Consider the following 55793-nt stretch of genomic DNA (forward strand, 5'->3'; position numbering starts at 1 on the left):
GCACCGGCCCTCCGCGGTCGGTGCGGGCGGGCCGTCCCCTACTCCTTGACCCCCACATGCACCGTCTGCACCGACAGCAGGAACACGTCGGGCCTGTGGTGCAGGCTCTGCTCGTCGTTCTCGTCCAGGAGGCGGTCGACGGTGGTCAGGTCGTCGGCGTCGAGGGTGTCCGCGTGCATCTCGCGGCGGCGGGACAGCTCGGTGATGACGTGGACGCGTGCGGCGTCGGACACGGGGGCCGGCAGGTCCAGGAGGAACGAGCGGGTGCCCGCGTGGCGCAGGCCCGCTTCGGTGAGGAGCGTCGGCCAGTCCTCCGTGACCGCCTTCGCGCCCGGCAGCTCCGCGCGCATCTGCGTGAACCACTTCTCGTCCGCGAGGTCGAAGCGGGTCTGGAGGCCCGGGCGGCCGAAGCCGATGTCTCGGGGCAGGCTGCGGGGGGTCAGGCCGCCCTCCAGGAGCGCGATCGCGCCGCCCGGCGCAAGGCGGTCCGCGAGGGAGGCGAGCGCCGCCTCCTGGTCGCCCACGTGATGCAGGGCGCGGCCGATCCAGAGGAGGTCCGCGAGTGGCAGCTCGCCGATTCCCTCGGGGAGTTCCGCCTGGAATGTGCTGACCCTGTCCTTCAGACCCTCGCGGTCGGCCCGCGCCCGCGCTCGCTCCAGGAGCGGCACCGCCGGGTCCACCGCGATCACCTCGGCCTTGGGAAAGGTCTCGGCGAGGAGGAAGGAGACGGAGCCGGAACCGCTGCCCACGTCCGCGATCAGAGCCGGTTCCGGCTGCCAGGTGCGCAGCCACGCGGCGATCTCGCGATTCTGCGCGGCGGCGAGCTCCGCGTTCCGCTCCAGCATCGGGCCCATGGTGGCCCAGTCGATGTCCTCGTGGCTGTGGCTGCGGCTATGGCCGTGGCTGTGCTTGTGCTTGTGGCCGTGGTCGTGGTCGTGGGCCATCGTCTCTGCCGCCGCCTTCGTGTGTCCGGGAGTGAGGTCGGAGCCGCCTCCCAGCCTGCGCCGCCGACTCCTTCCTGGCCAGTTACCTTGCGGTTTCGGCAAACGCGGTGGGTCGTGGCGCGGGCGGCATCCGGAACGACCGGAGCGTGAACCTCGGGTCGGGGCGCGGCACTTCCTGGTCGGGCAGGGCCGCCAGGCTCTCCGCGAGCCGCGTGGCCAGTGGGCCGTCGGGCGGGACCCGCGTGAACCACCCTCGGTTGATGTCGTCGATCGTGGAGCGGGGCGAGCGGCCCTGACCGTGGCCGCGGAACCAGGCGTCGCCGACCGGTGTCAGGCCTCGCGCGGCGGCGTACGCCTCGACCGCCTGGGAGCGGTCGACCGCGGGGCCCACCGGGCGCGGGGCGAGCGCCGCGTCGATGTCGCTGCCCACGTCGTGCGCGGCGGCCTTGTCGACGGTCGTGACGAACACACCGCCGGGCCGCAGCACTCGCGCGCACTCGGCGACGACCGCCGCCGCCTCCTCGGGGCCCGACAGCAGATGCAGCAGCCACACCACGGTCACGGCGTCGAACGACGCGTCCAGGAAAGGCAGTTGACGGCTGTCGCCGAGAACGACGGAGCCCGGCAGCCGTTCCGACGCCATGCGCGTCATGTTGTGCGCCGCGTCCACTCCGGTCACCCGCAGACCCGCCCCGGCGAGGCGCCGGGTGACCAGGCCCGTGCCGCAGGCGACGTCGAGAAGAGTGTGGGCGTCCGGCGGCAGCAGGTCGCGGACCGCGGTGGCAGCCGCGTCGGCGCGCGGCTCGCCGCCCCGCGACGCGTCATAGCGGTCGGCTTCCCTGCTGTAGTCCAGCATCGGTCCTCAGACCGCCCCGTGGCCGACCGCCGACTCCTCGACCCTGCGGGCCAGATCGAAGTCGAGCGTGGTGAGTGCGCCGCCCGCGCTGTGGGTGTTCACCGACAGGGAGACGGTGTTGTACCCGAGCGTCAGCTCGGAGTGGTGGCCGAGCTCCTCCTGGATCTGCGCGATGTGGACAACCATCGCGGTCGCCGCGAAGTGCGAGCCCAGCTCGAAGGAGCGGGTGATCCGGCCGCCTTCGAGCGACCAGCCGGGCAGCTCGGCGAGCCGCTCCTCGACATCCTTCTGCGACAGCGGTTCGAGTGACATGGCCGCGCTCCTTCACGTGCGTAGGGAGTACGTCTGTACGTACAGCTCTCAGCCTGTGTACGTATAGCCCTCAGCCTGCCACAGCACCTCCCGCACGGCCCTGATCAAGCCACGGACGCGGACCATGTGCCCCGCGGATCGCGAACCCTTTCGATTACTGTCTGGGTATGACAACTGCCGCGACCACCAGGGAAAGCAACGGCGTCGGCCCGCTCCTGCGCGGCTGGCGCGAGCGGCGCAGGGTGAGCCAGCTCGAACTGGCCCTGCGCGCCGACTCCTCGTCGCGGCACATCAGCTTCATCGAGACCGGCAGGTCACGCCCGAGCGAGGAGATCGTGCTTCGCCTCGCCGAGCACCTCGACGTACCCGTGCGGGAGCGCAACTCCCTTCTCCTGGCGGCCGGTTACGCGCCCCGCTTCCGGGAGACCTCGCTCGACGACCCCTCGATGGGGGCCCTGCGGGAGGGCCTTGAGCAGCTCCTGCGCGGCTACGAGCCCTACCCCGCCCTGGTCGTCGACGCGACGTACGACGTGATCGCGGCGAACGGTGGCATCACGATGATCCTCGAAGGCGTCCCCGAGTACCTCCTGCAACCGCCCCTGAACGCCATGCGGCTCACGCTCCACCCCGAAGGCCTTGCCCCCAAGATCCGCAATCTGCGCGAGTGGCGGGGGCACCTGCTGCACCAGATGGAGCGGCAGATCGCTCTGCAGCGCTCCGACGCGCTGCGTGCGGTGTACGAGGAGGTGGCGGCGTATCCGGTGGAGGATCCCGGTGTCGACGTCTTCGAGGCCGACGGGTCGCAGAGCGGAGTGCCCTACTTCGCGCTGCCCCTGCGTATCGAGCACGACGGTCATCTGCTCTCGTTCATCTCGTCGATCTCGACGTTCAACACGCCCATGGACGTGACGGTCGCCGAACTGGCCATCGAGACGCTGCTCCCGGCCGACCCGGCGACGGTCAAATATCTCCAGTCGCCGACGTCCTAGTCCTGGCAGCTGATGAAAGGGAAAGCATGAGGACCAAGCAGAGAAGCAGCGGCCATCCCGACGACGCCGACCTGACGCGCGCCGACTCGCTGGCCCGCGAGATCTTCAGCGGCGTGGCCAACAAGTGGGCGCTGCTGATCATCAACGCCCTGGCCGACCGGACGCTGCGCTTCACCGAGCTGCGCACCGCGGTGGACGGCATCAGCCACAAGATGCTCACCCAGACCCTGCGCGGCCTGGAGCGCGACGGCGTCGTGCATCGGACGGTGTACGCCACCGTGCCGCCGCGCGTCGAGTACCGCCTGACCGAGGCGGGCGAGGGGCTGCTCGCCACGGTCGACGGCATGTGCGCCTGGACGCACCAATACCTCGCCGAGATCGAGGCGGCGCGCACCCGCTTCGACGCGCGCGGCACCGAGGCGCCCCCGCAGGCCTAGGAACGCGGGCCTAGGACCGCAGCGCCCGCAGCGCCACGTACTGCAGGGCGGCGAAAGCGCCGACGGTCACGGCCTGGAGCGGGATCCACACCGCGCCCGCTGTGCCGGGCGAGAGCCAGGCGACCAGGGCGACGACACTGAGCACCGCCCAGACCGCGTTCGCCTCGATCACTCCGCGGACGGGCAGGGTGGGCGGGCTCTTGCGTGACGCGAGGTACCCGACGCCCGCCCCGTACAGCGTGAGGAAGACGCCGAGGCCGAGCAGGAGCCCCGCGTCGACGCCGAGGAAGCGCCCGAGGGGGCCCGAAGCGGCGGCGTACGCGATGCCGTTCCCTGCCGTCACGACCGCGTCGAGGGCGAGGAAGCGGCGCAGCATCGTCTTCGGGTCGTTCGTGCGGGCCAGTGCGGTGAGCGGGTGCGCGGAGTACGTCGACATGAGAAGCCGTCCTTGGGGAGTGGAAGGGCGAGACAGGCCGGACCCGGGCCGGAGTGCGCCGGACCGGATCCGGTACGACCACCCTGTCGGGCCCGCGAGCGAGGGTCGATTACCTCAGAGGTAAGGACGGTGCCCCGGAGCGCGCGATGAGCCCTCACGAGAGGCGTCCCCACAACCCGTACGGCCGTCGCCGCCGTGTGCCCCCGCCACCCCGCACCTAGGTTCGTTGAAAGGCAGACCTAGGGAGCTCAAGGGTGACAGACACGACCGAGCCCGGCGCCGCGCTGCTGCGCGCGGGGAAGTACTTCCGCCGCGGCACCGCCGCCCCCGACCTCCACAGCATCGGACTCGTCGGCGGCCGGGACGCGGACGCCTTCTACCGGGACCGGTGGAGCCACGACAAGGTCGTGAACTCGACGCACGGCGTGAACTGCACGGGCTCCTGCCGCTGGAAGGTGTACGTCAAGGACGGCATCATCACCTGGGAGACCCAGCAGACCGACTACCCCTCCGTCGGCCCCGACCGCCCCGAGTACGAGCCGCGCGGCTGCCCGCGCGGCGCCGCGTTCTCCTGGTACACGTACTCGCCGACCCGCGTGCGCTACCCCTACCTGCGCGGCGTGCTCCTGGAGATGTACCGCGAGGCGAAGTCCCGGCTGCGGGACCCGGTGCTCGCCTGGGCGGACATCCAGGGCGACCCGGAGCGGCGCAGGACCTACCAACAGGCGCGCGGCAAGGGCGGGTTGGTGCGGGCGACCTGGGACGAGGCCGTCGAGATCATCGCGGCGGCGCACGTCCACACGATCAAGACGCACGGCCCCGACCGGGTGGCGGGCTTCTCCCCCATCCCCGCGATGTCGATGGTGTCGCACGCGGCGGGCGCCCGCTTCATGTCGCTGATCGGCGCGCCCATGCTCTCCTTCTACGACTGGTACGCGGACCTGCCGGTGGCTTCGCCGCAGGTGTTCGGCGACCAGACCGACGTCCCGGAGTCGGGTGACTGGTGGGACGCCGCGTATCTGATGATGTGGGGCTCGAACGTCCCGGTGACGCGCACGCCGGACGCCCACTGGATGGCCGAGGCGCGCTACCGGGGCCAGAAGGTCGTGGTCGTCGCCCCCGACTACGCCGACAACGCCAAGTTCGCCGACGAGTGGCTGCACCCGCACCCCGGTACGGACGGGGCCCTCGCCATCGCGATGGGCCACGTCATCCTCAAGGAGTTCTTCGTCGACCGGCAGACGAACTTCTTCACCGACTACGTACGCAAGTTCACCGATCTGCCCTTCCTGGTGACGCTGACCGAGCGCGACGGCGCGTTCGTCCCGTCGAAGTTCCTGCGCGCCACCGACCTCGGGCAGAGCGGCGAGGGCGGCGACTGGAAGACGGCCGTCCTGGACGAGAACACCGGGCAGCCTGCCGTCCCGAACGGCTCGCTGGGCTTCCGCTGGACCGATTCGGGCAAGGGCAAGTGGAATCTGGAGCTCGGCGACATCAAGCCGCAGCTCTCGCTGCACGACTCCGATGTCGCGACGGGCGTCGAGGTGCTGCTCCCCCGCTTCGACACCGAGGGCGGCACGCACGGCCAGGGCCGCGGTGAGATCGTCCGGCGCGGGGTGCCCGCCACGCGGCTCGGCGGGCAGGACGGGCCGCTGGTCACGACGGTCTTCGACCTGCTGCTCGCGCAGTACGGCGTCGGGCGCGAGGGGCTTCCCGGCGAGTGGCCTTCTTCGTACGAGGATGCCGACGCACCCGGCACCCCGGCCTGGCAAGAGGCGCACACCTCGGTCCCGGCCGCGAAGGCCGTGAAGATCGCGCGGGAGTTCGCGCGGACCGCCGAGAAGTCGCAGGGCCGCTGCATGATCCTCATGGGGGCGGGGACCAACCACTGGTTCCACTCCGAGACGATCTACCGCGCCTTCCTGGCCCTGCTCCAGCTGACCGGCTGTCAGGGCCGCAACGGCGGCGGCTGGGCGCACTACGTCGGGCAGGAGAAGTGCCGCCCGGCGACCGGCTGGGCGACGCTCGCCAGCGCCAACGACTGGAGCAGGCCGCCGCGGCAGATGATCGGCGCCGCGTACTGGTTCCTCAACACCGATCAGTGGCGCTACGACAAGTTCGCGGCAGACGTGCTCGCGTCGCCGCTCGGCGAGGGACGGTTCGCGGGGATGACGGGCGCCGACTGTCTCGCGCTCTCGGCGCGCACCGGCTGGATGCCGTCCTATCCGACCTTCGACCGTAACTCCCTCGAGCTGGGCGAGACTTCGGGCTCTGCGGGCGACCCGGTCGCCAATGTCGTCGACGAGCTCAAGGCGGGCACCCTCAACTTCGCCTGCGAGGACCCGGACGCCCCGGAGAACTGGCCGCGCGTCCTGACCCTGTGGCGCGCCAACCTGCTCGGCTCGTCGGCCAAGGGCGCGGAGTACTTCAGCAAGCATCTCCTCGGCACGCACTCCTCGCTGCGGGCGGAGGAGGCGGCGCCCGACGAGCGGCCCTCCACGGTGAAGTGGCGCGACGAGGCCCCCGAGGGCAAGCTCGATCTGCTCGTCTCGCTCGACTTCCGGCAGACGTCGTCGACGCTGCTCTCGGACGTGGTGCTTCCCGCGGCGACCTGGTACGAGAAGCACGACCTGTCCTCCACGGACATGCATCCCTACGTCCACTCCTTCACCCCGGCCGTCGACCCGCCCTGGCAGGCGCGTACCGACTTCGACGCGTTCAAGGCGATCGCGGACCGGCTCAGCGAGCTGTCCGTGGACCATCTCGGCGTACGCAAGGACCTCGTCGCCACCGCGCTCCAGCACGACACCCCCGGCGAGACCGCGCAGCCCGGCGGTGTCGTCCTCGACTGGCGCAAGGGCGAGTGCGAGGCGATCCCGGGCAAGACGATGCCGGGCCTGACCGTGGTCGAGCGGGACTACACCGCGATCGGCGCGAAGTTCGCGGCGCTCGGACCGCTCGCGGAGAAGCTGGGTCTTCCCGCGAAGGGCATCGCGTTCCGTCCCGACCAGGAGGTCGACGAGCTGCGCGAGCGCAACGGCGTCGTACGCGGCGGCCCCGCCGACGGACGCCCCGCCCTGGACACGGCGATCAAGGCGGCGAACACCATCCTCGCCCTGTCCGGCACGACGAACGGCCGCCTCGCCACCCAGGGCTTCCACACCCTGGAGGAGCGCACGGGCCAGGAGATGGCGCACCTGGCCGCCGAGCACGAGGGCAAGCGCGTCACGTACGCCGACACACAGGCGGCCCCCGTCCCCGTGATCACCTCGCCCGAGTGGTCGGGCAGCGAGGCCGGTGGGCGGCGCTACACGGCGTTCACGCTCAACACCGAGCACCTGAAGCCCTGGCACACCCTCACCGGGCGCCAGCACTTCTTCCTCGACCACGACTGGATCCACGAACTGGGCGAGGCCATGCCCGTCTACCGGCCGCCCCTGGACATGAACCGCCTCTTCGGAGAGCCACAGCTCGGCGCGAACGGCGAGAAGGAGGTGACGGTCCGCTACCTCACCCCGCACAACAAGTGGTCCATCCACTCCGAGTACCAGGACAACCTCTTCATGCTGTCGCTCTCCCGGGGCGGGCAGTGCATCTGGATGGCACCGCAGGACGCGGACGCGATCGGCGTGAAGGACAACGACTGGATCGAGGCGGTCAACCGCAACGGCGTGGTGGTCGCGCGCGCCGTCGTCTCGCACCGGATGCCCGCGGGCACGGTCTACATGCACCACGCGCAGGAGCGCACGGTGAACGTCCCCAAGACGGAGACCACCGGCAAGCGCGGCGGCATCCACAACTCCCTGACCCGCCTCATCCTCAAGCCGTCCCATCTCATCGGCGGTTACGCCCAGTTGTCGTGGGCGTTCAACTACCTCGGCCCGACGGGCAACCAGCGCGACGAGGTCACGGTCATCCGCCGCCGCAACCAGGAGGTCACCTACTGATGCGCGTCATGGCACAGATCGCTATGGTCATGAATCTCGACAAGTGCATCGGCTGCCACACCTGCTCGGTGACCTGCAAGCAGGCGTGGACCAACCGCGACGGCATGGAGTACGTCTGGTTCAACAACGTCGAGACCCGTCCGGGCCAGGGCTATCCCCGTCGCTACGAGGACCAGGAGAAGTGGCGCGGCGGCTGGGAGCTGAACAAGCGGGGCGCACTCAAGCTCAAGAGCGGCGGCCGGTTCAAGGCCCTCCTGGAGATCTTCTCCAACCCGAAGCTGCCGGAGATCAAGGACTACTACGAGCCCTGGACGTACGAGTACAAGAACCTCACCGACGCCCCCCTGGGCGACGACTATCCCGTGGCCGAACCGCGCTCCCTGATCAGCGGCAAGCCCATGAAAATCGAGTGGTCGTCGAACTGGGACGACAACCTGGGCGGCGCGACGGAGTACGGCGACCTCGACCCGATGGTGGCCAAGACCCGCGAGAAGGCCGCCGAGAAGGTGAAGTTCGCCTTCGAGCAGACCTTCATGTTCTATCTGCCGCGGATCTGCGAGCACTGCCTGAACCCGTCGTGCGTGGCGGCCTGCCCCTCCGGGGCGATGTACAAGCGCGAGGAGGACGGCATCGTCCTGGTCGACCAGGACAGCTGCCGGGGCTGGCGCAAGTGCGTGACGGGCTGCCCGTACAAGAAGGTGTACTTCAACCACCGCACCGGCAAGGCCGAGAAGTGCACGATGTGTTACCCGCGCCTGGAGGTGGGCCTGCCCACGGTCTGCTCGGAGACGTGCGTGGGCCGTCTTCGCTACCTCGGTGTGATCCTCTACGACGCCGACAAGGTGACGGAGGCGGCGTCGGTACAGGACGACACGGCGCTGTACGAGTCCCAGTTGGGGGTCTTTCTCGACCCGGAGGACCCCGATGTGCGGCGCGAGGCCGAGCGGGCCGGGATCGGCCACGACTGGGTCGAGGCGGCGCGCCGCTCCCCCGTGCACGCGCTGATCAGCAAGTACAAGGTGGCGCTTCCGCTGCATCCGGAGTACCGGACGATGCCGATGGTCTGGTACATCCCGCCGTTGTCGCCCGTCGTGGACGCGCTCAGCGAGACCGGGCACGACGGCGAGGACCTGGACAACCTGTTCGGCGCGATCGACACGCTGCGCATCCCGCTCGAATACCTGGCGGAGATCTTCACGGCCGGTGACGTGGGCCCGGTGCGGGCCTCCCTGGAGAAGCTGGCGGCGATGCGGGCGCACATGCGGGCGATCAACCTCGGTGACCAGCCGGACAGTTCGGTCGCCGACGCCGTGGGCATGTCGGCCCAGGAGATCGAGGAGATGTACCGGCTCCTCGCCATCGCCAAGTACGAGGACCGCTACGTCATCCCGACCGCCGCGGTCGGTGACGCGAAGCGCCTGGAGGAGTCGGCGGTGCCGGACTCGTGCAGCCTCGACCACGAGGGCGGCCCCGGCATGGGCGGGGACGGTCCGTTCGGCCAGGACTCGGGCCGCAAGCAACTGCCCCTTGTGACCATCGAGAACTTCCACGCGCTGCGGGACCGGCAGACCGCCGACGAGCAGCCGTCCGCCGCCGAGAAGGACACACTGTGAGCGACCATGCCGTGCTCTACCAGGCAGCCGCGCACTGCCTGTCCTACCCGGACGAAGAGTTCCGCTCCCTGCTGCCCCAACTACGGGCCGCAGCACCCGAGTTGGAGACCTTCCTGACCCATGCCGCGGCGACCGACCCGTCCGATCTTGCCGCGCACTACGTCAAGGTCTTCGACTTCAAGAACCGCCACAGCCTCTACCTGAGCTGGTGGCGCGACGGTGACACGCGGCGCCGCGGGATGGCCCTGGTCCGCTTCAAGGAGGTCTACCGGGAGCACGGGATGGAGTTCACCGGCGAGGAGCTGCCTGACTTCCTGCCCGCGGTCCTGGAGTTCTCCGCGCACGCGGGTCCTGTGCTCCTGGAGGAGCACCGCCCGGGCCTTGAGCTGCTGCGGCTCGCCCTCACCGACTTCGGCACGCCGTACGCGCCCGTGCTCCAGGCGGTGTGCGCGACGCTGCCGGGGCCGTCGCCGAAGGACCGGGCCGAGGCACAGGCCCTTGCCCGGTCGGGGCCCCCGCGGGAGGACGTCGGCCTTGAACCCTTCGCAATGATCGGGGAGCACTGATGAGAACGCTGCTGTGGGGCGTCATCCCGTACGTGGCCGTCGTCCTCCTGGTGGCGGGCCTCTTCTGGCGCTATCGCTACGACAAGTTCGGCTGGACGACGCGTTCCTCACAGGTCTACGAGTCGAAGCTCCTGAACATCGCGTCACCGATGTTCCACTACGGCATCCTCTTCGTCCTCGTCGGACATCTGGTCGGTCTCTTCGTCCCGGAGTCGTGGACGGAGAAGGTGGGCGTGAGCGAGCACACGTACCACCTGTTCTCGCTGTACGGCGGTACGGCGGCGGGCATCATGCTGGTGCTCGGCATCCTGCTGCTGCTCTACCGGCGGCGCACCAACGCGCCGGTGTTCCGGGCGACGACCGCCAACGACAAGCTGATGTATCTGGTGCTGTTCGCGGCGATCGTGCTCGGCATGGTGGCCAAGCTGACGCACGCGTCGGGCGACGGCTACAACTACCGTGAGTCCATCGCTCCTTGGGCGCGCAGCCTCTTCACCCTCCAGCCGGACACCGGAATGATGGCGGGAGTTCCGGTGCTGTATCAGATCCATGCGGTGGTCGGGATGGCGCTGTTCGCGCTGATTCCGTTCACGCGGCTCGTGCACATGTTCAGCGCGCCGGTGCAGTATCTGTTCCGGCCGTACGTGGTGTACCGGAGCAAGGACCCGAGCAGGGTCGGGCCGCGTCCGGAGCGGCGGGGCTGGGAGAAGACGGGGTCCTGATTCCCACCCCCACCTCCGGGACGGGGAAGGCTAGCTGCCAGTGCCTTTCTCCTTGCCCTCCCCCGGCTTCTCGTCGTCCACGATCTCCGCGTCCACCACGCCCTCCTCGGCGGAGGCGCCCGGGGTCCCCTGTTCCTGCTGGGCGCCCTCGCCAGAAGCCGCGTACATGGCCTGGCCCATCTTCTGGCTCACGGATGCCAGCTTCTCCGCGCCCACGCGCAACGCCGCCGTGTCGTCGGCCTTGTCCTTCAGGAGTGCCTTCAACTCCGTGGCCGCCGCCTCCACTTCGGTCCTGGTCTCCGCGGGGATCCGCTCCTCGTTCTCCTGCAGGAACCGCTCCGTCTGGTAGACGAGTTGCTCCGCCTGGTTGCGGGTCTCGGCGGCCTCGCGCCGCTTGCGGTCCTCCTCCGCGTGCTCCTCCGCCTCCCGCACCATGCGGTTGATGTCGTCCTTGGGCAGCGCGGAACCGCCCGTCACCGTCATGCGCTGCTCGCGCCCCGTCGCCTCGTCCTTCGCGGAGACGTGCATGATGCCGTTGGCGTCGATGTCGAAGGTGACCTCGATCTTGGGGACGCCGCGGGGAGCCGGTGGCAGCCCCGTGAGGTCGAAGACGCCCAGCTTCTTGTTGTACGCGGCTATCTCCCGCTCACCCTGGAAGACCTGGATGCCGACCGAGGGCTGGTTGTCCTCGGCGGTCGAGAAGGTTTCCGAACGCCGGGTGGGAATGGTCGTGTTGCGTTCGATGAGCTTGGTCATGATGCCGCCCTTGGTCTCGATCCCGAGGGACAGCGGCGTCACGTCAAGGAGCAGTACGTCCTTCACGTCACCCCTGATCACACCCGCCTGGAGCGCCGCGCCGAGCGCCACCACCTCGTCGGGGTTGACCCCCTTGTGCGGCTCGCTCCCGGTGAGTTCCTTGACCAGTTCGGTCACCGCGGGCATCCGCGTCGAGCCGCCCACCAGGATCACGTGGTCCACGGCCGAGAGCTTCACGCCCGCGTCCTTCACCGCCTGGTGGAAGGGGCCGCGACAGCGCTCAAGCAAGTCAGCCGTCAGCTCCTGGAACTGAGCGCGGGTCAGCTTCTCCGCCAGGTGCAGCGGGCCTTCCGCCGACGCGGTGACGTACGGCAGATTGATGTCCGTCTCGCTCGACGACGACAGCTCGATCTTCGCCTTCTCGGCGGCCTCGCGCAGGCGTTGCAGCGCCATTTTGTCCTTGCCGAGGTCCACCCCGTGCCCGTTCTTGAACTGCCGCACCAGGTGCTCGACGATGCGCTGGTCCCAGTCGTCGCCGCCGAGCTGGGTGTCGCCGTTGGTGGCCTTGACCTCGATGACGCCTTCGCCCATCTCCAGGAGCGAGACGTCGAAGGTGCCGCCGCCCAGGTCGAAGACGAGGACCGTCTGGTCGTCGCCCTTGTCCAGGCCGTACGCGAGGGCCGCGGCCGTCGGTTCGTTGATGATGCGGAGCACTTTCAGGCCCGCGATCTCGCCGGCCTCCTTGGTGGCCTGGCGCTGTGTGTCGTCGAAGTACGCGGGGACGGTGACGACCGCGTCCGTGACGTCCTCGCCCAGATAGGACTCGGCGTCACGCTTGAGCTTCTGCAGGACACGGGCGGAGAGCTCCTGGGCGGTGTAGCGGGTACCGTCCACGGACCCGTCCTCCGGGAAACGCCAACTCCCGTCGCCCATATAGCGCTTGACGGAGCGTGCGGTCCGCTCCACATTGGTGACCGCCTGCCGCTTGGCGACCTCTCCGACCAGGACGTCGCCGTTCTTCGCGAAGGCGATGACCGAGGGGGTGGTGCGTGCTCCCTCCGCGTTGGCGACGACGGTGGGATCACCACCCTCCAGGACGGCCACCACCGAGTTCGTCGTACCGAGGTCGATCCCGACTGCACGTGCCATGTCCAGTCCCTTCCACCGCGAGCCCGTTAACCGACGTACTTCGACCTCCATCACAAAACTTGAGCGGCTTGTTGTCAATGCCGCCTATGACTGTGCCGCCGTCCCCGAGGGAACGGCGGCACAATCAGAAAATGGCCGGAAAGCCTTCCGTGCCCGACGAGCCGTGCGTCAGGCCAGCTTCGCCGTCAGCGTGATCGTCGTGCCCGTCAGCGCCTGGCTCACGGGGCAGTTCTTCTTGGCGTCCTCGGCGGCGGCGGTGAACGCGGCCTCGTCGATGCCCGGCACCGTGCCCTCGACGGTGAGGTGGATGCCGGTGATGCCGGTGCCCGGCTGGAACGTCACGTCAGCGGACGTGACCAGGCGGGTCGGCGGGTTGCCGGCCTGGGCGAGGCCGTTGGAGAAGGCCATGGAGAAGCAGCTGGAGTGCGCGGCGGCGATCAGCTCCTCCGGGCTGGTCTTGCCGTTGGCCTGCTCGGCGCGGGACGGCCAAGACACGGCCTGCTCCCCGATCCCGGAGGAGTCGAAGGTGACGGTGCCGGAGCCCTCCAGCAGGTTGCCTTCCCAGACCGTGTGCGCGGAGCGCGTGGTAGCCACGATGTAGTTCCCTTCAGTGCGGTTCCGTGATGTTCCGGAACTTCCGTGCGCCCATCCGATCACACCCGGGCTCGGCTCACGCCGATGACCGGCCCACGGGTGACGGTTACTGAGGCGTCCGAGGCGCGACGAGAGCCCTGGTGCGCAGTAGCTATGGCCGGAATGGCAACTGGGCAAGGCAGTCCGGCGGTGACACTTTGAGGCCCCCTCGCACAGACGAGGAGATCACTCAGGGGGTTTGGCCATGCGCATGAACTACTCGGACCACGGTCCGTCCCCGCTGGAAGGGGCGAAGCCGGGGGCCGCCACTCCACGCGACTCGACGTTCGGCTGGTGGGGCGCCTTCAGCATCCAGAAGTTCGTCAACCAGTCACCCCTCTTCCACACCCACGCCGATGCCACCGGGTGGCTGGCGTACCTCCAGCAGTTCTACGACCGCAACTTCTGGTTCGCGGACGGCGGGGCGCAGGTCTGGGCGTACGAAGAGACGTACGACAACTGGCAGGACCGGTACGGGATGGACGCGGTGGTCGCCGTGTACCACTCGGGCCACGGCGGTATGGACGGCAACGGCGTCTTCTTCGCGCCACTGGGCGCGGTCTGGGACGGCCGCAGTGACGCGGTGTCCAACCGGATGGCACTGGGCAACGAGAAGGCGAACTATGTCTTCTGGTCCACGTGCAACTCGCTCAGGGTGCTCGGCGGGCACTCCCCGATCCGCACGTGGGCGGGGCCCAACATCGGCTTCCGCATGATCTTCGGGTTCGAGACCGTCAGCATCGACAGCCCGGACTACGGCAAGAAGTTCTGGGAGAAGTGGCGGGCCGGGCAGACGTTCACCGACGCGTGGCTGAACGCGAGCTGGGACATCTACAAGGGCCAGGCGCCCTCGGTCGCGGCGGTCGGCGCCAACCAGGCAGAGGCCACCGCAAGGCTCAACGGCGAGCGCACCCTGTACCGCGAGCACGTGCCGGACAACTGGTACGCGTGGCGCTGGTACTACGCCCGCGACAGCCTCAGGGAGCCGCTGACGCTCGCGCCGAGCAGCCCGCAGATCGTGCAGCTCGCGCCGCGCGACCCCGGCGAGGAGCTCACCAAGCTGGGCCGCATCGCCGACTTCCCGTCGGCGGCGCTGCAAGAGGTACAGGTCGAGCGGCAGGGCGTGCTCAACGCCACCTCCGGTGACCGGATCATCTCCACGGCGCCGCACGCCGTCCGGTGGGTCAAGCTCGCCGAGGCCAACCACCGCAACCTCCGGCAGCTGCCCACGGAGCGTGCCGTCGAGGCGGCGCGCGCGTTCGCCGAGCAGCACGCCGACGGCGCCGAGCTCGTCGTGGACAGCGTGCACGACCTGATGCAGAACTCCGGGGCGAAGGACGGCTCCGAGATCGGGCAGCCGGTGTCCCTGGAGACCCATGTGACGTTCCGGCAGGTCTTCGACGGCGTACCGGTCATCACGCCCGACCGCGGCATCGTCCGTGTGGTTCTGGACAATGACGCGACCGTCGTCCAGGCGCAGATCTCCACGCGCGAGGCCACCGGCACGACGCGCGAGCCGAGCACCGACATCTCGCCGCCTCCCCAGGGCGGCAAGGCGACGGCGGCGCCGCGGGCACGCGACCCGCGCCAGGCCCTGGCCGCGGCCCAGCAGAGGCTGCTGGCCGAGCTCGCCACCGTCACGGCGGGCGAGACGGGCGGCAAGGGTGCGAAGGCACCGCAGGAGCCCCAGGTCAGGGACGTGCCCGGCACGTTCGACGTCGGCTATGAGATCGAGGGCAACGAGGCCTACCCGGCCGCCCGCAAGCTGATCGAGATCGGCCCGCCCGACGGCATGTTCACCACCCGCCGCTGGGTGGTCGCACCGCTCGCCAGGTAGTTCGGCACGAGGGGGGATCGGTACGAGGGGGGAGGAGATCCCGGGCCGACGGGGGCCGGGGAATCAGTGGGTGGCGGTCCGCTCCTTGCGGGCCGCCATCCACGCGTACACGAGCACGCCCGCGAAGAGGAACAGGACCCCCTGGTAGACGGCCGCGTACCCGGACCCGGCGACGAGCCACATGGAGAATCCGAACGCGATGCCCGCGAGGATGCCGTCCCGCGCCAGGCGTGCGCGGTTGACGCGCTCGCCCTGCCCGGAGACGAGGAAGTAAATCTGCGCGGCGGTGGCCAGGAGGTAGGGCACGGTCGCGGTGAACGTGGTGATCAGGACGAGGGACTCGAAGACGCCGCTCGATCCCGCCGTGTAGTTGTAGACGGTGAGCGCCGAGGCGAGGACGACGGTGACCAGGACGCCCACGGTCGGCACGCCGCGCTTCTTCTTGCCGAAGGCGCTCGGGAAGAGCCCGTCCTTGGCTGCGGCGTACGGCGTCTGGGCACTCAGGAGGGTCCAGCCGTTGAGGGCGCCGACCATCGAGACGAGCGCGGCGAGCGCCACCGCCGTGCCGCCCCAGGAGCCGCCGAACATGGCATTGACGGCGTCGGAGAACGGCGCGGTGGAGCCGACGAGCTTGTCGTGGGCGACGGTGCCGAAGACGGCGATGGTGCCGAGCAGATAGACGAGGGCGGCGCCCAGGGTGCCGAGGATGGTGGCGCGCCCGACGTTGCGGCGCGGGTCGCGCACCTCACCGGCGCTGACGGCGGCCGACTCCACTCCCAGGTAGGAGAAGAGCAGGATCGCGGCGGACGCGGAGACGGCGCCGACCGGGCTGTCGCCGCTCGCCTGGAAGGGCCCGAGGTTGGCGCTGTCGAAGAAGAAGAGCCCGCCGATCGCGACGAGGAGCAGGGGCAGGAACTTCAGTACGGTGGCGACGAGTTGGACGGCACCCACGTAACGGGTGCCCGCGAGGTTCGCGAGTGCGGGCAGGAGTTGCAGGACGAGGGCGGCAAGGCAGGCGGTCCACTTGTGGTCGCCGACCGGTATCAGGACGTCCAGATAGCCGACGGCGGCGACGGCGAGCGCGGCGTTCGACACCCAGGTGGTGGCCCAGTACGACCAGGCGGCGAGGAAGCCCGCGAAGTCGCCGAACGCCTCACGCGCGTAGACGTACGGTCCGCCGGTGCGCGGGTCGCGCTGCGCGAGCCGTCCGAAGACCAGGGCGAGGGCGATCGCGCCCACGGTCAGGACGCCGAACGCGACGAGGCTGATGGTCCCGAAGGGGGCGACGGAGGCCGGGAGCAGGAAGATGCCGCCGCCGATGATGTTGCCCATGACGAGGCAGGTGGCGATGGGGAGGCCGAAGCGGCGGGCGTGCCTGCTGCCGCGTTCTGCGTGCTGGTCCGCGTGCAGTTCTTCCTGGTCGGGGGCCGGAGCCGTCTTGATCGCGGTTCCGGTGTCGTGCATGGGGTGGTGCCTCTCATCGTGCCGGACGCCCGGGATCGCCGGGGCGTCAGACATCGTCGGGCACGGCGGGAACCGCTCAAAATCAGCGTGTTTTGTCCTGTACGGCGGGGTCGGTGGCCGCAAGAGCTGTGCCGCCGGGGCCGCCGGGCCGGGAATCCTCCGCAGCCGTCGCACCCCCTCCCACCAGCGGAACCTCCGGCCCCTGATACTCGGCGAGCCAGCGCCGAAGCACGCCGTGGACCCGCTCGGCGCCGACGAGTTCGCGCGCTTCGTCGAGCGGTGCGAGCGGCGCGGAGAGCACGAGGGGCGACAGGAGGAACGGGTGGGCCTGCGCGCCACCGAGTCCGCCGTGCGAGCCGATCTGCTCCTCGAAGGCGAGGACTTCGCCGTCCTGGGGGTCGTACCAGGAGTTGACCATGATGTCGGCGACGTGCGGGAAGCCGTCGGTGCGGCGCACGGCGTCGGCTGCGCCGGGCCCGAAATCCGTGAGCGGCCCCAGGTCGCCGGGTTCCTCGTCGAGATACACCTCGCTGCCGCGTGCGCCGAGGACGACCGGGCCGCGCTCTTCGCTGCGTACGAGGAGGAAGCCGATGCCCGGATGGTTGGCGAGGGTGGGCAGGAGCGCCGGATTGCGCTCGTCGATCTCCTCGCGGGTCATGCGGTGATGCACGTCCGGGAAGGAGACCAGGCCGAGGTTGCCGGACGCGAGCACGATGGGCTCCGCCTCGCGGGCGGGGCGGTGCTGTCCCGCGCCCTCCTCGACGGGGCGGCGCAGCGCGGCGCGCACCGCCGCGCGGGCCTCTGCGCCGCTGTGCGTACGCCGTGCCTTGCGCGGCACGGGCAGGCCGCAGCCCGCCTTGACGAGGTCGCCGAGGGTGAGGCCGTAGCGGGCGCGGAAAGTCTCGCCCGGGCTCTGGCCGTGGTCGGAGAGGACGACGATGCGGTAGGCGCGGGGGGCGTGCTCGGCGACCTTCGCGATCAGCGCCAGGGACCGGTCGAGCCGCTGGAGCACCTTGTCGACGTCGCTGCCGCTCGGCCCCGAGTGGTGGGCCACTTCGTCGTACGCGACGAGGTCGGCGTAGACCGCGGTGCGCCCGACGAGCATGTCCCCGATGACCGCGGTGACGACGACATCGCGCTCGACGACGGTCGCGAAGGCGCGGATGAGGGGGTAGAGCCCGCCGCGGCCGATGCGCGGACGCCGCTTCCCGATCCGGGCGCGGGTCGACTCGCCGATCTCGCGGCCGACCTCGGCGACGAAGGACAGGGCGGTGCGGACGGCGTTGGCGGGGTCGGAGAAGTAGGCGAAGTACCCGGCGCGCGAGCGGTTCTCCTTGCCGCGCCGTGCGGCCATGGAGAGCACGAGGGCGATCTGCTCGGCGCCGCCGCTGAAGAGGTTGCCGCGGCTCGCGCCGTCGACGGTGAGGAGGCCGCCGTCGCCGGTGCGCTCGATGGCGCGGCGCTGGAGTTCGACGGCGGACGCGGGCCGGTTGGAGACCATGACCTCCCCGGTGTCCTTCTCGTACCAGCGGAAGGCGGGGACGTCGTGGTTGGAGCCGTGCAGGATGCCGAGCTGGCTCGCCCCGGTCTGGCTCGACCAGTCGGTGCGCCAGGGGGTGAGGCGATAACTCGGCTCGCCCTCCTGGCCGAGCCAGCCCGCGACGGTCGGCATCAGGCCCTTCCGCACGGCGGTGCGCAGGACGTCGTGGCCCACACCGTCGAGCTGGATGAAGACCGTGCCGGGCGGGACGGGACCGGACTGCCCCTCGGCACGGCGTCGGCGGCGTCGGCGGTCGGCGAGGCGGTAGAGGCGGCGGCGGTAGGCGTCGTCGTCGCGGACGGCGAGGGCACCGCCGGTGGCGGAGGCCACGGCGGACATGACGGCGGCCACGACGACGGCGGTCTCGGGGTTGGCGTCACCGCGGCCGTCGGGGATGAGCCTCAGGGCGAGCAGCAGCAGCGAGCCGTTGAGGAAGAAGGCGAGAAGCCCCAGGACGAGCGCGGGCACGAGCAGCAGCGCCCGCACGAGCAGGGGCCAGACCAGGGAGGAGAGCAGTCCGAAGGCGCCGGCGCCCAGGGCGGCCGTGACGGCGATGCGGGTGGCGCTGTCGCCGTTGTCCGCCTGCAGCTTGAAGTCGGGCAGGATCCCGGCGAGCGCGAGCATGGTGAGCGTACTGACCAACCACACGGCGACGGAGCGCCACAGAGCACTGCCGACCGCACGCCATCGCCCTCGCCCCACGCCGCGCCGCCTCACGTTTCATGACAGATCCGGACACCAGCGTGTCACAGGGTGAACGGGTGAGTGGGCGGGACGGGTCAGCGGCCGTCGTACCCCGCTGTCGGCATGGAAAGCCGCCGGTGGACGTGGGCCTTCATCACCGCGTCGTACGACGGTTCCTCGAGACCCGCCGTCTCGATCCGCACACCACGCCGCCCGCACTCCGCGGTGAACTCGTCCGGTGAGCGCAGCGCGCGGTCCAGGACGCGGCGGCTCGGCACGACGAAGAGGTCCACGAGTCCCTCGTCCACGTCGGCCCAGAACACGGCGTGGCCGGTGGGCAGCCCGCGGACGACGAGCTCGCGGACGATGACGTACCCCCTGGCGGCGGCCCACCGCGCGCACATCGCGTGCTGGCTGCGGGAGTCCACCAGGAAGGGATCGGCGTCCAGCTCCTCAAGGGGTGTCAGGCTGGCGATCGCCGCGACCCGCACCACTCTCACGCTCGTGGCATCTCCCATCGCGTCTCCCTCACCTCTGGCGTCCTCACCACTGGCGTCAGCCGAAGACCCTACTCCTGGCCGTAGGCTCGTAAACAGTCGCGCGAAGGAGGAACCGGAGTGCCGGTGGAGATCACCTGGTGGGGTCATGCCACCTGCACGGTCGAGGATTCGGGGCTGAGGGTGCTCACCGACCCGCTTTTCGCCCCGCGACTCGCTCATCTGCGCCGGCGCAGAGGCGCGCTCCCGCCTCCCGAGGCCGCCGTCGCCGACGCCGTGCTCCTCTCCCATCTGCACGCCGATCATCTGCATCTGCCGTCCCTCGCGCGGATCGCCCCCGGTACCCGTGTGCTGCTCCCGCGCGGCTCACGCCGGCACGTGCCGGGGCTCGCGCGCAGGCTCTCCCATCTGCGTCTCGTCGAAGTCGTGCCGGGGGACGAGGTGCGGGTGGGTGACCTCGTCGTACGCGTGGTGACGGCGCGGCACGACGGGCGGCGGCTGCCTGTCGGACCGCACGGCACACCCGCCCTCGGCTTCGTGGTGCGGGGTGAGGCGCGGACGTACTTCGCCGGGGACACCGGGCTCTTCGACTCGATGGCCGAGGAGGTCGGGGACGTCGACGTGGCGCTCCTGCCGGTCGGCGGCTGGGGGCCCTATCTCGGCCATGGCCACCTGGACGCGGGTCGGGCGGCGGTCGCCCTGGCCAGGATCGCGCCGCGCAGCGCGGTGCCGGTGCACTACGGGACGTACTGGCCGATCGGCATGGACGCCGTACGGCCGCATGAATTCCATACGCCGGGCGAGGAGTTCGTGCGCCAGGCGGCGCGGCTCGCGCCCGACGTGGCGGTGCACCGCCTGGGGCACGGCGAGAGCGTGCGGCCCGAGATCTTCGGAGGAGAGCCTCAGTGATCCTCTCCCTGACGGCGCAGGTGACGCCGGAGTCGACGCAGCAGGCGGTCGGCTATCCGTCGTTGTTCCTGCTCATCCTGGTGGGCGCCCTTGTGCCCGTGGTGCCCACGGGCGCACTGGTCAGCTCGGCCGCGGTGGTGGCCCTGCACCAGACGGCGCCCCTCACGCTGCTCGTGGTGTTCGGGGTGTCGTCGCTCGCCGCGTTCCTCGGGGACATCGCGCTGTACTGGCTCGGTCGGCGCGGCATGCACTCGAAGAACGGCTCGCGCTGGCTCGCGGCGATCCGTGACCGCGCGCCCGAGGACCGTCTCGCGCAGGCGCAGAACAAACTCGCGGAACACGGCGTCCTGGTCCTCGTCCTCTCCCGGCTCGTCCCCGCCGGGCGCATTCCGGTGATGCTGGCCTGCCTGATGGCGAAGATGCCGCTGCGCGAGTTCGCCCGCGGGGACGTCCCCGCGTGCCTCGCCTGGGCCCTGACGTACCAGCTGATCGGCATCCTCGGCGGCTCGCTCTTCAACGAGCCGTGGGAGGGCGTGGTGGTGGCGGTCGGTCTGACGGTGCTGATCAGCACGGCACCGACGGTGTGGCGCAAGGTCCGAAGGACCGCGTCCTAGCCGAACGCCCGGGACGCGCGGAGATCGCCGAAGGCGGCTGCGAGCAGGCTCAACGCCCGCTCCACGTGCGGCAGTTCCAGCGCGTCCGGTGCGGTGAGAGACGCCAGGCGCTCCTGCCGGGTCGAGCCGAGCAGCGGTCCGGTGGACAGACGTACGCGCAGCGCCCCCAGTTCGTCGCCGAAACGGTGGCCGCCGGGTGCGGGCATGGCGAGGCGTTCGCCGAGGAAGTCCTCCAGGTCCTGTGAGTCGCCGACGCCGCGCGCGGCCAGGGCAGGGCGGAGCGGGCCGAGGTCCACGTAGAAATGGCGGCCCGCCGCGGGAGGCCGGGCGAGGGCGCCCGCCGCGAGTACCGCGCGGTGCGCGGCGGCGGACACGCGTGCGTGCAGGCCGGTCGCACGGGCGAGGCGCCCTGTCACCTCGTCCGGCTCGCCCAGGGCGTACGACGCCACCGCCCCGACCGGCGCCGCCACGCACGCGCCGAGTGCGGTGAGGACGTCCAGGGTGCGGGCCCGCAGCGCGGAGCCCCGCGCATCGGGCGGGAACCGGGCGACCGCGGCGGGCCAGCCCGGCGGCAGGAACGCTCCGGAGAGGTCAGTCAGGACCGTCACCCGTCCGGGGGCCATCTCGGCGGGGCCGATGAGCAAGGTGTCGTGCGGCCGGTGCAGGGTGTCGCGCCAGGTCTCGTCGCTGACGATGTGCAGCCCCTCGTCCGCCGCCGCCTCCACGGCTTCGTGCAGCACCTCCGGCGGCGGCACGGTGGCGGTGGGGTCGTCGGCGACGGAGAGTACGAGAAGGCGCGGGGTGCCTCCCTCGGCCCGGATGCGCCGGACGGTCTCCAGGAGGGCGTAGGGATCGGGGACGCCACCGCATTCGGCGGGCGTGGGCACGTGGTACACCGACCGGCCGAGCAGCCGTACCTGCGGCGCCCACCAGGCGGGACAGGGGCGCGGGAGCAGGACGTCGCCGCCGCCGAGCGCGGCGGTCAGCGCGAGCAGCAGGGGCGCGGCTCCGGGCGCGGCGACGACCTGGTCCCGCTCCACCGGGAGGCCGCGCCGGGCCCAGTAGCCGCTCGCGGCGTCCAGGAGCGCGGGGCTGCCGCCGGGCGGTTGCGCGTAGGCACGGCCCGCGGCACCGGCGAGCACGGCGGAAAGCTCGGGCAGGACAGGCAGGCCCGGCTCCGGCAGGGGAGGCCCGTACCGGACAGGCCCACGGCCTTCGGATTCCGTCCGCATGAACCCATCGAAACGCGACCGGCCGCTCAGCGCGCGCGGGGGCCTCCGGCCGGGTGGTTTCCTTCTTCGGCGGCGAGCCCCGCCAGCTCTCGCTCAAGCCCCTTCCCCCGCTTCTGGACCACCGCCGCCGCGACATCGGCCAGCTTGCGGTTCGTGGTCTGGGAGATGCGGCGCAGCATCGTGAAAGCCTTGTCCGCGTCGCAGGTCAGGACATGCATGATGATGCCGCAGGCCTGGTCGACCACGGGGCGGGTGCGCAGGGCCGTGCCGAGGTGGTCGAGTTCGGTGAGGGCCGCGCGGTAGCGGCGGTCGCGGACCAGGCCGGTCGTGGCGAGATCGCCGAGGGCCTGGGCGGGTCCGTGCCGGACGTCGTCCAGAGTGTCGGGGCGGAAGCTGAACAGGGTCAGGGTGACCGTGAGCCCCGCGCACTGGAAGGGGAGCGTGACGCTGGAGCGCACGCCGGAGTCGAGCGCCATGGCGCGGTACTCGGGCCACCGTTCGTCCCGCAGCAGGTCACCGGTCTCCACCGGCGCGCCCCGCTCGTGCGCGGCCGGTATGGGCCCGTCGCCCGAACTCAACTGGACGGAGACGAGACCGGCCAGGTCGGGGTGGGTCACCGACGCGGCTTGCTCGCTGCCGCCTTCCGAGACGGTGGTGCCCGCGCCGCAGCACGCGGTGGTGCAGCGCACGGCCTGTTCGGCCAGTTCCGAGAGCCTGCGTCCCGGCATCGCCGACTCCGGTCCTGCCAGGTCCGGTTCCGGTAAAAGGGGCATGATTGTTTCCTCCTCCTTCTCTCCCCCGCCTTCCCTTGAGACTCCCCGGAAAACGGCCGCAGCAGATACGTTCAGCACATGGCCAAAACGGAGGAGTTCGGTGAAGACATTGCGGATTTCATGCGCCGCGTCACCGAGTTGAAGTCAGCCCGCTCCGTACCGAAGGACGATCTCGGCACGGTCCTGGATGCGGCGATCTTCGAACTCGACCATGTCGCCGACCGGTTGATGCCCCTCTACGAACAGCTCGCCTCGGACGGCCACCTGGGCGGCGGCGTCCCCGACCGGGACGAGCAGGGGCTGCTGCGGGCCATCTTCCAGCGCGTCCCTCTGCCCGTCGCCCTGATCGACCGGGAGTCGGTGGTCCGGCGGATGAACTTCGCGGCGACCGGCTTCACGGGCGTACGCGCCGGCTACGCGACCGGCAGGCCACTGACCGGATTCCTGCTGCACGCGGACCGGGTCGCGTTCCGCTCGCAGACCGCGGCGGTCGCGCGCGGCGACGGCGACCGCAGCCTCACCGTCCACCTCCAGCGCGATCCGCGCCTCCCGGTCCGCGCGACACTCACCGCGCTGCGGCCGGGGACGGAGCCGCGTACGGCGGTCCTGGTAGTGCTGCAGCCGGGCACGCAACCCGCTGGCTCCCGAGCAGCGCCGCACGAGCCCCCGGCCACGGCTCCCGCTCCCGACCTCGGCGAGACGACCCGGCACGCGGCACGTCTCGACCTCGCGGACGCCATGACCACCGCCCTGCTCACCGCTCCCGCGGGGGACCGCGCGGCCGTGCTCGAACGGGCGGCCGGGGTGCTGCATCCGCGGTTCGCGGACTGGGTGATAGCCGACGAAGGGGCCGCGCGACAGCGGCGTACGACCGTCCTCGGCCCCAAGGACGCGCCGGTCGACGATATCCTCGCGCAGGCCCCCGCCACGTGCCCCCTCGTCGCCGAGGCCGCACGCGGCGGAGCACCCATGCTCCAGGTCCGTCCGGAGGACCCGGAGTCCTTCGGCCTCGACTCGTCCGGCGCCCCCGTCCTCGTACGCGCGCAGGTGACGTCCCTGCTGTGCGTGCCGCTGAGGGGACGCTCGGACGGTCCGGTCGAGGGCGTCCTCACGCTGTTCAGGAGCGGGGCGCGGCTCGCCTTCTCGATGGCCGAGGCGCAGGCGGTCGACGTGATGTCACGCCACATCGCACTGGCCATGACCCGTCGGACGAGCCCCCTGGTCACCGGCGGCGACTAGGCCGCGTCCTGCATGACCTGGTCGCGCAGGCGGTCGCAGCAGCGGCTGATCAGGCGGGAGACGTGCATCTGGGAGATGCCGAGCTGCTCGGCGATGCGGCTCTGCGTCATGTCGCCGAAGAACCGCATGTAGAGGATGTCGCGCTCCCGCTCGGGCAGTGCGGCGATGCGCGGCTTGACGGCCTCACGGTCGATGACGACATCGAGCGCGGGGTCGGACGCACCGAGTGTGTCCCGCAGCGCGTATCCGTCCTCGCTGCCCGGCAGTTCGGCGTCAAGGGAGAGCGCGGTGAAACTTTCGAGCGCCTCGAGACCGGCGGCCGCGTCCTCCTGGGACAGCTGAGCCTTCTCGGCGATCTCGGTGAGCGTCGGCGCCCGCCCGGGGACGGTCTGCGTCAGCTCCTGACGGGCGAACCGGACCCGGTTGCGCAAGTCCTGTACGCGGCGCGGCACATGGAGGCTCCACATGTGGTCACGGAAGTGGCGCTTGATCTCGCCGGTGACGGTCGGCACGGCATAGCTCTCGAAGGCGCTGCCGCGCTCGGGGTCGTACCGGTCGACGGCCTTGACCAGACCGAGGGCCGCGACCTGACGCAAGTCGTCCAGTGCTTCACCGCGGTTGCGGAACCGGCCCGCGAGCCGTTCGGCCATCGGCAGCCAGGCCCTGACCAACTCCTGTCGAAGTGCGTCACGTTCAGGGCCTTGCGGCATCTCGGTCAGCCTGCGGAAAGCGGCCGCGGTGTCGGGGGCGTCGTCGTGCGGATGGCGCTTCGTCTGTCGCGCGTCGGATCGCATGATGCGTCGCAACTCCCTTTTGGGTGCCTTGGGTTGAAGAGTCACCGTGGGATGCGCGCGAAGTCGCGACGGGGCACACCCGGGGCGAGCACAAGCCGCACCCACGGACGTGCCTCCGTTCCGAAGCACTGTCCACTTCGCCTGCCCCGAGGCCTCGGGGACAAACACGGGCCGGGACCGGGCCCCGTGTCGCTCGCCTCACTTTCCTCCGGGCGAACCCGCATGGACCTGTCTCACACGGGTACTGCGGCGGGACCAGTCACCCCCGCAGGGAAGGGCCCAACCATGACTGTTGTCGTAAGGGACGTCATGACACCGGGCGTCGTGGCGGTAGGACCCGATGCCTCGCTGGTCGAAGCGGCACAGTTGATGCGCGCACAGGACATCGGCCATGTTCTGGTGGCCACGGCGGGCCGGGTGGTCGGTGTGCTCACCGACCGGGACATCACGCTGCGCGCCGTCGCCGACGGCGCCGATCCCCTCACCGTCAGCGCGCAGGCCATCTGCACCCCGAACCCGGTGATGGTCGCTCCGGATGACGCCGTGGCGTCGGCCGTCAGTCTGATGCTCGAATACGCCGTGCGCAGGCTGCCGGTCGTCGAGGACGGACATCCGGTGGGGATGGTGACCCTCGGGGATCTCGCCGCGTCGGCCTGAGCCGCCGCCATTCGCACGCCAGTTCAGTCCGCGGACCCGGCCCTCGGGCCGGGCGGGGTCCTGGCCCGGCCCGAGGCAGCGGGTCCGGTTGCACGGGTTGTGCAGGGGGAGCGACCGGACCCGCGGCTCGGGCCCGGCCCGGCCTGGGGCCGGGCCGGAACATCCCCGGCGGTCCGTCACGGCCGCGACCCCTGGGGCGGGCTAAGGACCCGTGGGTGGCGACCGGCCCAGCCGGTGACAAGTGAAACGATAAATCAGCTACCGGAAGGTCACGATCCGCTGAGCGCGGCCACTGTCCGCATAGCGCACGGTTCACCTTCGCCGCAGTTCAGCCGCAGCCGTTCAGCTCCGCAGCGTCTGGGACGGCAGCTCCCCGAACCGGGCGTGGTACTGCTCGGCGAACCTCCCCAGATGGCTGAAGCCCCACCGGTGCGCCACCTCGCTCACACTGATCTCGCCGGGCTCCGCCGCCCGCAGTTCGTCACGCACGCGGGCCAGCCGTACGTCCCGTACGTACGCCATGGGCGACATCCCCACGTAGCGCCGGAACGCCTCCTGGAGCCAGCGCACCCCGACCCGCGCCTCGGCGGCCAGCCCGGCAGGCGTGAACGGATGCTCGGGCCGCTCCTCGACGGCGTCCATCGCGCGCTTCACCGGCGCCGGGCGCAGCTTCCGTGCCGGAGCGGTGAGTTCGTCACGGAAGGGATGCTCGACGGCGAGCAGCAGCCCGTTCAGGATCGCCTCCTGGAGGGGCGCTGCGACCAGCGGCGACATGCAGAGCGCCGGCAGCGATGCCTGGGTCTGCGACGAGCCGGGATCCTCGCGCAGGTCCTCCATCACCGTCGCGACGAGCCGGGCCCAACTTCTTCCCGGGCCACGGGTGGTGTCGAGTTCGGGGGCGAGCGTCAGCGGGGCGCGGACGGGCCGCCCGATGAGCTGATCCAGGCGTTGGTCGAGCGTCTCGCGGTCCACCTTCACCGCGAGCAGCCGGCAGTCGCCGGTCCACCGCTCCACCACGGTGTCGCCGACGGGCTGGAACACCCCGGCCCGTTCCGCCGTCGCGACGGTGCCCGCGCCGCCGCCCTGACTGAAGTTCATGTGCCCGCCGAGCAGGATGTTCACGTGGTAGGCGCCCAGTTCGCCGAACCGCATCCGCACGTCGGCGCCGCAGCTCAGCTCTCCGACGGTGAGCGCGCCGAGCTGCCCGATCTCGAACTCGGCCCGGAAAGTGCGCGGCCCGTCGATGACATCCATGGAGTTGTTGTAGAACGCGGACCCGATCATCCGCCGTGCCTCGTCCACGTTCGCGGTACTGAACGACGTCATCGCCTGGCCACTCACGCGTGACTCACCCGCTCCCCCGACATCACTCGCCCTCCCCCGTGGCTACACCTGGCGCCCCAGCAGACTCAGCAGCTCCGTCTGCGCGTCGGCGCCCTGCGGTGGTTCCACCGCGGGGGCAAAGAGTCCGCTCTTCGCCAAGTCCGCAGCGTACGGCTTGGTTTCCCGCAGCGAGAAGGCAACGAGATCATCCGGAAGCTTTTCGTCCGCGCCGATCGCCCGGGACAGGTCCCACGCGTGCACGACGAGGTCAGTGATCATCTGCCCGCAGTAGAACTCCGCGGCAGTGTCGCCGAAGGAGAGGTGGACCGTGCGGTCGACGGCGCCCGGCTCACGGAACGCCTCGCGGGACGCGGCGGCCGCCGTGTCCCAGGAGGCGACCGGGTCGGGGCCGAGCATGTCGCCGTCGAAGGCATCGCCGACGGATTCCATGGTGGCGCCGTCGCGGACGAGCGAGGGCACCCAGAGCTGCTCGGTGGTGAGGTGGTTGACGAGGTCGTGCACGGACCAGTCGGTGCAGGGCGTCGCCGCGTCCCACTGGTCGGCCCCGACCGCGTGCACGCGGTCGGTGAACAGTTCGAGGGCGGCCGAGTGCCGGGCGAGAAGCGGGTGGCCCGCCGGGTCGGACGGGCCCGCTGTACCAGTCGTGTCTGCCATACCCGCCATTGTCCTCCTGGAGCCAGGAGGCGCTACCGCTTGCTGTTCTTCCGGAAGGCGGAAGAGCGGGAGGCGGAAGCCAGGAGGCGGGAGGTACTACCGCTTGCGCTCCACGCGGCGCTCGTCCCACACCGGCTCCTGTGTCTCGCGCACGAGACCGTCGCTGCCGAAGACGAGGTAACGGTCGAAGGAGCGTGCGAACCAGCGGTCGTGCGTCACGGCGAGCACGGTCCCCTCGTACGCCTCAAGGCCCTCCTGGAGCGCCTCGGCCGACTCCAGGTCGAGGTTGTCGGTCGGCTCGTCGAGCAGCAGGGCGGTGGAGCCCTCCAGCTCGAGGAGCAGGATCTGGAAGCGCGCCTGCTGGCCGCCCGAGAGCCGCTCGAAGCGCTGCTCGGCCTGGCCGGTGAGCTCGTAGCGGCGAAGGCGCGACATGGCGGGCCCCTTGGCCTGGGCGTGCTCGCGCCACAGGATGTCCAGGAGCGTGCGGCCGAAGAGCTCCGGGTGGGCGTGGGTCTGCGCGAAGTGTCCCGCGACGACGCGCGCGCCGAGCTTCCAGTCGCCGGTGTGCGTGACGTCGCCGCCTGCGAGGAGGCGCAGGAAGTGCGACTTGCCGGAGCCGTTCGAGCCGAGGACGGCGACGCGCTCGCCGTAGAAGACCTCCAGGTCGAAGGGCTTCATGAGGCCGGTCAGCTCAAGGCCCTTGCAGGTGATGGCCCGGATGCCCGTGCGCCCGCCGTGCAGCCGCATGGTGATGTCCTGCTCGCGCGGCGGCTCGGGCGGCGGCCCCGCCTCCTCGAACTTACGCAGGCGGGTCTGCGCGGCGGCGTACCGCGAGGCGAGCTCATGGCTGATCGAGGCGGCCTGCCGCAGGCTCAGGACGAGCTTCTTCAGCTGGGCGTGCTTCTCGTCCCAGCGCCTGCGCAGTTCCTCGAAGCGCGCGAACCGCTCGCGCCGCGCCTCGTGGAAGGTGGCGAAGCCACCGCCGTGCACCCAGGCGTCGGCGCCCGCGGGCCCCGGCTCGACGCTGACGATCTTCTCGGCGGCGCGGGCCAGGAGCTCGCGGTCGTGGGACACGAAGAGGACGGTCTTGCGGGTCTCCCCGAGGCGCTCTTCCAGCCAGCGCTTTCCGGGCACGTCGAGATAGTTGTCCGGCTCGTCAAGGAGCAGCACCTCGTCGCCGCCGCGCAGCAGGGCTTCGAGCACGAGGCGCTTCTGCTCGCCGCCGGAGAGGGTGCGGACCTCGCGGAACTGCGCCTTGTCGTACGGGATGCCGAGCGCGGCGGTGGTGCACATGTCCCAGAGCGTCTCGGCCTCGTAGCCGTGTGCCTCGGCCCAGTCGGAGAGCGCCTGGGCGTACTGGAGCTGGGCTGCCTCGTCGTCGACGGTCATGATCAGGTGTTCGGCGACGTCCACGGCCTTGGCGGTCTCACGGATGCGGGGGTTCGACACGGAGACGAGCAGGTCGCGCACGGTCGTCTCGTCGCGTACCGAGCCCACGAACTGCGGCATGACGCCGAGGCCGCCACTGACGGTGACGGAGCCGCCGTGCGGCTGGATCTCGCCCGAGATGAGGCGGAGCAGGGTGGTCTTGCCCGCGCCGTTCGCCCCGACGAGGGCGACGATCGAACCCTCGCCGACACGGAAGGAGACATCACCGAGCAGAGCTCGGCCGTCCGGCAGGTAGTACTCGATGTGCGCGGCTTCCAGATGTCCCATGCGGAGATTCTCTGTGGGGGGTGCACGTTGCTGCAAATGCGTTTCGTCTCCCCGTCCCGGCCCGCTGCCCCGGCCCTCACTTCGGGAAGGTCGGTTTCCCACTTCGGGAAGGTCGGTTTTTCGACGCTTCCGGTGGCGGAGGAGAGGAAAACACCCGCCGGGGTACCCGCGCCCCATGCCTCTGCGAACCCGCCTCATCGCCCTGGACCACCGCACCTTCAACGCGGTCGCCACCCGGCACTGGCCGGGCGCCGACCGCTTCCTGCCCCGCCTCAGCCGCAGCGCGAACCACGGCCTCTTGTGGTTCGGTATCGCCGCCGGGATCGCCGCGACCCGTACGCCCCGCGCGCGGCGTGCCGCGCTGCGCGGGACCGCGTCGCTCTCGCTCGCCTCCGCCGCCATCAACACCCTCGGCAAGCGTTCGGTGCGCCGGACCAGGCCGCTGCTCGACGGGGTGCCGCTGATGCGTCAGCTGAAGCGGCAGCCGATCACCACCTCCTTCCCCTCGGGGCACTCCGCGTCGGCCGCCGCCTTCGCCACCGGGGTCGCGCTGGAGTCGCGGGCCTTGGGCGCGGGCGTCGCGCCCATCGCGGGCGCCGTCGCGCTGTCCCGCGTCTACACCGGCGTGCACTTCCCGAGCGACGTCCTGGCGGGGGCGGCGCTCGGCGCGGGCGCGGCCTTCGCGGTGCGTGGCCTGGTGCCGACCCGCGACCTGCTGCCGCCGCCGGGCAGGCCCCGCGTCGACGCCCCCGCCCTGCGCGGCGGCAAGGGCCTGGTGCTCGTGGCCAACTCCGGCGCCCGCGCCCCTGAACGTGCTCAGGCATTACAGGAAGCCCTGCCGCTCGCCGAGATCGTGGAGTGCGGACCAGAGCATTTGGAGGCGGAGTTGGAGAAGGCCGCCGCGCGGGCGCGAGTGCTCGGCGTGTGCGGTGGGGACGGCACCGCGAACGCGGCGGTGCCGGTAGCCCTGCGTCACCGGCTGCCGCTCGCCGTCCTGCCGGGCGGCACGCTCAACCATTTCGCGTACGACATCGGCGTCGAGGATCCGCGTGACCTCTGCCGGGCGATCGAGGCGGGCGACGCGGTCGCCGTCGACGTCGGGCGTTTCAGCTCCGAGAGCAGTCCGCGGGGCTACTTCCTCAACACCTTCAGCCTCGGCGTCTACCCCGAGCTCGTGCGGCTGCGCGACCACTGGGCCCACCGCATCGGAAGCCGGCCCGCCGCTGTCCTCGCCGCCGCCCGGCTGCTCCGCTCCGACCGGCAGCCGATGAGCGCCGAATTCCGGGGCAGGCAACGGGCGTTGTGGCTGCTCTTCGCGGGCAACTGCACCTACCACCGGCTCGGGTTCACCCCCGGACGCAGGCTCGACCTGGCCGACGGGCTGCTCGACGTACGTATCGTGCACGGCGGCCGCAAGCCCGGTACGCGGCTGCTCGCCGCGGCGCTCGCGGGGCCGCTCAGGCGCTCACCGGCGCAGGCCGCCGTGCGGCTCCCCAGGCTGCGGGTGGGCGGCCTCGAGCCGGGAACCGTGGTGGCGTACGACGGTGAAGTGACCGTCGTGCACGACGGGCTGCTCATCGACAAGCTGCCCGAGGCGCTGACCGTGTACCGCCCGCTCCCACCCGGCCGGTGACCACATAGTGATACGTGGGTCTCATTATTCGACATGGCGGCGTACCGTTCGATCCACCGCAGCGAGCGGCAGCGAACGTGAAGGAGTTCCCGCCATGCCGGAGGAGACCGCCGTCTACACGCACGGACACCACGAGTCCGTCCTGCGCTCCCACACCTGGCGGACCGCCGCCAACTCGGCCGCCTACCTCCTCGATTCCGTGAAGCCGCACATGCGGATCCTGGACATCGGCTGCGGCCCCGGCACCATCACCGCCGACCTGGCCGAACTCGTCCCCGAAGGCCACGTCACGGGCGTCGACCACGCGCCCGGCATCCTGGACCGCGCCCGCGCGACGGCGGCCGAACGGGGCCTGGACAACGTGGAGTTCGCCGTCGCCGATGTGCACGCCCTGGACTACCCGGACGACTCCTTCTGCGTGGTCCACGCGCATCAGGTGCTCCAGCACGTCGGCGACCCGGTGCGCGCCCTGAGCGAGATGCGGCGCGTCTGCGCGCCGGGCGGCATCGTCGCCGCACGCGACGCGGACTACTCGGCGATGAGCTGGTACCCCAACTCCCCCGCCATGGACGGCTGGCTGGACCTGTACCGGCGAGTGGCCCGCGCCAACGGCGGCGAGCCGGACGCGGGTCCCCGCCTCAAGTCCTGGGCGCTGGAGGCCGGTTTCGATGACGTCACCGCGGGTGCGAGCACCTGGTGCTACAGCTCGGCGCAGGAGCGCGCCTGGTGGAGCGGGCTCTGGGCGGACCGCACGGTCGCCTCCGCGTATGCCGCTCGCGCGGTCGACGGCGGGCACGCCGACGCCGGTGAGCTGCGGGCGATCGCCGACGCGTGGCGGGAGTGGGGAGAGCGGGATGACGGCTGGTTCGCCGTGCTGCACGGAGAGATCCTCTGCCGGAAGTGACGCATGGAGCCTGCCGGAAGTGACGCGGGGCGCCCGCCGGAAGCGTGTGGCGTCACGCACAGGTTCTCAATTACCTGCGTAGAGCGGGCGGTTGGGGATACCCGGGCAGCAGGAGGTAAGACACTATGGTTCCTATTCTGCTCGTCCTTCTGCTGGCCCTGCTTCTCTTCGGCGCGGGGTTCGCCCTGAAGATTCTCTGGTGGGTCGCCATCGTCGTACTCGTCATCTGGCTGGTCGGGTTCCTGATGCGCAGCACGACGGCGACCGGGACGAGGTCCCGCTGGTACCGGTGGTAGCCGTCCAGCGGTGGTAGCCGTACTCGGAACCCCGAATATCCAGCACGTCCTGCATGTCCATGAGCCCGCGGGTCCCGGCCCGCGGGCTCGGCGTCGTCCCGGGCCCCGCTTCCGAACTCAGCCGCTCAGCGCGCGCAGCTTGCGGCGGGCGGGACCCAGGGCGCGCCCCGAGCGCAGGAGGCCCGCCCAGGGGTTGGTGCGGGCCTGCTCGACGGCGTCCGCGATGGTCCAGCGGCGGGCTCCGAGCGCGGGGTCGTCGAGGTCGTCCCAGGCGACGGGCACGGCAACCGGGGCGCCGGGCTTCGCGCGGACGGAGAAGGGGGCGACGGCGGTCTGCGCGTACGCGTTGCGCTGCACGTCGAGGTAGAGGCGGTCGCCGCGTTCCTTCTTGCGGGCGGCCGTGGTGAGCTGCTCGGGGTGGGCCTTCGCGAGGGTCTCGGCGACGTCCTTGGCGAAGGCGCGTACGTCGTCGAAGTCGTGGCGGCCGTTGAGGGGCACGATGACGTGAAGGCCGCGTGAACCCGTGGTCATCAGGGCGGACGGCAGGCCGATGTGGTCGAGCAGTTCACCCACGAGTCGCGCCGCCTCACGCACCGGGCCGAAGTCGTCCTTGGCCGGGTCGAGGTCGAAGACAAGCCGGTCGGGATGGGTGACACCGCCGACGCCGCCGACCCGGGACGTCCAGCGGTGCAGCGTGAGGCAGGCCTGGTCGGCGAGGTAGAGGAGCGTGGCGGTGTCGTCGCACACGGTGTGGGTGACGGTGCCGCCCTCCTTGGTGACCTCGGCACGGGTGATCCAGTCCGGGTAGTGGTCGGGGGTGTCCTTCTGCATGAAGCAGGGCCCGTCGACGCCGTCCGGGTGCCGCTCCAGCATCAGGGGGCGGCCGCGCAGGTGGGGCAGCATGAACGGGGCCACGGCCCGGTAGTAGTCGGCGAGGTCCCCTTTCGTATAGCTCGCGAAGCCGCCATCGCCCGCGCCATCGCCCTCACCCTCGGCCGGGAAGAGAACCTTGTCGGGACGGTGCAGCTGTACGGTGCGGCGTCCCGCCCGCAGCGTTCGTGCGCTGGTCATGTGGGGGTTCCTTTCATGCTGCTCAGGGGTGCTGACGACACCTGAAGACGGGGGCCGACAGGCGTGCCCCGGGCCGCGTACGCCGGAAGGATTCAAGAAGACGGTTCAGGTCGGACCGTAGTGAGTGAGGCACACCATGGCGAACGGAACGCAGAGAAATCCGGGACACCGGGAACGGACGCGGTCCGGCAGCGGCGAACCCGCCGCTCCCCCGCCCGTCCACGCCGCGTTCGCGCTCTGGATCACCGCGGTCGTGGCGGGCCTCTTCGAGACGGTGCTCATGGTCGGTCGTCTTGTCGCCGACGGCGACACCTCCGCAGGGGAGCTCGCGGGCGGCCTGCTCCTTCGGATGACCGTGTTCTCGGCGGCCGTCCTGCTCGCCGTCCAGCTGCGCCGCGGCAGGAACTGGGCACGCCTGACGCTCGCCGTGGGACTCGGCGTCCTCGGCACACTGTCCCTGGTGATCGAACCCGTGCGGTGGCTGGCCGACGGACACACCCTGGGGGACGCCTTCCGGGATCTGGGGGCGGTGGACGTCCTGTTCGGCGCGAGCCGCGTGCTGCATCTGAGCGCGGTGCTCGGGGCGACGGTCCTGATGTTCGGGCCCACGGCCAACGCATGGTTCAGGGTGCGGGCCGCGGAGCCCGGACAGCACTGACCCGCCTCACCGCACGCCGACCGGCCTCACCGTACGACCGCCTGCTCCACGAGCAGCCGCGCCGCCGCCGCGATGGACTCGGCGTCGATACCGGCCGCGTGCAGTTGCTCGTCGGGGGACGCCGAGCCCGGCATCGTGTTCACCGCGAGCCGCACCAGGCGCGGCACCGGGCCCCCGTCGCTGAAGGCCTCGGACACGGCGTCGCCGATGCCGCCCTCGGGGCGGTGGTCCTCGACGGTGAGCAGGCAGCCGGTGCGCTCGGCGGCCTCGCGCAGGGTCGCGCGGTCGACGGGCTTGACGGAGTACAGGTCGATGACCCGCACCTGGATCCCCTCGCGGTCAAGGAACTCGGCGGCGGTCAGCGCCTCGTGCACGGTCACGCCCGCCGCGACAAGGGTGAGCCGGTCGGCGTCGGAAGAACGCAGGACCTTGGAGCCGCCGACGGGGAACTCCTCGCCGGGCCCGTAGATGACGGGCGTGTCCCCACGCGACGTACGCAAGTACCGCACGCCGTCCAGGCCCGCCATCTGCGCGACGAGCTGCCCCGTCTGGTGGGCGTCGCACGGATACAGGACCGTCGAGCCGTGCACCGCGCGGAACATCGCCAGGTCTTCGAGGCCCATCTGGGAAGGACCGTCCTGGCCGATGGCGACGCCCGCGTGGGAGCCGACGAGGTTGATGCCCGCGCCGCTGATCGCCGCCATGCGGATGAAGTCGTGGGCGCGGGTGAGGAAGGCGGCGAACGTCGACGCGTACGGGACCCAGCCGCGGGCCGCCAACCCCACGGCGGCGGCGACGAGTTGCTGCTCGGCGATGTAGCACTCGAAGTAGCGCTCGGGGTGCTCCTTGCCGAAGTACTCGGTCCGCGTCGAGTCGCCGACCTCCCCGTCGAGGGCCACGATGTCGCCGCGCGCGGTCCCGAGCGCGGCGAGCGCCTGGCCGTAGGCGTCGCGGGTGGCGACGGAATCGCCCACATCGTGGCGCGGCAGCTCCAGATGACCGGTGCGCGTCGCGTGCAGTGCCCGCGCGGCGGCGGGCTTGCGCACCTCGACCCGTACGTCGTGTACGCCGCCGAGCTCCTCGATCGCCGCTTCCGCCTCGGGCAGCGGCTTGCCGTGCATGCCCTCGCGGTCCTCGACGGAGGCGACGCCCTTGCCCTTGACGGTGCGGGCGAGGATGGCCGTGGGCTGCCCGGTGGTGGAGCGTGCCTCCCGGAAGGCGCGGTCGACCGCGTCAAGGTCGTGGCCGTCGGCCTCGACGACATGCCAGCCGAAGGCGGTCAGGCGGCGGGCGTAGGCGTCGAGATCCCACGCGTGGCGGGTGGGGCCGCGCTGCCCGAGTCGGTTGACGTCGATGATGGCGGTCAGGTTGTCCAGGTGCTCGTACCCCGCGTGCTCGACGGCCTCCCACACCGAGCCCTCCGCCAGTTCGCTGTCACCGCACAGCACCCAGACCCGGTAGGGGATCCGGTCGAGCCGCTTGCCCGAAAGGGCCATGCCGACGCCGACGGGAAGCCCCTGGCCGAGGGATCCGGTGGCGGTCTCGACCCACGGGACGCGGCGCGGCGTCGGATGCCCTTCCAGCCGGCTGCCCTGCTTGCGGAAGGTCAGGAGCTCCCTGTCGGTGACCACGCCCGCCGCCTTGTACGCCGCGTACAGGAGGGGCGACGCATGTCCTTTGGAGAGGATGAAGCGGTCGTTGCCGGGGTGGTCGGGCCGGTCGAAGTCGTAGTGCAGGTGGCGCGCCAGGAGCACCGCCATCAGGTCGGCGGCGGACATCGAGGAGGTGGGGTGCCCGGATCCCGCGGCATCCGCGGCCCGGACGGAGTCGACCCGCAGCTGCCTGGCGAGCGGGGCGAGTTCGTTGCTTGTCATGGCGGGTCCTCCTTGGGTGCGGGCTCGCGGCCGACGGTCCGCCGGTCGCGTCGGCCGTCGGTTCCTTCCGTGCGTGACCTCCCGACGACCCTGGCACGCGGGACCTCCCGATTGCCCCGGCGAACCGCCGTCAAACTCCGTCGAACTCCAACGGAATCCAACGGAATCCGGAGGCCCGGACCGGCGCGGACGCCGTTTGACCGGCAGGGCCGGGGATACCCGTACGGGACGCCGCCGCAGGTGCCGGGCGCGAACCGATGCCGCGTCCCGCCGCGGCCCCCACCCCATCTCCCACCCTCGTCTCCCACCCCCGCACGTGACCCAGGACGGTTCCGATGAAGGACGCAGTGCCCATCGAAATCCCCGCCATGTCCGCCTACCTGGTGCCCGCGGACGCCCCCGAGGCGGACGGCACCCTCGCCTGGGAGAGCACGACCATCGTGATCGTCGAGGTGACCGCGGGCGACGCGACGGGCACGGGCTGGACCTACGCCCCCGCGGCCACCGTGTCCCTGATGGCCGAGCAGCTCGTCCCTGCCGTCACGGGCCTCGACGCGCTCGACATCCCCGCGGCGCACACGGCGATGACGAAGGCGGTCCGCAACACAGGACGCCCAGGCGCCGCCTCGTGCGCCATGTCGGCGATCGACATAGCCCTGTGGGACCTGAAGGCGCGCCTCCTGGAGATCCCGCTCGTACGCCTCCTGGGCTCGGCCCGCGACGAGGTGCCCGTCTATGGGAGCGGGGGCTTCACGACGTACCACGACACGCATCTGGCGGCCCAGCTCAACGGCTGGGTGCACGGCCAGGGCATACCCCGCGTGAAGATCAAGGTCGGGGAGGACTGGGGGCGGGCGGCCGCCCGCGATGTGCTGCGGGTGCGCACCGCGCGTGACGTCATCGGCGCGCAGGCCGAGTTGTACGTCGACGCGAGCGGCGGCTACACCCGCAAGCAGGCGATCCGGGTGGGCCGGGTGCTCGCCGAGCACGGAGTGGGCTGGTTCGAGGAGCCGGTGCCTTCGGACGACCTGCGGGGTCTTGCCCTCGCGCGGGACGCGCTGGTCTGCGACGTGGCGGCCGGCGGATACGGCTACGACCTCTCGTACTTCGCGCGGATGATCCCCTCCGTGGACTGTCTCCAGCTGGACGCCACGCGCTGCGGCGGTCTGACCGAGTGGCTGCGTGCCGCGGCCCTCGCGCAGGCGCACGGGATCGAGGTCTCGGCCCGCTGCGCCCCGCACGCGCATGCCGCGGTCGCCGCGTGCGTACCGAATCTGCGGCACATCGAGTGGTTGCACGACCATGTGCGGGTCGAGTCGATGTTCTTCGACGGCGCCCTCGACCCGACGGGCGGCGTCGTCCGCCCCGACGGCGGCATCGGCCACGGCCTGGAACTGCGGCGCACGGAGGAGGTCGAGGAATACCGGGTCGCGTGAGGGGATGCGGGCCTGCCACGGACGGGCGGCGGATCGGGGACGTCGCGGCCGATGTGGTGGCCGCCACGGGGTGGAAGTCCCGGAAGTCCTCGGAAACGATCTCGTTCGGCGGCCCGGCCAACTAGGCTCGCCGGTATGGAAATCCTGGGAACCACGCTGCGTATCTGCGTCGAGGACCTGGAGTCCTCGGTCGCCTTCTACGAACGTCTCGCGGGCACTCCCGCGCAACGTTTCGAGCGTGGGGGCGTGTCGGTCGCGGCGATCGGCTGCTTTCTGTTGATGAGCGGGCCGGAGAAGGAGATCGAGATCCTCCGGAAGGTCTCCGCGACGATCGCCGTGGAGAACGTCGACGAGGCGTACGCCGTTCTGAACGCGTCCGGCGCCAAGGTCGTCGCAGGACCCATCCCGACCCCGGCGGGCCGCAACCTCATCGCGATGCACCCGGACGGCATGGTCTTCGAGTACGTGGACCGGCGCGCCGAGAGCTGAACCGCGCCGACCCGTATGCCCCGTATCCTCCACGGCAGGCAAGCAGGCCGAACGGAGGACGGTGCACGTGGCGGGCAGTACGGCGGGCGGCACGGCGGCGGGCGGTACGGAACGGGTGTCGTTGAGCGCCCAGGCGCGTGAGGCCGTCCGGCAGCGCATCGTGGACCGCCGCTATCCGCTGGGCGCGCGCCTGGTGGAGCGCGAGGTCGCCGAGGAGCTGCGGATGTCGCGGGTCCCCGTGCGGGAGGCGATGCGCGCACTGGTCGCCGAGGGCCTGCTCGAACTCCTGCCGCACAGCGGAGTGCGGGTCCGCCGCCTGGAACCTGCCGATGTGCGGCACTTGTACGAGGTGTGGGAGCCGCTCGCGGTGCAGGCGTCCCGGCTCGCCGCGCGCCGGGTGGCGGCGAGCGCGCCGGACGAGCCACCGGGGCTCGCCGCGCTGCGGGCCACGCTCGGCCAGGCCGAGCAGGCGTCGGACGTGGACGACGGGCCGCGCGAGGTCGCCGCGCACACGGCGTTCCACGAGGGCATCGTGACCCTCTCCGGCAATCCCCTCCTCGCCCGCACGATGGAGCAGCTGAGCTGGCAGCTCCAGCTCTTGTTCGGCATGCGGGTCGAGCCTGACCACATGCGGGCCCAGCACGACCTCATCTACCGGCAGATCGCGTCGGGCGACGAGGAGACGGCGGCGGCGAGCACGCTGCTGCATGTGCGGGACAGCCAGGTGGTGGCGCTGCGGTCGCTCTTCGAGGAGAACGACTCCTGACAGCGAGACCCGCTGTATACCAAAAACCCCGAACCTCGCCATCACTCTGAGCTTCGGCCTGCGCAAACCCGCGCATTCCCTCACCCCTCCTTGCGGGCTACTCCAGCTTGGTATACAAACTGCGGACGCGTTCCCTCCGCAACCCGTCCTGGAGCAGCCCCATGTGCGTCGAGTCCATCCCTCCGCCCTCCTCCCGGCTCACCCGGCGTGGCGTCCTCGCGGGTGCGGCCGCGCTGGCCGGGACCACGGCTGTGCTGACCTCCACCGCACCTCAGGCGAACGCCGCCGCACGCGAGGGGCGACGGCCGTCCGGTGGCGATCTGGTCATCGAGGGCGGCACGCTCCTCGACCCCGCGACCGGCGAGGTGACCGAGGACGCGGTGGTCGTCATCGTGAACGGCGTCGTCCGCTCGGCGGGCAGGCGCGGCCGGACCGAGGTGCCCGAAGGCGCCGAGGTGCTCGACGCGCACGGGCGCTGGATCCTGCCGGGCCTCGTCGAGGCGCACATCCACCTCAACACCGCGGCCGAGGCGCGCGACGCGGTGCTGCTCGGCGCGACCAGCGCCCGCAGCGGCTCGACCAACTTCTACCAGGACATCGCCGTACGGGAGTTGGCTCGCGAGGCACCCAAGCAGGCGCCCCGCCTTCGCGCCGCCGGAATCTTCGTCACGCCCGACCTGGGCGACACGATCCTCGCCGACCCGGAGCTGACCCCGTTGGCCAGGCTGCGTGACGGCGTGCGCTCGCCCGAGGCGCTGCGCCGCGTCGTCGAGGTCAACCTCGCCCGTGGCGCCGACGTCATCAAGACCCGGGTCAACGAGCGGGCGGGCCTGCCCGAGCAGGATCCACTGGCCCAGGTGTACGACCGCGAGCAGCTGTCCGCCGTGGTCGCGGCTGCCCGGCGCGGCGGCAAGGGCGTGCTCTGCCACAGCTACAGCGAGAAGGGCTGCCACGACGCCGTCATGGCGGGCATCCGCTCGCTGGAGCACGGCGCCTTCGTCGGCGAGCACACGCTGCACGAGATGCGGCGCAGGGGCACGTACTTCACGCCGACCCTCACCGCGATCGCCGGGCTCGCCGAGTCCTCGGACCCGGTGCTCGCGGAGCGCGGGCGCCAGTACCTGCCGGTCCTGAAGCGGGCCGTGCTCGCCGCGCACGAGATGGGCGTGCCGCTCGCGGCGGGCACGGACTCGTCCGGCGGGAAGATCAAGCCCATCGGCCGCGAGGTGGAGCTGATGCACGCGGCGGGGCTCTCCGCGCTCGACGCGATCCGCACGGCCACCACAGGCGCCGCGAAGCTGCTCGGTCTGGAGCGCACGGTGGGCCGCCTCGCGCGTGACTTCGCCGGTGACGTGATCCTCGTGGACGGCGATCCGCTGTCCGACGTGACGGCCCTCAAGAAGCCCGTACGCGTGGTCCGTTCGGGCTTCGCGCTCTGAATTCCCCCGCTTGAAGGAGACTCCTATGACGCCTCTCTCCCGTCGCGGCGTGCTCGGCGCCGCCGCCGCGTTCGCCGGTACCGGAGCCGCCATGTCAGCCGGTTCCCCGGCAACCGCCTCGACCCGTGGTGGCGGCCACCGCCCCAAGGCCGTCGTGTTCCGCGACGTCCGCCCCTTCGGCACGAAGACCCCCGTGGACCTCACGGTGGTCGACGGCCGGATCACGGACGGACCGGCACCCAAGGGCGCCAAGGTGATCGACGGCGGCGGGCGCGTCGCCCTGCCCTCGCTCGTGGACGCCCACATCCATCCGGACAAGACGACGTGGGGCAGCTCCTGGGTGTCGCGGAAGCCGGCGAGCGGCATCGCCGACTACTGCGCCCAGGACGTGGAGATCTTCAAGAGCCAGAAGCGGCCCGTCGGCGAGCGCGCGTACGGCCTGATGGCGCACGCCGTGACCCGCGGCACCCGCGCGATGCGCGCCCATGTGGACGTGGCGCCCGCCTACGACCTGGCCGGCGTCGAGGGCGTGAACGCGGCCCGCGAGCGGCTGCGCGACGCCCTCGACGTGCAGATCGTGGCCTTTCCGCAGCACGGCGTGATCCGGACCCCCGGCACGGCGGAGCTCCTGGAGGAGGCGGCTCGCTCCGGCTCGATCGACCTGGTCGGCGGCATCGATCCGATCAGCTTCGACCACGCGATGGACGAGCAGCTCGACCTCGTCTTCGGCCTCGCGGACCGCCACGGGGTCGGCGTGGACATCCACCTGCACGACCGCGACGAGAAGGGCACCGAGGTCCTGCGGGCGATCATCGACCGCACCAAGGCGCTCTCTCTGCGCGGCAAGGTCACGGTCAGCCACGTCTTCTGCCTGCCGAATCTGTCCGACTCCGAACTGAGCGAGATGGCGGCCGACTTGGGCGAGCAGGACATCTCCCTGACGACGGTCGCGCCGAACGAGTCCCTCGTCCTGCCGATCGCGAAGCTGCGCGAGCACGGCGTGCGGGTCGGGCTCGGCTCGGACGGGGTGCGCGACGCGTGGAGCCCGTTCGGCAACGCGGACATGCTGCACCGCACGCACATCCTGGGCTGGGTCACCGACGTCCGCCTCGACGACGAACTGACCGACTGCTACACCGTGGGCGCACACGGCGGCGCCGACGTGATGGGCCTCGATCACGCGGACCTGAAGCCCGGCGCCCCCGCCGACTTCATCCTCGTACGCGGGGAGTGCCTGCCGCAGGTCCTGGTGGACATGCCGCAGCGGGACATGGTGGTACACGGCGGCAAGGTCGTGGCCAGGAACGGCGAGTTGGCGTAACGAGTCGGCGTAGCGAGTTGGCGTGACCGACCCCTGGGGGGGCGGCTGCCCCGCCCCCCCAGGCACCTTCACTCCTCCGAAGCGGCCCGCATCCGGTAGTCGTACCGGGCGGGCACCTCTTCGTCGCTCACCGCGCGCCACAGTTCACCGAGCACCTCGGCGCCCTCGCGCAGGTCGGCCACCTCGAAGCCCTCGTCGAATATCGCCCGCGCCGCACCCTTCTCCCCCTCCGCGAGAAGCAGTTGGACCTCGACGAGGCGGAAGCGGCCTTCCGCGCGCGTGGACGGGTGCAGGCGGTCCCACACGCCGCGCGCCACCGGCTGCCGTCCTGCCGCGAGCAGGACGCCTATCGCCTCCCTGCCGAGGGCGGCGCTCACGGACGTCCACAGGACACCGTCGTCGCGCCGTTCCTGGCACAGGTCGTCGAAGGCTTCCGCGTATCGGTCGGCGGCGCGCTCGATGTGGTCCGATTCCTGATCGGCGACCGCGAGGCATCGCAGCAACGGCCAGCGGGACGGCGCGAGTTCGAGACCGCGCTCCCAGCTGCGCACCGCCTGCGCACGGTCGCCCGCGTGCCACTGGGCCACACCCAGGTGGTACTCGGCGACCGGCCGCGCGGGCGCCGTCTCCAGCATGTCCCGCCAGTGCGGGGCGACCGGGGTCGGACCCGGCGGCGCGACCCGGCGCGGCTCGGGGACGGCTCCGGAGTGCAGAAGCTCAAGCCACGGCGCCTGTTCGGGGCCCAGCGTGGACTCGGCGAACGGCGTGCCCGGCACCTTGTAGTTCGCGCGCAGGACTTCGAGCGCGCCCCATCCGGAGCCGGCGGCGAGCACCTCGCCCGGCTCGGTGTCGGCGCACGGCCGCCACGCGTCGAACGCCGACTCCACCGCCGCCTGCGGCAGTGCGTCCGCGAGTCGCGCCTGAGTCTCCTCACGCGCGGCGTGCCAGTCGTCGCCGTGCACGAGGCCCGGCTCCGCCGACAGCGGCCCGTACGACTCCAGCCACGCGAACTCACTCTCGGCGTCCAGGCGTACGTGCTCCAGCTGCGTCCGTGCGAGGCCCGCCTGGATCTCCGCGTACCCGCCGGTGCCCGGCTCCGTCAGCCACTCCTGCCAGCGCTGCCCGCCCGCGCCGGAGCCCCACACGAAGAGCTTGCGGCCGCGAAGCAGGTCGGTCGACGTCTGGACGAGGCCGTGTCCTTCGTCGTCGAGCGCGGCGATCCAGCGGCGGGCCCTGTCCGGTACGTCGTAGAAGTAGTCGGCGGCGTACTCGCTGCGCGGCGGGTACGTCCGGTCCACCCCGTCGGTCTCCGGCACCGGCACCTTGCGGAGCCCGCCCGTGTACCCGAAGTGCCAGGCCTCGTCGGCCGGGGCGATGACCCTGCGCTCCTGGGGCACCGCGATGTTGGACCACCAGTAGACCGGTACCGCCTTCTCGTGCGGGTTGCGGATGCGCACCCCGACGTGGAGGAAGTCGGAGTCTTCGGGCAGCCACAGGTCCACCTGGAACGGTACGTCCCGCAGCCGCTCCCACTCCCAGAGCCGCAGCATCTCGCCGCCGTCGGGCGCCGTCACGCGTGCGGCGTGCAGCGGCGCGCAGGACAGTGTCGTATGGCCGGTGGCGCCGATGTTCCACTCGATGCCGCCGGAGAACCAGGCGCCGTTGAGCGCGAAGGCGGCGGGCTGCAACACCGGGTTGCGGTAGAGGAGTTCACGGCCTGTCGGCTTGTGGAAGAGGGAGTGGACCCGGCCGCCGAAGCCCGGCAGGACGGTGGCGCGCAGCCGGTCGTTCTCGATGACCAGGGTGTCGAGCGTGGTGTCGGTCCGCTCGCGTCCGTACCCGTCGAGCACGCGGGTGGGCAGGATGCCGCGCAGCGGCTCGTACCCCAGCTGCCGCGCCATGTCGCGTGGCAGCCCCTCTCTGCCGCGCTCGTCCAGTGTGTGCACTTCGCGCAGCGGCCGCAGCGGTGGCAGCGGGTTCTCGGGGCCCAACGGGGCGGCGGGCAGCGTCAGTACGTCGCGTCGCACGGTGGTCGTCACGATCACCATGGAACACGGTCGACGCCGTCCCGACCAGGGGCTATCCCGGTCAGGATTACGCAAAGCCGAGCGGCCCGGCCTAGCGGCGCGGCTGATCCGTGGCGGTCAGCGCCCACCGCTCGTGGTCGCGCCAGGCCCCGTCGATGTGGAGGAAGTCCGGCGAGAAGCCCTCCAGGCGGTAGCCGCAGCGGCGGGCAAGTGCGATCGACGCGGTGTTGAGGGGCTGGACGTTGATCTCCAGGCGATGCAGCTCCAGTACGTCGAATGCGTACCGCGTGACGAGTCCGAGCCCCTCGCTCATCAGGCCCCGGCCGACCGCGTGCGCGAAGGCGCCGTATCCCAGCGCACCGCACCGGAAGGCGCCCTCGACGATGTTGTTGATGTTGATGAACCCGGCGATGGCGCCACTGTCCCGCTCGCAGACCAGGAATCCGGCCCTGGCGCCGCCCTCGATGAGCGCGCCCGCGTACACGGCGTACGCCTCGTCCGTGGTGGGCGGGAAGAGCCAGGGACTGTGCAGCTCCCGGCTCTCCCGCGCGCGCATGGTGAACTCGGGGCCGTCGGCGTGGGTGAAGGGGCGTATGCCTACGCGCGGTCCCTCGGCGAGGTGAGCGGTGCTGTCGGTGCTGTCGGTGCTGTCGGTGCTGTCGGTGCTGTCGGGCATCTGGCCACGCTAGCCGCTCTCCGCGCGGGGCAGCGGCCTCATTTACGCGCCCTCACTTGCGCCGCCGGATGAAGTACGCCCCGCACAGGGCGCCGATCAGGCCGGTGCCGAGCAGCGCCACCCACAGCGGCATCGTGACCTCGGGGATCAGCAGTCTGATCTTGGTGTGGTGGGTGTTCTCGAAGATGAAGACCAGGGTGAGGACGGCGATCACGGCGACGACGATCCTGCCGGGCGTCATGACGCCCCCGCCGCCCGAGCTGCCCTTGGAGCCGCCCGTGGAGGTGTTGGGACTCATACGTGGACCCTTCCGTCGGAGCTTCGACCGGCCTTCCCCGTCCAGCATGGGCAGCTGGACGGGGATTGCGCGCGGTGGACGCCCCTGCGGGGTGGAGGCGTGGGCCGTACGGGTGAGCCACGCGAGAGCCCCGGAGGAGAAGCCCCGGAGAAGTTCCGGAGGAGCCCCGGGAGAGTCAGCGCACGACAGGCAGCTGGAGCACCCCGGTGTCGTCGGGCGCGCTGGTGACGGTCACCGGCTTCACGCCCCGGTTCCCCGCGTACGCGTCGTCGCTCGCCGCCACCACGAACTGCAACTTGTGCCCCGCCTCGTACCGGTGCACGATCCCCGGCAGCGACACGGTGAACGGCTTCGTCACGTCCGGGACGCGCACCGGCGACACGAGCCGGTGCACGAGCGTCTTCCTGCCGTCGGGCGCGACGTCGTACAGCTTGGCGAAGAGGACCAGCTTGTCGGCCGCGTCACCGGAGTTCTGCACCCTCTCGGTCCTGGGCGAGACGACCTTGAGGGTGGCCTTCGCGGAGCCGACGACATCCACCGGGGCGGTCAGCGGCTCGGTCGTCCAGTCGAGGTAGGTGCCCTTGGTGTCGTGCGGCGCGGGGTCGGGCAGCCCGATGATGCCGGCGAGGGAGCTCTCGGAGTGGCTCGTGGGGATCAGCCAGTTCCGGTACTCGCGGCTGCCCCGCGCGACCTTCTTGCGGTTGTCGACCAGCTTGCCGTCGCCGGACAGGTACAGCTTCTGGCTCAGGGACGGCACCTTCGCGGCGGTGGCGTAGGAGCCGTTCGGTCCGCTGTCGGCGGGGACCCAATCCTGGTGGTAGGCGAAGGCGGGCCCGGTGTCCGCGCCCTTGTTCTTCCGGAGGTAGCGGTCGAACCACGACAGGACGCGCTTGCCTACGTAGCTCGTCTCCAGGTTGCCCTCGGACATGTTGAGTTCGCCGGACGCCGCGTCGGTGAGGCCGCCGCTGTGGCCCGCGGACTGCCAGATCATCTTCGTCGTGGTGCCTTGCGCCTTGAGCGTCTCGTACGTCGCCTGCGCCTCGCTGAGGTTGAAGAGGCTGTCGACCTGGCCCTGGACAAGGAGCGTCGGAGTCTTGACCTGCGGCAGGTAGGAGACGGGCGAGACGCTGCGCGCGTACTCCTGGAGGGCATCGGTCTTGTCGGCGGGATAGCGGCCCGAGTTGAGCGTACGGATCGTCTCGCAGGCCTTCGTGACGAAGTGCAGGCAGGTGAGGGAGTTGATGCGGGAGGGATCCAGGCTCGGTTCGAGGAGCGGCTGTCCCTCGCCGATGAGGTAGAAGCCGTTCATCCACTGCCACTTGGAGGCGCCGGGGACACTGCGGTCGGAGGCGTTGTTCGGGTCGAGCGAGTAGCTCAGGTCGTTCCAGGTGATCATCGGTACGAGGGCGTCGACCCGGCGGTCCACGGCAGCCGTCGCCATCTGGATCGCCCCGCCGTACGAACCGCCGATCATGCCGACGCGGGGGTCTGCCTTCGCGTCCTTGGTGACGTAGTCGATCGTCGTGCCGTCGTCGGCGGCGCGCTTGCCCGCGAGGAAGTCGACGAGTCCGGAGGCCGCCTTGCCGTCGGTCTTCGGGTCGTCGAGGGAGATGAGGCAGCCGGACTTGCCGAAGCCGAGCCCGGAGTAGACGAGTCCGACATAGCCGCGCTCGGCGAAGGCCTTGCCGGTGGCCGCCGTCCCACCGTCCGACTTGCTGCCGCCGAATCCGTTGGTGGTCAGGACGGCGGGCGCGGGGTGCGCGGCGTCCACTGAGGCGGGTCGGTAGAGGTCGGCGTCGACGGTGCAGTTCCTGCCGCCCGCATCGACGGTGAACTTCAGCGGCGTGACGGTGAATTGGCCGGTGGCGCTCGCGGGCGCGGGTGCCGCGAGGGCCAGGGGCGCAGCCAGTGCGGCACCGACGGCGAGGGCGAGCGGTGCGCGGGTGCGGGTGACGGCACCACGACGGGGCTCGGTACGACGGGACGCGGTACGACGGGGCACAAGACCTCCACGCTGAGGACAGCCGACTACCGACCGGTAAGTAACCGGTCCGAGGTCATGTTGTGACACGTGTCAGGTGCCGGTCAACGCTCATGACAGGAGTTCTCGCCAGGAATTGACGGAAATTCAGCGAGGGGTGCGTGTCCCTCCAGGGGGCGTGTTCCTTAGGGGTGCGTTCCTCAGGGGTGTGTTCCTCAGGGGGTGGGGGTCTGCCCCTCACACCAGCGCAGGCACATCCAGCGTCAACGTCGCCGCATCCGCGTCCAGTTCACCCGCAACACCGAAGGGAATCGTCAACGCCCCGTCGCAGTGCCCGAACCCGAACTCCTCGACGATCGGCACCCCGAGCCCGCCGAGCCGGTCGAGGAGCAGCGCCCGCACCGTGTCGTACGGATCGCAGTCCACCCACGAGCCGAGCGCGACCCCGCTCACCCCCTCCAGCCAGCCCACGCGCGCGAGGTGGGTGAGATAGCCGTCGAGGCGGTAGGCCTCCTCACCGACGTCCTCAAGGAAGAGCAGCCCGCCCCGCGCCGACGCGCGCACCCCGGGAGCGCCGGTGTCCGATGCGAGCAGGGAGAGGCAGCCGCCGAGCGTGACGCCCCGCGCGCGGCCCGGCACGAGCGCGGTCCCGCCCGAGGCGATCACCTGGACCTGCTCCGGTTCGAAGAGCGTGGCCCTCAAGTGCTCCTGTGCGCGTTCGTTCTTGAGGAAGTCGAGGGCCGCGACCATCGGGCCGTGCAGTGTCGCAAGGCCCATGCGGGCCGCGAACGCCTCATGCAGCGTGGTGATGTCGCTGTAGCCGACGAAGATCTTGGGGCCCGTCGCCCGCATCGCCGCCCGCATGGCGTCCCAGTCGAGCGACTCCACCATCCGCTGTGCGCCGTAGCCGCCGCGCGCGCAGATCACCGCGGAGACGGAAGGGTCGCACCACGCCTCCTGGAGGTCGCGGGCGCGGTCGGCGTCCGTGCCCGCGAGGTAGTCGAAGCGCGGGTGCCGCTCCAGGGCATGAGGCGCGACGACCGGTTCCAGGTCCCAGCCGCGCAGGATGTCGAGGCCCGCCTGGAGCCGCTCCTCCGGGACGGGTCCGCTGGGCGAGACGACGGCTATCCGTGCGCCGGGGGTCAGCCTGGCGGGTCGCGTCAGGGGGTTCACTTGGAGAGCTCCAGGGTGGGGGTTTCGCCGGCCAGGTCGAGCCCGAACACCTGGGCATACAGGGAGAGTTCAGACTCCAGGGCCCGGATCAGCGTGTCCGCGCGGCGGAATCCGTGCCCCTCGCCCTCGAAGGCGATGTAGGCGTACGGCACGTCCCGCCCTTCAAGCTCGGATACGAACCTCTCGGCCTGCTCGGGCGGACAGATCACGTCGTCGAGCCCCTGGAGCAGCAGGAAGGGCGCGCTGACCTGGTCGGCGTGCTCCGCGGGCGAGCGCTCCACGTACCGCGTCGGCACCTCGTCGAACGGTCCGATCATCGAGTCCAGGTACCGGGACTCGAAGTCGTGGGTTCCGCCCGCCGCCCATTCCGTGAGGTCGAGGACCGGATAGATGATGGTGCCGCATGCGTACACGTCCGTCGTGGTCAGTGAGGCCGCCGTGGTCCAGCCGCCCGCGCTGCCGCCACGGATCGCGAGGCGGTCGCGGTCGGCGGTGCCTTCGTCGGCCAGGGCGAGGGCGACGGCCGCGCAGTCCTCGACGTCGACGATGCCCCACTGCTCGCGCAGGCGGTTGCGGTACTCGCGGCCGTAGCCCGTCGAGCCGCCGTAGTTGACCTCGGCGACGCCGATGCCGCGCGAGGTGAAGTAGGCGATCTCCAGGTCGAGTACGAGCGGGGAGCGGCTGGTGGGGCCGCCGTGCACCCACACCACGTACGGCGGGAGTTCGTCGTCGGGGGCGACGCGGGTCGGATGGTGCGGGGGGTAGACGTGGGCGTGGATCTCGCGGCCCGCCGGGCCGCTGAACGTGCGGATGCGCGGCTCGGGGTAGTACGCGGCGTCCACCGGGTCGTCGTGCGAGGCGCCTATCACGCGAGCCCGGCCGGTGCTCGTGTCCAGCTCCACGAGCTCGCAGGCGCTGCGGGGGCTTGCCGCGACGCCGACGGCACGTGTGCCGTTCACCGCGACACTCGCCGACCACTCCGTCCAGGGGCCCGCCGCGTCGACGACTTCGCCGGTCTCCGGGTCGAGCACACCGAGCGCGGTGGCGCCCTTGCCGTGCACGACGGCGATCAGACCGCTGTCCAGGGGCGCGAACCAGCCGGAGCCGACCTGCCACAGGGGTCCGCCGAACTCCTCCTCGCGCGGACAGATCGCCGCTCCGTTCCCGCCGTCCGCCGGATCACCGCGGTAGAGGTTCCACCACCCGGTCCGGTCGCTCACGTAGAGCAGCCGCCCGTCGCGCGCCCACTCCACCTGCGCGACGGACTCCTCCGGGCCGCCCGCGAACACCCGTGGCGCGCCGAAGCTGCCGTCATCGCGGACCCCGGCGACCAGGAGTTCCGTGCCGTCCCACGGCATCCGGGGGTGGTCCCAGGCGATCCACGCCACGCGGGCGCCGTCGGGCGAGAGGCGGGGGCCTGTGATGAACCGGTGCCGGTCGTCGGAGAGTTCACGGATCGCCGCGCGGTCCTCGGCCGCCGAGCCGTCGAGCGGCACGGCGACGGCGACCCGCCGCACGTCGGTGGGCGCCTCGCCGGTGAACTCCTCAAGGACGCACCAGACCTCGCGCCGGTCCAGATGCACGCACAGATCGATGTACCGCAGGCCGCCGCCCACGTCGGAGAGCGGGGTCAGCGCGCGCGGCTCGGCCCCGGGGGCGTCGGGCTCGTACGCGTACAGGCGCTGGTCCGAGAAGTTGGCGAACACCACCAGCGGTCCGTCCGGCGCATCGGCCCCGGCCCATGAACGCCCCCCGTACTCCATGACCCGGCTGCGCACGTTCCACGGCTCGGGCAGCACGGACTCCTCCGCGCCGTCCTGACGCCGCCGCACCAGGGCACGCCTGCCGCCTTCGGCGGGCCTCGGCTCGGTCCACCACGCCTCGTCCCCGACGAAGCCCACGTGGGCCGGGGCCCCGTCGTGGGCCGCGGCGAGCGCCGCGTCGATGGGTGACGGCCATGATCCGTAAGCCTGGGTCTCCATCATGTCCTTCTCTTCCCCCGTGGTCGGTTGTGTTCCCTAGGCCGTTCTCATATAGCGGTCGAGGACGCGGACGCCGAAGTGCAGCGCGTCGACCGGCACACGCTCGTCGACTCCGTGGAAGAGCGCTTGGTAGTCGAAGCCCTCCGGTGTCCTCAGCGGCGAGAAGCCGTAGCCGGTGATGCCGAGTCGCGAGAACTGCTTGGCGTCCGTACCGCCGGACATGCAGTACGGCACGACATGCCCCTCGGGCGCGAACTCCTCGACGGCCGCGCGCATCTTCGCGTACGTCGACGAGTTGACCGGTGCCTGCAGGGCCACCTCACGGTGGTGGAACTCCCAGTCGACGTCCGCTCCGGTGAGCCGGTCAAGGGTGGCGGCGAACTCTTCCTCACCTCCGGGCAGAAAGCGGCCGTCCACGTAGGCGGCGGCCTCCCCGGGGATCACGTTGACCTTGTAACCGGCCTGCAGCATCGTCGGGTTGGCGCTGCCCCGGACGGTCGGCGCGACGAGGTCCGCGGCCGGGCCGAGCTTCTCCAGGAGTGCGTCCACGTCGAATCCGGGCGCGTCCAGGTCCGCCTGCTGCCCGTACAGCGCGGCCAGTTCGCTCAGGGCGGCCCGGACCGTCGGCGTGAGCCGCACCGGCCAGCGGTGGTCCCCGATACGGGCGATCGCGGCCGCCAGCTTGCTCACGGCGTTGTCGGGGTTCACCTTCGAGCCGTGGCCCGCCTTGCCGCGCGCGGTCAGCTTGAGCCAGCCGGTGCCGCGCTCCCCCGCGGCGATGGCGTAGAGCTGGTTGCCGCGCCCGTCGTGGAAGGTGAAGGCGCCGGACTCGCTGATGCCTTCCGTACAGCCATCGAACAGGGGCGCGTGCTGATCGGCGAGGAACCCGGACCCGTCCTCGGCGCTCGCCTCCTCGTCGGCGGTGAACGCGATCACGATGTCCCGCCGGGGGCGCACGCCCGTGCGCGCCCAGCCGCGCACCACAGAGAGGATCATCGCGTCCATGTTCTTCATGTCGATGGCGCCACGGCCCCATACGACGCCGTCGCGGACCTCCCCGGAGAACGGGTCCACGCTCCAGTCGGCGGCCTCGGCGGGCACGACGTCCAGGTGGCCGTGGACGAGCAGCGCGTCGGCCGAGGGGTCCGTGCCCTCGATGCGCGCGACGACGTTCGTACGTCCCGGTGTGCGCTCCAGGAGCCGTGGTTCGAGCCCGGCTCCGGCGAGGCACTCGGCGGCGTACTCCGCGGCGGGCCGCTCCCGGCAGTCGCCGCTGCCCCGGTTCGTGGTGTCGATGCGGATGAGGTCGGAGGTGAACCGGACGACCTCGTCGAGCGCTTGCCCGTCGACGTGTCCGGTGGCCTGATGCCCCGGCTGCTCCTCAGCCATACTGTTCCTCCACCGCCGCCGATGCGATCGTCGTGACCGCCTTGAACGTACGAATGCCCTCGTACATGGTTTCGCTGGTGTACGCGATCTTCCGCTCCCCGGTGCGCCGGACGCCCGGCACCACGGTCGACGCCATGGACAGATGCTCTGCGTCGAATTCCAGTTCCACGGTGAACGGGCCGCCCTCGACCGGAGCGTGTCGCACGGCGAGGGGCGCCGCCTCCTTCGCCGCGGCCCGGATGTCCGATGCGGTCCGCCGGGGGGTGCGGCAGACCGCCGCGTACCGCGACACGTGGTCCTTGACGGCGACCTTCAGGGCGCCGGGCGCATAGCCGAGCGCGTCATCGCAGGCCAGGTCGTCGCCGGTGACGAGGATGACGGGCACCCCGTACTCGGCGACGACGTGGGAGTTGAGCAGCCCCTCGCTCGCCCGGTCGCCGTTGATCCACACGCCGGTGATGGAGTTGGCGAGGTAGGTGTGCGCGAGCACACCCTCCATGCCGGCACCCGCGTGATAGCCGATGAACGCGATGCCGTCCACGTCGTCGTGCTGGACGCCCTCGACCATGGAGAGGGACTTGTGCCGCCCGGTGAGCATCTCGGCCCGCTCGTCAAGATCCTCGAGAAGCAGATTGCGCATGGTCCAATGCGCTTCGTTGATGAGCACCTCGTCGGCGCCCCCGTCGAAGAAGCCGAGCACGGCGGCGTTGACGTCCGAGGTGAACATCGAACGGCACCTCTCCCACTGCGGGGTGCCGGGCAGCACGTCGGCCGGCCAGGTCACGCCCGTGGCGCCCTCCATGTCGGCGCTGATCAGGATTTTCATGACGGTCCGTCTCCTCGCAGGTCAGCGGCGTGCTGTCCGGCCGCTGACAGCAGTTTGCGACACCGTTCGGTCGTGACGGGGATCTTCATGCTTCGAAACCGTACGCGCTGCCCCGCCGACTCGGCCAGGGCTGTGGATATCTATCGGTGGTCCAGACCACTGGACTTCCCTCACACGGCCTGCGACCAGCCCTTTCTACGGATACGGATGATCGGTTGCCGCCGCCGATCCCCCGGATGCAGGCTGGCGACACCTCGGCGATGGGTCAAGGCCCGCCGGGTAACGGGTCTGTCCCAGCGAGCGGCGACCCCGAACAGGTGCGCGACAGCGGCGGGAACCGCCGTCCCGGCCCGTCGACGGCGGGCCCTGGACGGGGTGTGGCCGGTTGAGGTGCGCGTTGTCGCCCGGCTGTGTGTAACAGGAACGTATTAGGGGGTGGTTGGGCGGAACGGTTCACCGGTCCTGGCGAGTCCTGGTGATCAGAAACGCTCGCTCGTACCGACTCGTGCCGAGCAGCCGACTCCCCCCACCGATGCTGAGGAAGAAACGATGCGCTTCACCAAGGTCACCTTCGCCGTCCTGGCCGCTGCCGCGAGCCTCTCGCTCACGGCCTGCAACGGCGATGACGTCACGGCACAGGGCGACTCGTCGGCCGATTCCAGCGAGTCCTCGTCGAACGGCGGTTCGGGCTCGGGCGGCTCGGAGCAGGGCGCCGACAAGGGTTCCGGCGGTGAGGACTCCGCCGGGAAGGACTCGGCCGGGCAGGCGTCCGGTGGGCAGAGCGCGTCCGCCGGGGCCGGCGCCGACGCGGACAGCAAGCTCGGCAAGTGCCGCGCCGACGACCTGGACATCACCGCGCAGGACAGCACCATCGACGGCGACCCTGACGGCTCCGTCGCGGTGACGCTGACGAACGGCAGCGGCAAGGAGTGCGCGATCTCCGGCTACGCGGGCGTCGACCTGAAGACCAAGGAGGGCTCTCTGTCCGCCAAGCGCACCGGCGAGCAGGCCACCCCGGGCACCCTCAAGGACGGCGAGTCGGTGTCCTTCGGCGTCAACTACCCGCTGAACGACACGGGCGGCTCCGGCGTCACCGTCACGAGCCTCGTGGTGACCCCGCCCGACGACACCAAGTCCGTCACCGTCGAATGGCCGGGCGCCAAGACCCTGCCCGCCAGCGACAGCACCGTCTCCTCGGTCAAGGTCGGCCCGATCGGCAGCGCGGGCCAGGGCGGGGCGAACTGACCTGCGGCAACGACCCCGTGCCGCGCATCGGCACGGGGTCACAGCGCAGTTCCTCACGCCGTCGCCGCGCCCGGCCGCGAGCGCAGTCCGAAGGCGCTGATCAGCGCGGCGAGCAGGGCCGCGGCGAGCGGGACCCACAGGGCCGCGCGGTAGCCGTCGAGGAGGGCGGAGGGTGAACCCGACGTCGTGGCCCATACGTTGACCGCGGTGACCGTGGAGAGGCCGAGCGCGGCACCGAACTGGAAAGCGGTGTAGAGCAGCCCCCCGGCCAGGCCCTGCTCCTCCTCCTTGACGCCTTCGGTGGCGACGATGGTGAGCGGCCCGTAGGCGAGGGCGAAGCCGAGGCCGAGGACGATCAGGCTCGGGAACATCGCCAGGTACGTCCAGTCGGCGCCGACCGGCAGGAACAGGGCGTAGGAGAGCGCGGCGAGCAGCAGCCCTCCGAAGATCACCCGGGCGTTGCCGAAGCGCTCGACCAGCTTGGGGGTGAGGGTGGGCGAGAGAATCGCGTCGACGCCCATGACGATCATCGCGAAGCTGGTCTGGAGCGTGGACCAGTCCCGCAGTTCCTGCAGGTAGAGGACGACAAGGAACTGGAATCCGAAGAAGCCGCCCGCGAAGAAGAGCCCCGAGAGGTTGGCGCGGACCAGGGCGCCGCTGCGGAAGATCCCCAGGCGGACGAGCGGTGTGGTCGCGCGGCGCTCCACGGCGACGAAGACGGCGATGAGGGCGAGGCCCGCGGCGAGGATGCCGGTCGTGGCGGCGGCGCTCGCGTGCGACGCGCGCTCCACGCCGAGGACGAGCAGCACGATCGCGGCGGTGACCGTGAGGGCACCCACCAGGTCGACGCTCTGCCCGGTGCGGTCGGGGCGCGGTGACGTGGGGACGAAGGCGAGTGCGGCGACGAGGATCAGGGCGGAGAGCACCACCGGCACGAAGAAGACCCAGCGCCAGCCGAGCGCGGTGAGCAGCCCGCCGACGACCAGGCCGATCGAGAAGCCGCCCGCTGCGGTGCCGGAGTAGAAGAGCAGTGCCTTGTTGCGGCGCGGGCCCTCCGCGAAGCCCGTGGTGATGATGGAGAGGCCCGCGGGGGTCATGAAGGCCGCGGCGACGCCGGTGACGAAGCGGGCGACGATCAGCATCCAGCCGTCGGTGGCGAAGCCGCCGAGCCCGGAGAAGACCAGGAAGACGGAGAGCCAGAGGACGAACATCTGGCGGCGTCCGAAGAGATCGGCCGCTCGGCCGCCGAGCAGCATGAAGCCGCCGTATCCGAGGACGTAGGCGCTCATGACCCACTGCAGGGACCCGGTGGACAGGCCCAGATCGGCGCGGATGGACGGCAGAGCCACGTTGAGCATGGCCACATCGATGCCTTCGAGGAAGATCGCGCCGCACAGGACGAGCAGGACGCCCCACTCGCGGGGCTCGAAGACCACCGGTGAGGTGCTCGGCACCCCGGCTGATGATTCTGTCTGCGTACTCACGTCAGTTCTCCGCCAATTGACCTGTGGCGCAGGGGATTTCCCGGCTCGATCACCATCGATCAGGGCGAAGGGGCGGAACAACGGCGAAGATCGCAACGTTCGTTCAACCACGCTTACCGATCCGAGCTGCCTGGGGGGACGTCGATGGAACGCGATGAACTGGAGTGCTTTCTGCTCCTGGCCGAGGAGCTGCACTTCGGCCGGACGGCCGAGCGCATGCGGCTGTCCCGCGCCCGGGTGAGCCAGCTGATCCAGCGCACCGAACGCCGGGTCGGCGCCCCGCTGTTCATCCGCACGAGCCGCCGCGTCGGCCTTACCGCGCTCGGCCGCCAGCTCCGCGCCGACCTGGAACCGCACCACCGGGCCATCGACGCCGCCGTCGAACGGGCGGCGGCCACCGCGCGCGGCATCGACAGCGTGCTGCACGTCGGCTTCGCCAATCCGCTGGCCGGCGAGATCGTGATGCGGGCGACGGAGGCGCTGCGCGTGAGCCACCCGGGGCTCGCGGTGGAGATCTGCGAGGTGCCGCTCGGCGATCCGTACGGGCAGCTGCGCAAGGGCGAGTTCGACGTGCAGCTCACGGAGCTCCCGGTGCGCGAGAAGGACCTGGGCGGGGGTCCGGAGCTGCTCGCCGAGGAGCGGGTCCTCGCGATCGCGTCGGCGCATCCGCTGTCGGCGAGGGACTCGGTGTCGCTCGAGGACCTGGCCGACGTGCCGCTCCTGACGATCGACGGCGAGGTGCCGGACTACTGGCTGGAGCACCACGTCCCTTCGCGCACCCCGTCCGGCAGGCCGATCGGCCGCGGTCCGGGGGTGACCAACATGCAGGAGGCGCTGATGCTGGTCGCGGGCGGCAGGGGCGCGTTCCTCGCTCCCGCGCACACCGGGACGTACTTCACCCGGCCAGGTGTCACGTACGTCCCCTTCGCCGACGCCGAGCCGGTCGGGTACGGCCTGGTGTGGCGGGCCGGCCACGGAACGGGGGCGGTCAAGACGTTCGCGAGGACCGCCCGCGAGGTGGCGCGTGACGTGGTGCGGGGAGATCCCCGGAGCGTGGCGCCGGGGGCCGTCACCACTTGAACATCACCACTTGAACATCACAGCTTGAACGTCACTCCCCGCCACACCCACCCCGCATCGAGAACCGCGTCCCGCAAGGGGTCTTTCATCTCCGCGGGGTCGAAACTGAACGTCTCCTTCTTGTGCAGCTTGCCGTCGGCCCCGCGCTCGTACGTCCACTGACGGGACTTCACGGTCGTCTGCCCGCGGGAGTACTCACGCGACCTGGCAAGCCTGGGGGTGTCCCCGACCCACGAGACCTGCCACTGCTCGTCGAGGGCGCGCACCTCGTGGCTCTCCGGCACCAGACGCATCCGGGTCTTGAGGGTCCTGTCCAGCTGCGTCCGGACGAAGAAGGTGCGCCAGGCGGGCTCCAGGACCCGCCACTCCGCCACCAGGTCGGCGCCCTCGGACGGGGTGCCGTTACGCACGAGGTAGGGCACGTCCTGCCC

49 protein-coding genes (1 of these 49 running past the window's edge) are annotated in these 55793 nt (G+C 71.2%); 22 read left to right on the plus strand and 27 right to left on the minus strand.

What is annotated here, in order from left to right; genetic code table 11:
• Positions 1–38: 38 nt before the first annotated feature.
• The 3 genes from ACFQ7F_RS15215 to ACFQ7F_RS15225 form a co-directional block, all read right to left on the minus strand.
• On the minus strand, positions 39–944 hold the full coding sequence (locus ACFQ7F_RS15215) for a methyltransferase (RefSeq protein WP_383270512.1): 906 nt from the start codon (positions 942–944) through the stop codon (positions 39–41).
• 82 nt (positions 945–1026) lie between these two features.
• Positions 1027–1800, minus strand: coding sequence for a class I SAM-dependent methyltransferase (locus ACFQ7F_RS15220; protein ID WP_383270514.1), 774 nt, complete (start codon positions 1798–1800; stop codon positions 1027–1029).
• A gap of 6 nt (positions 1801–1806) precedes the next feature.
• Positions 1807–2112, minus strand: a complete 306-nt coding sequence (locus ACFQ7F_RS15225) for a 4a-hydroxytetrahydrobiopterin dehydratase (protein WP_383270516.1) — start codon at positions 2110–2112, stop codon at positions 1807–1809.
• Positions 2113–2279: 167 nt separating this feature from the next.
• Here ACFQ7F_RS15225 and ACFQ7F_RS15230 point away from each other — a divergent pair, with 167 nt between their 5' ends.
• Together ACFQ7F_RS15230 and ACFQ7F_RS15235 are read left to right on the plus strand one after the other, a co-directional pair.
• Positions 2280–3101, plus strand: coding sequence for a helix-turn-helix domain-containing protein (locus ACFQ7F_RS15230; protein ID WP_383270518.1), 822 nt, complete (start codon positions 2280–2282; stop codon positions 3099–3101).
• A 26-nt stretch (positions 3102–3127) separates the two neighbouring features.
• Positions 3128–3538, plus strand: a complete 411-nt coding sequence (locus ACFQ7F_RS15235; protein ID WP_383270519.1) for a winged helix-turn-helix transcriptional regulator — start codon at positions 3128–3130, stop codon at positions 3536–3538.
• Between the two features lie 10 nt (positions 3539–3548).
• On the opposite strand, the gene ACFQ7F_RS15240 is transcribed toward ACFQ7F_RS15235, so the two are convergent.
• Positions 3549–3974: a hypothetical protein gene (locus tag ACFQ7F_RS15240; protein ID WP_383270521.1), complete on the minus strand. Its 426-nt coding sequence runs from the start codon at positions 3972–3974 to the stop codon at positions 3549–3551.
• Between the two features lie 254 nt (positions 3975–4228).
• Between ACFQ7F_RS15240 and ACFQ7F_RS15245 the strand changes: the two genes are divergently transcribed.
• From ACFQ7F_RS15245 to narI, 4 genes are read left to right on the plus strand one after another with little or no spacing between them, the layout of a single operon-like run.
• On the plus strand, positions 4229–7921 hold the full coding sequence (locus ACFQ7F_RS15245) for a nitrate reductase subunit alpha (RefSeq protein ID WP_383270523.1): 3693 nt from the start codon (positions 4229–4231) through the stop codon (positions 7919–7921).
• Positions 7921–9534 carry a nitrate reductase subunit beta gene (gene narH, locus ACFQ7F_RS15250; protein ID WP_383270525.1) on the plus strand — a complete coding sequence of 538 codons (1614 nt, stop codon included), beginning with the start codon at positions 7921–7923 and terminating at the stop codon, positions 9532–9534. Before ACFQ7F_RS15245 ends, narH begins: the two co-directional genes overlap by 1 nt.
• On the plus strand, positions 9531–10100 hold the full coding sequence (gene narJ, locus ACFQ7F_RS15255) for a nitrate reductase molybdenum cofactor assembly chaperone (RefSeq protein ID WP_383270526.1): 570 nt from the start codon (positions 9531–9533) through the stop codon (positions 10098–10100). The genes narH and narJ overlap by 4 nt, the downstream gene beginning before the upstream one ends.
• Positions 10100–10822: a respiratory nitrate reductase subunit gamma gene (gene narI / locus ACFQ7F_RS15260; protein WP_383270528.1), complete on the plus strand. Its 723-nt coding sequence runs from the start codon at positions 10100–10102 to the stop codon at positions 10820–10822. The genes narJ and narI overlap by 1 nt, the downstream gene beginning before the upstream one ends.
• A 30-nt stretch (positions 10823–10852) precedes the next feature.
• On the opposite strand, the gene dnaK is transcribed toward narI, so the two are convergent.
• Together dnaK and ACFQ7F_RS15270 are read right to left on the minus strand one after the other, a co-directional pair.
• Positions 10853–12727 carry a molecular chaperone DnaK gene (gene dnaK / locus ACFQ7F_RS15265; RefSeq protein ID WP_383270530.1) on the minus strand — a complete coding sequence of 625 codons (1875 nt, stop codon included), beginning with the start codon at positions 12725–12727 and terminating at the stop codon, positions 10853–10855.
• Between the two features lie 168 nt (positions 12728–12895).
• Positions 12896–13321: an OsmC family peroxiredoxin gene (locus ACFQ7F_RS15270; RefSeq protein WP_383270532.1), complete on the minus strand. Its 426-nt coding sequence runs from the start codon at positions 13319–13321 to the stop codon at positions 12896–12898.
• 244 nt (positions 13322–13565) lie between these two features.
• Between ACFQ7F_RS15270 and ACFQ7F_RS15275 the strand changes: the two genes are divergently transcribed.
• The gene (locus ACFQ7F_RS15275; protein WP_383270534.1) at positions 13566–15197 is read left to right on the plus strand and encodes a DUF6345 domain-containing protein; all 1632 of its coding nucleotides are present in this window, start codon (positions 13566–13568) and stop codon (positions 15195–15197) included.
• Between the two features lie 63 nt (positions 15198–15260).
• Here the strand turns inward: ACFQ7F_RS15275 and ACFQ7F_RS15280 are convergent, their stop codons facing one another.
• From ACFQ7F_RS15280 to ACFQ7F_RS15290, 3 genes are all read right to left on the minus strand, one after another.
• Positions 15261–16661, minus strand: a complete 1401-nt coding sequence (locus ACFQ7F_RS15280) for an amino acid permease (RefSeq protein ID WP_383270536.1) — start codon at positions 16659–16661, stop codon at positions 15261–15263.
• Positions 16662–16743: 82 nt separating this feature from the next.
• Positions 16744–18903 (minus strand): phage holin family protein, encoded by a 2160-nt coding sequence (locus ACFQ7F_RS15285; RefSeq protein WP_383270538.1) that lies wholly within the window; start codon positions 18901–18903, stop codon positions 16744–16746.
• A gap of 77 nt (positions 18904–18980) precedes the next feature.
• Positions 18981–19385: a hypothetical protein gene (locus tag ACFQ7F_RS15290; RefSeq protein ID WP_383270619.1), complete on the minus strand. Its 405-nt coding sequence runs from the start codon at positions 19383–19385 to the stop codon at positions 18981–18983.
• A 117-nt stretch (positions 19386–19502) separates the two neighbouring features.
• On the opposite strand from ACFQ7F_RS15290, the gene ACFQ7F_RS15295 reads away from it, so the two are divergent.
• Positions 19503–20291 carry an MBL fold metallo-hydrolase gene (locus tag ACFQ7F_RS15295; protein WP_383270540.1) on the plus strand — a complete coding sequence of 263 codons (789 nt, stop codon included), beginning with the start codon at positions 19503–19505 and terminating at the stop codon, positions 20289–20291.
• The gene (locus ACFQ7F_RS15300) at positions 20288–20905 is read left to right on the plus strand and encodes a DedA family protein (RefSeq protein ID WP_383270541.1); all 618 of its coding nucleotides are present in this window, start codon (positions 20288–20290) and stop codon (positions 20903–20905) included. Before ACFQ7F_RS15295 ends, ACFQ7F_RS15300 begins: the two co-directional genes overlap by 4 nt.
• On the opposite strand, the gene ACFQ7F_RS15305 is transcribed toward ACFQ7F_RS15300, so the two are convergent.
• Together ACFQ7F_RS15305 and ACFQ7F_RS15310 are read right to left on the minus strand one after the other, a co-directional pair.
• Positions 20902–22137 (minus strand): aminotransferase class I/II-fold pyridoxal phosphate-dependent enzyme, encoded by a 1236-nt coding sequence (locus tag ACFQ7F_RS15305; RefSeq protein WP_383270543.1) that lies wholly within the window; start codon positions 22135–22137, stop codon positions 20902–20904. The two genes, ACFQ7F_RS15300 and ACFQ7F_RS15305, sit on opposite strands and share 4 nt — an antisense overlap.
• A gap of 26 nt (positions 22138–22163) precedes the next feature.
• Entirely contained in the window at positions 22164–22910 is a 747-nt protein-coding gene (locus ACFQ7F_RS15310) for an ANTAR domain-containing response regulator (RefSeq protein WP_383270545.1), read from the minus strand.
• 78 nt (positions 22911–22988) lie between these two features.
• Between ACFQ7F_RS15310 and ACFQ7F_RS15315 the strand changes: the two genes are divergently transcribed.
• Entirely contained in the window at positions 22989–24149 is a 1161-nt protein-coding gene (locus ACFQ7F_RS15315; protein WP_383270547.1) for a PAS domain-containing protein, read from the plus strand.
• On the opposite strand, the gene ACFQ7F_RS15320 is transcribed toward ACFQ7F_RS15315, so the two are convergent.
• Positions 24146–24943: an RNA polymerase sigma factor SigF gene (locus ACFQ7F_RS15320; RefSeq protein ID WP_383270548.1), complete on the minus strand. Its 798-nt coding sequence runs from the start codon at positions 24941–24943 to the stop codon at positions 24146–24148. The two genes, ACFQ7F_RS15315 and ACFQ7F_RS15320, sit on opposite strands and share 4 nt — an antisense overlap.
• A 285-nt stretch (positions 24944–25228) precedes the next feature.
• Here ACFQ7F_RS15320 and ACFQ7F_RS15325 point away from each other — a divergent pair, with 285 nt between their 5' ends.
• The gene (locus tag ACFQ7F_RS15325) at positions 25229–25600 is read left to right on the plus strand and encodes a CBS domain-containing protein (protein ID WP_383270550.1); all 372 of its coding nucleotides are present in this window, start codon (positions 25229–25231) and stop codon (positions 25598–25600) included.
• Positions 25601–25942: 342 nt separating this feature from the next.
• Here ACFQ7F_RS15325 and ACFQ7F_RS15330 read toward each other — a convergent pair whose 3' ends face one another.
• From ACFQ7F_RS15330 to ACFQ7F_RS15340, 3 genes are all read right to left on the minus strand, one after another.
• Positions 25943–26926: an AraC family transcriptional regulator gene (locus ACFQ7F_RS15330; RefSeq protein WP_383270551.1), complete on the minus strand. Its 984-nt coding sequence runs from the start codon at positions 26924–26926 to the stop codon at positions 25943–25945.
• Positions 26927–26986: 60 nt separating this feature from the next.
• Positions 26987–27598 (minus strand): TIGR03086 family metal-binding protein, encoded by a 612-nt coding sequence (locus ACFQ7F_RS15335; RefSeq protein WP_383270552.1) that lies wholly within the window; start codon positions 27596–27598, stop codon positions 26987–26989.
• A 96-nt stretch (positions 27599–27694) separates the two neighbouring features.
• Complete coding sequence (locus ACFQ7F_RS15340; protein WP_383270554.1) at positions 27695–29314, minus strand: ABC-F family ATP-binding cassette domain-containing protein; 1620 nt, start codon at positions 29312–29314, stop codon at positions 27695–27697.
• A 175-nt stretch (positions 29315–29489) separates the two neighbouring features.
• Here ACFQ7F_RS15340 and ACFQ7F_RS15345 point away from each other — a divergent pair, with 175 nt between their 5' ends.
• The 3 genes from ACFQ7F_RS15345 (at position 29490) to ACFQ7F_RS15355 (ending at position 32147) form a co-directional block, all read left to right on the plus strand.
• Positions 29490–30947 (plus strand): bifunctional phosphatase PAP2/diacylglycerol kinase family protein, encoded by a 1458-nt coding sequence (locus tag ACFQ7F_RS15345; RefSeq protein ID WP_383270556.1) that lies wholly within the window; start codon positions 29490–29492, stop codon positions 30945–30947.
• Positions 30948–31041: 94 nt separating this feature from the next.
• Positions 31042–31851 (plus strand): class I SAM-dependent methyltransferase, encoded by an 810-nt coding sequence (locus tag ACFQ7F_RS15350; protein WP_383270558.1) that lies wholly within the window; start codon positions 31042–31044, stop codon positions 31849–31851.
• 125 nt (positions 31852–31976) lie between these two features.
• Positions 31977–32147 carry a hydrophobic protein gene (locus ACFQ7F_RS15355; protein WP_383270559.1) on the plus strand — a complete coding sequence of 57 codons (171 nt, stop codon included), beginning with the start codon at positions 31977–31979 and terminating at the stop codon, positions 32145–32147.
• A gap of 117 nt (positions 32148–32264) precedes the next feature.
• Here the strand turns inward: ACFQ7F_RS15355 and ligD are convergent, their stop codons facing one another.
• Positions 32265–33218 (minus strand): non-homologous end-joining DNA ligase, encoded by a 954-nt coding sequence (ligD, locus tag ACFQ7F_RS15360; RefSeq protein WP_383270560.1) that lies wholly within the window; start codon positions 33216–33218, stop codon positions 32265–32267.
• A 136-nt stretch (positions 33219–33354) separates the two neighbouring features.
• Between ligD and ACFQ7F_RS15365 the strand changes: the two genes are divergently transcribed.
• Positions 33355–33876: a hypothetical protein gene (locus ACFQ7F_RS15365; RefSeq protein WP_383270562.1), complete on the plus strand. Its 522-nt coding sequence runs from the start codon at positions 33355–33357 to the stop codon at positions 33874–33876.
• A gap of 26 nt (positions 33877–33902) precedes the next feature.
• On the opposite strand, the gene ACFQ7F_RS15370 is transcribed toward ACFQ7F_RS15365, so the two are convergent.
• Positions 33903–35750, minus strand: a complete 1848-nt coding sequence (locus tag ACFQ7F_RS15370; protein WP_383270564.1) for a transketolase — start codon at positions 35748–35750, stop codon at positions 33903–33905.
• A gap of 335 nt (positions 35751–36085) precedes the next feature.
• Between ACFQ7F_RS15370 and ACFQ7F_RS15375 the strand changes: the two genes are divergently transcribed.
• From ACFQ7F_RS15375 to ACFQ7F_RS15395, 5 genes are all read left to right on the plus strand, one after another.
• Positions 36086–37186 (plus strand): enolase C-terminal domain-like protein, encoded by a 1101-nt coding sequence (locus tag ACFQ7F_RS15375; protein WP_383270566.1) that lies wholly within the window; start codon positions 36086–36088, stop codon positions 37184–37186.
• Between the two features lie 135 nt (positions 37187–37321).
• Positions 37322–37675 carry a VOC family protein gene (locus ACFQ7F_RS15380; protein ID WP_383270568.1) on the plus strand — a complete coding sequence of 118 codons (354 nt, stop codon included), beginning with the start codon at positions 37322–37324 and terminating at the stop codon, positions 37673–37675.
• 67 nt (positions 37676–37742) lie between these two features.
• The gene (locus ACFQ7F_RS15385; RefSeq protein WP_383270570.1) at positions 37743–38441 is read left to right on the plus strand and encodes a GntR family transcriptional regulator; all 699 of its coding nucleotides are present in this window, start codon (positions 37743–37745) and stop codon (positions 38439–38441) included.
• 161 nt (positions 38442–38602) lie between these two features.
• On the plus strand, positions 38603–39880 hold the full coding sequence (locus tag ACFQ7F_RS15390; protein ID WP_383270572.1) for an amidohydrolase family protein: 1278 nt from the start codon (positions 38603–38605) through the stop codon (positions 39878–39880).
• A 25-nt stretch (positions 39881–39905) separates the two neighbouring features.
• A complete protein-coding gene (locus ACFQ7F_RS15395; protein WP_383270573.1) occupies positions 39906–41201 on the plus strand; it encodes an amidohydrolase family protein in 1296 nt (431 codons plus the stop codon).
• 68 nt (positions 41202–41269) lie between these two features.
• Here ACFQ7F_RS15395 and ACFQ7F_RS15400 read toward each other — a convergent pair whose 3' ends face one another.
• The 8 genes from ACFQ7F_RS15400 to ACFQ7F_RS15435 form a co-directional block, all read right to left on the minus strand.
• On the minus strand, positions 41270–43249 hold the full coding sequence (locus ACFQ7F_RS15400) for a DUF5107 domain-containing protein (protein WP_383270575.1): 1980 nt from the start codon (positions 43247–43249) through the stop codon (positions 41270–41272).
• A gap of 70 nt (positions 43250–43319) precedes the next feature.
• Positions 43320–43904, minus strand: a complete 585-nt coding sequence (locus ACFQ7F_RS15405) for a GNAT family N-acetyltransferase (protein WP_383270577.1) — start codon at positions 43902–43904, stop codon at positions 43320–43322.
• 52 nt (positions 43905–43956) lie between these two features.
• The gene (locus tag ACFQ7F_RS15410) at positions 43957–44202 is read right to left on the minus strand and encodes a hypothetical protein (RefSeq protein WP_383270579.1); all 246 of its coding nucleotides are present in this window, start codon (positions 44200–44202) and stop codon (positions 43957–43959) included.
• A 175-nt stretch (positions 44203–44377) separates the two neighbouring features.
• Entirely contained in the window at positions 44378–46111 is a 1734-nt protein-coding gene (locus tag ACFQ7F_RS15415; RefSeq protein WP_383270621.1) for a CocE/NonD family hydrolase, read from the minus strand.
• A gap of 309 nt (positions 46112–46420) precedes the next feature.
• On the minus strand, positions 46421–47356 hold the full coding sequence (locus tag ACFQ7F_RS15420) for an LD-carboxypeptidase (protein WP_383270581.1): 936 nt from the start codon (positions 47354–47356) through the stop codon (positions 46421–46423).
• Positions 47353–49338 (minus strand): LpqB family beta-propeller domain-containing protein, encoded by a 1986-nt coding sequence (locus tag ACFQ7F_RS15425; protein ID WP_383270623.1) that lies wholly within the window; start codon positions 49336–49338, stop codon positions 47353–47355. Before ACFQ7F_RS15425 ends, ACFQ7F_RS15420 begins: the two co-directional genes overlap by 4 nt.
• A 36-nt stretch (positions 49339–49374) precedes the next feature.
• Positions 49375–50727, minus strand: coding sequence for a M20/M25/M40 family metallo-hydrolase (locus tag ACFQ7F_RS15430; RefSeq protein WP_383270582.1), 1353 nt, complete (start codon positions 50725–50727; stop codon positions 49375–49377).
• Positions 50720–51553 (minus strand): M55 family metallopeptidase, encoded by an 834-nt coding sequence (locus ACFQ7F_RS15435; RefSeq protein WP_383270584.1) that lies wholly within the window; start codon positions 51551–51553, stop codon positions 50720–50722. Before ACFQ7F_RS15435 ends, ACFQ7F_RS15430 begins: the two co-directional genes overlap by 8 nt.
• 549 nt (positions 51554–52102) lie before the next feature.
• On the opposite strand from ACFQ7F_RS15435, the gene ACFQ7F_RS15440 reads away from it, so the two are divergent.
• Positions 52103–52798: a DUF4232 domain-containing protein gene (locus ACFQ7F_RS15440; RefSeq protein ID WP_383270586.1), complete on the plus strand. Its 696-nt coding sequence runs from the start codon at positions 52103–52105 to the stop codon at positions 52796–52798.
• Between the two features lie 53 nt (positions 52799–52851).
• Here ACFQ7F_RS15440 and ACFQ7F_RS15445 read toward each other — a convergent pair whose 3' ends face one another.
• Positions 52852–54234: an MFS transporter gene (locus ACFQ7F_RS15445; protein WP_383270625.1), complete on the minus strand. Its 1383-nt coding sequence runs from the start codon at positions 54232–54234 to the stop codon at positions 52852–52854.
• 192 nt (positions 54235–54426) lie between these two features.
• Between ACFQ7F_RS15445 and ACFQ7F_RS15450 the strand changes: the two genes are divergently transcribed.
• Positions 54427–55362: a LysR family transcriptional regulator gene (locus tag ACFQ7F_RS15450; RefSeq protein WP_383270588.1), complete on the plus strand. Its 936-nt coding sequence runs from the start codon at positions 54427–54429 to the stop codon at positions 55360–55362.
• A 17-nt stretch (positions 55363–55379) separates the two neighbouring features.
• Here ACFQ7F_RS15450 and ACFQ7F_RS15455 read toward each other — a convergent pair whose 3' ends face one another.
• Positions 55380–55793, minus strand: the 3' portion of a protein-coding gene (locus ACFQ7F_RS15455) for a hypothetical protein (RefSeq protein WP_383270590.1). The gene runs 99 nt beyond the window's last position; 414 of the gene's 513 nt are visible here — the last part of the coding sequence; the start codon falls outside the window, past its right edge; its stop codon occupies positions 55380–55382.

The organism is Streptomyces sp. NPDC056486, assembly GCF_042795295.1.
Taxonomy (GTDB): Bacteria; Actinomycetota; Actinomycetes; order Streptomycetales; family Streptomycetaceae; genus Streptomyces.

Excerpts from the sequence above, each read along its gene's own strand:
- ACFQ7F_RS15215 (WP_383270512.1), bottom strand. The coding sequence starts at position 944 with ATGGCCCACGACCACGACCACGGCCACAAGCACAAGCACAGCCACGGC.
- ACFQ7F_RS15220 (WP_383270514.1), bottom strand. The coding sequence starts at position 1,800 with ATGCTGGACTACAGCAGGGAAGCCGACCGCTATGACGCGTCGCGGGGC.
- ACFQ7F_RS15225 (WP_383270516.1), bottom strand. The coding sequence starts at position 2,112 with ATGTCACTCGAACCGCTGTCGCAGAAGGATGTCGAGGAGCGGCTCGCC.
- ACFQ7F_RS15230 (WP_383270518.1), top strand. The coding sequence starts at position 2,280 with ATGACAACTGCCGCGACCACCAGGGAAAGCAACGGCGTCGGCCCGCTC.
- ACFQ7F_RS15235 (WP_383270519.1), top strand. The coding sequence starts at position 3,128 with ATGAGGACCAAGCAGAGAAGCAGCGGCCATCCCGACGACGCCGACCTG.
- ACFQ7F_RS15240 (WP_383270521.1), bottom strand. The coding sequence starts at position 3,974 with ATGTCGACGTACTCCGCGCACCCGCTCACCGCACTGGCCCGCACGAAC.
- narH (WP_383270525.1), top strand. The coding sequence starts at position 7,921 with ATGCGCGTCATGGCACAGATCGCTATGGTCATGAATCTCGACAAGTGC.
- narI (WP_383270528.1), top strand. The coding sequence starts at position 10,100 with ATGAGAACGCTGCTGTGGGGCGTCATCCCGTACGTGGCCGTCGTCCTC.
- dnaK (WP_383270530.1), bottom strand. The coding sequence starts at position 12,727 with ATGGCACGTGCAGTCGGGATCGACCTCGGTACGACGAACTCGGTGGTG.
- ACFQ7F_RS15275 (WP_383270534.1), top strand. The coding sequence starts at position 13,566 with ATGCGCATGAACTACTCGGACCACGGTCCGTCCCCGCTGGAAGGGGCG.
- ACFQ7F_RS15280 (WP_383270536.1), bottom strand. The coding sequence starts at position 16,661 with ATGCACGACACCGGAACCGCGATCAAGACGGCTCCGGCCCCCGACCAG.
- ACFQ7F_RS15305 (WP_383270543.1), bottom strand. The coding sequence starts at position 22,137 with ATGCGGACGGAATCCGAAGGCCGTGGGCCTGTCCGGTACGGGCCTCCC.
- ACFQ7F_RS15310 (WP_383270545.1), bottom strand. The coding sequence starts at position 22,910 with ATGCCCCTTTTACCGGAACCGGACCTGGCAGGACCGGAGTCGGCGATG.
- ACFQ7F_RS15315 (WP_383270547.1), top strand. The coding sequence starts at position 22,989 with ATGGCCAAAACGGAGGAGTTCGGTGAAGACATTGCGGATTTCATGCGC.
- ACFQ7F_RS15320 (WP_383270548.1), bottom strand. The coding sequence starts at position 24,943 with ATGCGATCCGACGCGCGACAGACGAAGCGCCATCCGCACGACGACGCC.
- ACFQ7F_RS15325 (WP_383270550.1), top strand. The coding sequence starts at position 25,229 with ATGACTGTTGTCGTAAGGGACGTCATGACACCGGGCGTCGTGGCGGTA.
- ACFQ7F_RS15330 (WP_383270551.1), bottom strand. The coding sequence starts at position 26,926 with ATGACGTCGTTCAGTACCGCGAACGTGGACGAGGCACGGCGGATGATC.
- ACFQ7F_RS15335 (WP_383270552.1), bottom strand. The coding sequence starts at position 27,598 with ATGGCAGACACGACTGGTACAGCGGGCCCGTCCGACCCGGCGGGCCAC.
- ACFQ7F_RS15340 (WP_383270554.1), bottom strand. The coding sequence starts at position 29,314 with ATGGGACATCTGGAAGCCGCGCACATCGAGTACTACCTGCCGGACGGC.
- ACFQ7F_RS15345 (WP_383270556.1), top strand. The coding sequence starts at position 29,490 with ATGCCTCTGCGAACCCGCCTCATCGCCCTGGACCACCGCACCTTCAAC.
- ACFQ7F_RS15350 (WP_383270558.1), top strand. The coding sequence starts at position 31,042 with ATGCCGGAGGAGACCGCCGTCTACACGCACGGACACCACGAGTCCGTC.
- ACFQ7F_RS15355 (WP_383270559.1), top strand. The coding sequence starts at position 31,977 with ATGGTTCCTATTCTGCTCGTCCTTCTGCTGGCCCTGCTTCTCTTCGGC.
- ligD (WP_383270560.1), bottom strand. The coding sequence starts at position 33,218 with ATGACCAGCGCACGAACGCTGCGGGCGGGACGCCGCACCGTACAGCTG.
- ACFQ7F_RS15365 (WP_383270562.1), top strand. The coding sequence starts at position 33,355 with ATGGCGAACGGAACGCAGAGAAATCCGGGACACCGGGAACGGACGCGG.
- ACFQ7F_RS15370 (WP_383270564.1), bottom strand. The coding sequence starts at position 35,750 with ATGACAAGCAACGAACTCGCCCCGCTCGCCAGGCAGCTGCGGGTCGAC.
- ACFQ7F_RS15375 (WP_383270566.1), top strand. The coding sequence starts at position 36,086 with ATGAAGGACGCAGTGCCCATCGAAATCCCCGCCATGTCCGCCTACCTG.
- ACFQ7F_RS15380 (WP_383270568.1), top strand. The coding sequence starts at position 37,322 with ATGGAAATCCTGGGAACCACGCTGCGTATCTGCGTCGAGGACCTGGAG.
- ACFQ7F_RS15390 (WP_383270572.1), top strand. The coding sequence starts at position 38,603 with ATGTGCGTCGAGTCCATCCCTCCGCCCTCCTCCCGGCTCACCCGGCGT.
- ACFQ7F_RS15395 (WP_383270573.1), top strand. The coding sequence starts at position 39,906 with ATGACGCCTCTCTCCCGTCGCGGCGTGCTCGGCGCCGCCGCCGCGTTC.
- ACFQ7F_RS15400 (WP_383270575.1), bottom strand. The coding sequence starts at position 43,249 with ATGGTGATCGTGACGACCACCGTGCGACGCGACGTACTGACGCTGCCC.
- ACFQ7F_RS15405 (WP_383270577.1), bottom strand. The coding sequence starts at position 43,904 with ATGCCCGACAGCACCGACAGCACCGACAGCACCGACAGCACCGACAGC.
- ACFQ7F_RS15410 (WP_383270579.1), bottom strand. The coding sequence starts at position 44,202 with ATGAGTCCCAACACCTCCACGGGCGGCTCCAAGGGCAGCTCGGGCGGC.
- ACFQ7F_RS15425 (WP_383270623.1), bottom strand. The coding sequence starts at position 49,338 with ATGGAGACCCAGGCTTACGGATCATGGCCGTCACCCATCGACGCGGCG.
- ACFQ7F_RS15430 (WP_383270582.1), bottom strand. The coding sequence starts at position 50,727 with ATGGCTGAGGAGCAGCCGGGGCATCAGGCCACCGGACACGTCGACGGG.
- ACFQ7F_RS15435 (WP_383270584.1), bottom strand. The coding sequence starts at position 51,553 with ATGAAAATCCTGATCAGCGCCGACATGGAGGGCGCCACGGGCGTGACC.
- ACFQ7F_RS15440 (WP_383270586.1), top strand. The coding sequence starts at position 52,103 with ATGCGCTTCACCAAGGTCACCTTCGCCGTCCTGGCCGCTGCCGCGAGC.
- ACFQ7F_RS15450 (WP_383270588.1), top strand. The coding sequence starts at position 54,427 with ATGGAACGCGATGAACTGGAGTGCTTTCTGCTCCTGGCCGAGGAGCTG.